58 protein-coding genes, 1 tRNA gene and 1 pseudogene (1 of these 60 only partly in view) are annotated in these 55,735 nt (G+C 69.4%); 31 read left to right on the forward strand and 29 right to left on the reverse strand.

Features of this window, described 5'->3' with window-relative positions:
* Positions 1–821 precede the first annotated feature (821 nt).
* From BMY74_RS03895 to BMY74_RS03920, 6 genes are all read left to right on the forward strand, one after another.
* Complete coding sequence (locus BMY74_RS03895) at positions 822–1,763, forward strand: Ppx/GppA phosphatase family protein (protein ID WP_089910480.1); 942 nt, start codon at positions 822–824, stop codon at positions 1,761–1,763.
* 178 nt (positions 1,764–1,941) lie between these two features.
* Positions 1,942–3,561 carry a peptide ABC transporter substrate-binding protein gene (locus BMY74_RS03900; protein WP_089909371.1) on the forward strand — a complete coding sequence of 540 codons (1,620 nt, stop codon included), beginning with the start codon at positions 1,942–1,944 and terminating at the stop codon, positions 3,559–3,561.
* A gap of 116 nt (positions 3,562–3,677) precedes the next feature.
* On the forward strand, positions 3,678–4,607 hold the full coding sequence (locus tag BMY74_RS03905) for an ABC transporter permease (protein ID WP_089909374.1): 930 nt from the start codon (positions 3,678–3,680) through the stop codon (positions 4,605–4,607).
* On the forward strand, positions 4,600–5,574 hold the full coding sequence (locus tag BMY74_RS03910; protein ID WP_089909377.1) for an ABC transporter permease: 975 nt from the start codon (positions 4,600–4,602) through the stop codon (positions 5,572–5,574). The genes BMY74_RS03905 and BMY74_RS03910 overlap by 8 nt, the downstream gene beginning before the upstream one ends.
* Positions 5,575–5,583: 9 nt before the next feature.
* Complete coding sequence (locus BMY74_RS03915; RefSeq protein ID WP_089909379.1) at positions 5,584–6,570, forward strand: ABC transporter ATP-binding protein; 987 nt, start codon at positions 5,584–5,586, stop codon at positions 6,568–6,570.
* Complete coding sequence (locus BMY74_RS03920; RefSeq protein WP_089909382.1) at positions 6,563–7,558, forward strand: ABC transporter ATP-binding protein; 996 nt, start codon at positions 6,563–6,565, stop codon at positions 7,556–7,558. Before BMY74_RS03915 ends, BMY74_RS03920 begins: the two co-directional genes overlap by 8 nt.
* An 8-nt stretch (positions 7,559–7,566) precedes the next feature.
* On the opposite strand, the gene BMY74_RS03925 is transcribed toward BMY74_RS03920, so the two are convergent.
* The 3 genes from BMY74_RS03925 to BMY74_RS03935 are packed head-to-tail and all read right to left on the reverse strand — an operon-like array spanning position 7,567 to position 10,012.
* The gene (locus BMY74_RS03925) at positions 7,567–8,133 is read right to left on the reverse strand and encodes a chloramphenicol phosphotransferase CPT family protein (RefSeq protein ID WP_089909385.1); all 567 of its coding nucleotides are present in this window, start codon (positions 8,131–8,133) and stop codon (positions 7,567–7,569) included.
* Positions 8,130–8,558, reverse strand: coding sequence for a GNAT family N-acetyltransferase (locus BMY74_RS03930; RefSeq protein ID WP_089909388.1), 429 nt, complete (start codon positions 8,556–8,558; stop codon positions 8,130–8,132). Before BMY74_RS03930 ends, BMY74_RS03925 begins: the two co-directional genes overlap by 4 nt.
* Complete coding sequence (locus BMY74_RS03935; protein WP_089909391.1) at positions 8,555–10,012, reverse strand: S10 family peptidase; 1,458 nt, start codon at positions 10,010–10,012, stop codon at positions 8,555–8,557. The genes BMY74_RS03930 and BMY74_RS03935 overlap by 4 nt, the downstream gene beginning before the upstream one ends.
* A gap of 78 nt (positions 10,013–10,090) precedes the next feature.
* On the opposite strand from BMY74_RS03935, the gene BMY74_RS03940 reads away from it, so the two are divergent.
* From BMY74_RS03940 to BMY74_RS03995, 13 genes and pseudogenes are all read left to right on the forward strand, one after another.
* The gene (locus BMY74_RS03940) at positions 10,091–10,663 is read left to right on the forward strand and encodes a uracil-DNA glycosylase (RefSeq protein ID WP_245785871.1); all 573 of its coding nucleotides are present in this window, start codon (positions 10,091–10,093) and stop codon (positions 10,661–10,663) included.
* A 22-nt stretch (positions 10,664–10,685) separates the two neighbouring features.
* Positions 10,686–10,892 (forward strand): annotated as a pseudogene (locus tag BMY74_RS46945) (CPCC family cysteine-rich protein); the annotation flags it as partial.
* 20 nt (positions 10,893–10,912) lie between these two features.
* On the forward strand, positions 10,913–11,377 hold the full coding sequence (locus BMY74_RS03950) for an SMI1/KNR4 family protein (RefSeq protein ID WP_089909393.1): 465 nt from the start codon (positions 10,913–10,915) through the stop codon (positions 11,375–11,377).
* Between the two features lie 51 nt (positions 11,378–11,428).
* Positions 11,429–12,028, forward strand: a complete 600-nt coding sequence (locus BMY74_RS03955; protein WP_089909396.1) for a DUF4129 domain-containing protein — start codon at positions 11,429–11,431, stop codon at positions 12,026–12,028.
* Positions 12,025–12,375 carry a hypothetical protein gene (locus BMY74_RS03960; RefSeq protein ID WP_089909399.1) on the forward strand — a complete coding sequence of 117 codons (351 nt, stop codon included), beginning with the start codon at positions 12,025–12,027 and terminating at the stop codon, positions 12,373–12,375. The genes BMY74_RS03955 and BMY74_RS03960 overlap by 4 nt, the downstream gene beginning before the upstream one ends.
* Positions 12,372–13,313: an AAA family ATPase gene (locus tag BMY74_RS03965; RefSeq protein WP_089909402.1), complete on the forward strand. Its 942-nt coding sequence runs from the start codon at positions 12,372–12,374 to the stop codon at positions 13,311–13,313. The genes BMY74_RS03960 and BMY74_RS03965 overlap by 4 nt, the downstream gene beginning before the upstream one ends.
* Positions 13,310–14,539: a DUF58 domain-containing protein gene (locus BMY74_RS03970; protein ID WP_089909405.1), complete on the forward strand. Its 1,230-nt coding sequence runs from the start codon at positions 13,310–13,312 to the stop codon at positions 14,537–14,539. The genes BMY74_RS03965 and BMY74_RS03970 overlap by 4 nt, the downstream gene beginning before the upstream one ends.
* Positions 14,533–14,994: a hypothetical protein gene (locus tag BMY74_RS03975; protein WP_089909408.1), complete on the forward strand. Its 462-nt coding sequence runs from the start codon at positions 14,533–14,535 to the stop codon at positions 14,992–14,994. The genes BMY74_RS03970 and BMY74_RS03975 overlap by 7 nt, the downstream gene beginning before the upstream one ends.
* 142 nt (positions 14,995–15,136) lie before the next feature.
* Complete coding sequence (locus BMY74_RS03980) at positions 15,137–16,462, forward strand: NAD(P)/FAD-dependent oxidoreductase (RefSeq protein ID WP_089909411.1); 1,326 nt, start codon at positions 15,137–15,139, stop codon at positions 16,460–16,462.
* A gap of 221 nt (positions 16,463–16,683) precedes the next feature.
* The gene (locus BMY74_RS46620) at positions 16,684–16,806 is read left to right on the forward strand and encodes a hypothetical protein (protein ID WP_256238980.1); all 123 of its coding nucleotides are present in this window, start codon (positions 16,684–16,686) and stop codon (positions 16,804–16,806) included.
* The gene (locus BMY74_RS03985; RefSeq protein WP_245785872.1) at positions 16,803–17,909 is read left to right on the forward strand and encodes an ATP-grasp domain-containing protein; all 1,107 of its coding nucleotides are present in this window, start codon (positions 16,803–16,805) and stop codon (positions 17,907–17,909) included. Before BMY74_RS46620 ends, BMY74_RS03985 begins: the two co-directional genes overlap by 4 nt.
* Positions 17,910–18,027: 118 nt before the next feature.
* A tRNA-Leu gene (locus BMY74_RS03990) sits at positions 18,028–18,101 on the forward strand.
* A gap of 290 nt (positions 18,102–18,391) precedes the next feature.
* Positions 18,392–19,480 (forward strand): MrcB family domain-containing protein, encoded by a 1,089-nt coding sequence (locus BMY74_RS03995; RefSeq protein WP_089909417.1) that lies wholly within the window; start codon positions 18,392–18,394, stop codon positions 19,478–19,480.
* Positions 19,481–19,548: 68 nt separating this feature from the next.
* On the opposite strand, the gene BMY74_RS04000 is transcribed toward BMY74_RS03995, so the two are convergent.
* The 5 genes from BMY74_RS04000 to BMY74_RS04020 all read right to left on the reverse strand — a co-directional run bounded on the left by BMY74_RS04000 (position 19,549) and on the right by BMY74_RS04020 (position 24,588).
* A complete protein-coding gene (locus BMY74_RS04000; protein ID WP_089909419.1) occupies positions 19,549–20,409 on the reverse strand; it encodes a tachylectin-related carbohydrate-binding protein in 861 nt (286 codons plus the stop codon).
* Positions 20,410–20,425: 16 nt separating this feature from the next.
* Positions 20,426–21,793, reverse strand: a complete 1,368-nt coding sequence (locus BMY74_RS04005; protein WP_089909422.1) for a hypothetical protein — start codon at positions 21,791–21,793, stop codon at positions 20,426–20,428.
* A gap of 19 nt (positions 21,794–21,812) precedes the next feature.
* Positions 21,813–22,862 (reverse strand): YncE family protein, encoded by a 1,050-nt coding sequence (locus BMY74_RS04010; RefSeq protein WP_143091436.1) that lies wholly within the window; start codon positions 22,860–22,862, stop codon positions 21,813–21,815.
* Between the two features lie 305 nt (positions 22,863–23,167).
* Complete coding sequence (locus tag BMY74_RS04015) at positions 23,168–23,851, reverse strand: SDR family NAD(P)-dependent oxidoreductase (protein ID WP_089909428.1); 684 nt, start codon at positions 23,849–23,851, stop codon at positions 23,168–23,170.
* Positions 23,848–24,588, reverse strand: coding sequence for an inositol monophosphatase family protein (locus BMY74_RS04020; protein ID WP_218159505.1), 741 nt, complete (start codon positions 24,586–24,588; stop codon positions 23,848–23,850). Before BMY74_RS04020 ends, BMY74_RS04015 begins: the two co-directional genes overlap by 4 nt.
* Positions 24,589–24,704: 116 nt before the next feature.
* Between BMY74_RS04020 and BMY74_RS04025 the strand changes: the two genes are divergently transcribed.
* Positions 24,705–25,547, forward strand: a complete 843-nt coding sequence (locus BMY74_RS04025; RefSeq protein WP_177229553.1) for an SGNH/GDSL hydrolase family protein — start codon at positions 24,705–24,707, stop codon at positions 25,545–25,547.
* On the opposite strand, the gene BMY74_RS04030 is transcribed toward BMY74_RS04025, so the two are convergent.
* From BMY74_RS04030 to pqqA, 6 genes are all read right to left on the reverse strand, one after another.
* Positions 25,501–26,649 carry a PucR family transcriptional regulator gene (locus BMY74_RS04030; RefSeq protein ID WP_089909433.1) on the reverse strand — a complete coding sequence of 383 codons (1,149 nt, stop codon included), beginning with the start codon at positions 26,647–26,649 and terminating at the stop codon, positions 25,501–25,503. The two genes, BMY74_RS04025 and BMY74_RS04030, sit on opposite strands and share 47 nt — an antisense overlap.
* Positions 26,650–26,667: 18 nt before the next feature.
* Complete coding sequence (gene pqqB, locus BMY74_RS04035; protein ID WP_089909435.1) at positions 26,668–27,543, reverse strand: pyrroloquinoline quinone biosynthesis protein PqqB; 876 nt, start codon at positions 27,541–27,543, stop codon at positions 26,668–26,670.
* Entirely contained in the window at positions 27,540–28,619 is a 1,080-nt protein-coding gene (gene pqqE / locus BMY74_RS04040; protein ID WP_089909438.1) for a pyrroloquinoline quinone biosynthesis protein PqqE, read from the reverse strand. The genes pqqB and pqqE overlap by 4 nt, the downstream gene beginning before the upstream one ends.
* Entirely contained in the window at positions 28,612–28,884 is a 273-nt protein-coding gene (pqqD, locus tag BMY74_RS04045) for a pyrroloquinoline quinone biosynthesis peptide chaperone PqqD (RefSeq protein ID WP_245785873.1), read from the reverse strand. Before pqqD ends, pqqE begins: the two co-directional genes overlap by 8 nt.
* Entirely contained in the window at positions 28,881–29,576 is a 696-nt protein-coding gene (gene pqqC / locus BMY74_RS04050) for a pyrroloquinoline-quinone synthase PqqC (protein ID WP_089909443.1), read from the reverse strand. Before pqqC ends, pqqD begins: the two co-directional genes overlap by 4 nt.
* A gap of 77 nt (positions 29,577–29,653) precedes the next feature.
* A complete protein-coding gene (gene pqqA / locus BMY74_RS44050; RefSeq protein WP_143091437.1) occupies positions 29,654–29,776 on the reverse strand; it encodes a pyrroloquinoline quinone precursor peptide PqqA in 123 nt (40 codons plus the stop codon).
* Positions 29,777–30,063: 287 nt separating this feature from the next.
* Here pqqA and BMY74_RS04060 point away from each other — a divergent pair, with 287 nt between their 5' ends.
* A complete protein-coding gene (locus BMY74_RS04060) occupies positions 30,064–31,098 on the forward strand; it encodes a PQQ-dependent sugar dehydrogenase (protein ID WP_089909449.1) in 1,035 nt (344 codons plus the stop codon).
* Between the two features lie 15 nt (positions 31,099–31,113).
* On the opposite strand, the gene BMY74_RS04065 is transcribed toward BMY74_RS04060, so the two are convergent.
* From BMY74_RS04065 to BMY74_RS04075, 3 genes are all read right to left on the reverse strand, one after another.
* Positions 31,114–32,262: a polysaccharide deacetylase family protein gene (locus tag BMY74_RS04065; protein WP_245785874.1), complete on the reverse strand. Its 1,149-nt coding sequence runs from the start codon at positions 32,260–32,262 to the stop codon at positions 31,114–31,116.
* A 70-nt stretch (positions 32,263–32,332) separates the two neighbouring features.
* Positions 32,333–33,043, reverse strand: a complete 711-nt coding sequence (locus BMY74_RS04070) for a class F sortase (protein ID WP_089909455.1) — start codon at positions 33,041–33,043, stop codon at positions 32,333–32,335.
* A complete protein-coding gene (locus BMY74_RS04075) occupies positions 33,028–34,416 on the reverse strand; it encodes an MSCRAMM family protein (protein ID WP_089909457.1) in 1,389 nt (462 codons plus the stop codon). The genes BMY74_RS04070 and BMY74_RS04075 overlap by 16 nt, the downstream gene beginning before the upstream one ends.
* A 318-nt stretch (positions 34,417–34,734) precedes the next feature.
* Between BMY74_RS04075 and BMY74_RS04080 the strand changes: the two genes are divergently transcribed.
* Entirely contained in the window at positions 34,735–35,541 is an 807-nt protein-coding gene (locus tag BMY74_RS04080) for a Bax inhibitor-1/YccA family protein (RefSeq protein ID WP_089909460.1), read from the forward strand.
* A gap of 190 nt (positions 35,542–35,731) precedes the next feature.
* Positions 35,732–36,142: a GNAT family N-acetyltransferase gene (locus BMY74_RS04085; RefSeq protein ID WP_089909464.1), complete on the forward strand. Its 411-nt coding sequence runs from the start codon at positions 35,732–35,734 to the stop codon at positions 36,140–36,142.
* Here the strand turns inward: BMY74_RS04085 and BMY74_RS04090 are convergent.
* The 3 genes from BMY74_RS04090 to BMY74_RS04100 form a co-directional block, all read right to left on the reverse strand.
* Positions 36,139–36,348: a hypothetical protein gene (locus BMY74_RS04090; RefSeq protein ID WP_143091438.1), complete on the reverse strand. Its 210-nt coding sequence runs from the start codon at positions 36,346–36,348 to the stop codon at positions 36,139–36,141. The genes BMY74_RS04085 and BMY74_RS04090 overlap by 4 nt on opposite strands.
* A gap of 161 nt (positions 36,349–36,509) precedes the next feature.
* Positions 36,510–37,730: an acetyl-CoA C-acetyltransferase gene (locus BMY74_RS04095; protein WP_089910496.1), complete on the reverse strand. Its 1,221-nt coding sequence runs from the start codon at positions 37,728–37,730 to the stop codon at positions 36,510–36,512.
* 91 nt (positions 37,731–37,821) lie between these two features.
* Positions 37,822–38,694, reverse strand: coding sequence for an SGNH/GDSL hydrolase family protein (locus BMY74_RS04100; protein WP_089909471.1), 873 nt, complete (start codon positions 38,692–38,694; stop codon positions 37,822–37,824).
* 117 nt (positions 38,695–38,811) lie between these two features.
* Between BMY74_RS04100 and BMY74_RS04105 the strand changes: the two genes are divergently transcribed.
* From BMY74_RS04105 to BMY74_RS04115, 3 genes are all read left to right on the forward strand, one after another.
* Complete coding sequence (locus BMY74_RS04105) at positions 38,812–40,182, forward strand: cystathionine beta-synthase (protein ID WP_089909474.1); 1,371 nt, start codon at positions 38,812–38,814, stop codon at positions 40,180–40,182.
* Between the two features lie 88 nt (positions 40,183–40,270).
* Complete coding sequence (locus BMY74_RS04110; RefSeq protein ID WP_089909477.1) at positions 40,271–41,383, forward strand: RDD family protein; 1,113 nt, start codon at positions 40,271–40,273, stop codon at positions 41,381–41,383.
* Positions 41,384–41,499: 116 nt separating this feature from the next.
* Entirely contained in the window at positions 41,500–42,645 is a 1,146-nt protein-coding gene (locus BMY74_RS04115; protein WP_089910498.1) for a cystathionine gamma-synthase, read from the forward strand.
* A gap of 89 nt (positions 42,646–42,734) precedes the next feature.
* Here BMY74_RS04115 and BMY74_RS04120 read toward each other — a convergent pair whose 3' ends face one another.
* Positions 42,735–42,929: a hypothetical protein gene (locus BMY74_RS04120; RefSeq protein ID WP_143091439.1), complete on the reverse strand. Its 195-nt coding sequence runs from the start codon at positions 42,927–42,929 to the stop codon at positions 42,735–42,737.
* 114 nt (positions 42,930–43,043) lie between these two features.
* The gene (gene hppD / locus BMY74_RS04125; protein ID WP_177229554.1) at positions 43,044–44,225 is read right to left on the reverse strand and encodes a 4-hydroxyphenylpyruvate dioxygenase; all 1,182 of its coding nucleotides are present in this window, start codon (positions 44,223–44,225) and stop codon (positions 43,044–43,046) included.
* A 74-nt stretch (positions 44,226–44,299) separates the two neighbouring features.
* On the opposite strand from hppD, the gene BMY74_RS04130 reads away from it, so the two are divergent.
* The gene (locus BMY74_RS04130) at positions 44,300–44,809 is read left to right on the forward strand and encodes an Lrp/AsnC family transcriptional regulator (protein ID WP_089909485.1); all 510 of its coding nucleotides are present in this window, start codon (positions 44,300–44,302) and stop codon (positions 44,807–44,809) included.
* A gap of 28 nt (positions 44,810–44,837) precedes the next feature.
* Here the strand turns inward: BMY74_RS04130 and greA are convergent, their stop codons facing one another.
* Positions 44,838–45,332, reverse strand: coding sequence for a transcription elongation factor GreA (gene greA / locus BMY74_RS04135; RefSeq protein WP_176959919.1), 495 nt, complete (start codon positions 45,330–45,332; stop codon positions 44,838–44,840).
* Positions 45,333–45,518: 186 nt separating this feature from the next.
* The gene (locus BMY74_RS04140; protein ID WP_245785875.1) at positions 45,519–45,941 is read right to left on the reverse strand and encodes a DUF4307 domain-containing protein; all 423 of its coding nucleotides are present in this window, start codon (positions 45,939–45,941) and stop codon (positions 45,519–45,521) included.
* Positions 45,942–46,037: 96 nt separating this feature from the next.
* Here BMY74_RS04140 and mca point away from each other — a divergent pair, with 96 nt between their 5' ends.
* The gene (mca, locus tag BMY74_RS04145; protein ID WP_089909491.1) at positions 46,038–46,907 is read left to right on the forward strand and encodes a mycothiol conjugate amidase Mca; all 870 of its coding nucleotides are present in this window, start codon (positions 46,038–46,040) and stop codon (positions 46,905–46,907) included.
* Between the two features lie 2 nt (positions 46,908–46,909).
* Entirely contained in the window at positions 46,910–47,179 is a 270-nt protein-coding gene (locus BMY74_RS04150; protein ID WP_089909494.1) for a hypothetical protein, read from the forward strand.
* 438 nt (positions 47,180–47,617) lie between these two features.
* On the opposite strand, the gene BMY74_RS04155 is transcribed toward BMY74_RS04150, so the two are convergent.
* The 4 genes from BMY74_RS04155 to BMY74_RS04170 are packed head-to-tail and all read right to left on the reverse strand — an operon-like array spanning position 47,618 to position 52,789.
* Entirely contained in the window at positions 47,618–48,376 is a 759-nt protein-coding gene (locus tag BMY74_RS04155) for a nucleotidyltransferase domain-containing protein (protein WP_089909497.1), read from the reverse strand.
* Positions 48,373–48,987, reverse strand: coding sequence for a nucleotidyltransferase domain-containing protein (locus BMY74_RS04160; RefSeq protein WP_089909500.1), 615 nt, complete (start codon positions 48,985–48,987; stop codon positions 48,373–48,375). The genes BMY74_RS04155 and BMY74_RS04160 overlap by 4 nt, the downstream gene beginning before the upstream one ends.
* Entirely contained in the window at positions 48,984–51,452 is a 2,469-nt protein-coding gene (locus BMY74_RS04165) for a polynucleotide kinase-phosphatase (RefSeq protein ID WP_089909504.1), read from the reverse strand. Before BMY74_RS04165 ends, BMY74_RS04160 begins: the two co-directional genes overlap by 4 nt.
* Positions 51,452–52,789 carry a 3' terminal RNA ribose 2'-O-methyltransferase Hen1 gene (locus tag BMY74_RS04170; RefSeq protein WP_089909507.1) on the reverse strand — a complete coding sequence of 446 codons (1,338 nt, stop codon included), beginning with the start codon at positions 52,787–52,789 and terminating at the stop codon, positions 51,452–51,454. The genes BMY74_RS04165 and BMY74_RS04170 overlap by 1 nt, the downstream gene beginning before the upstream one ends.
* Before the next feature lie 54 nt (positions 52,790–52,843).
* Here BMY74_RS04170 and BMY74_RS04175 point away from each other — a divergent pair, with 54 nt between their 5' ends.
* Positions 52,844–54,817, forward strand: coding sequence for a thioredoxin domain-containing protein (locus tag BMY74_RS04175; RefSeq protein WP_089909510.1), 1,974 nt, complete (start codon positions 52,844–52,846; stop codon positions 54,815–54,817).
* Positions 54,818–54,873: 56 nt separating this feature from the next.
* Positions 54,874–55,428, forward strand: a complete 555-nt coding sequence (locus tag BMY74_RS04180) for a hypothetical protein (RefSeq protein WP_089910504.1) — start codon at positions 54,874–54,876, stop codon at positions 55,426–55,428.
* Position 55,429: 1 nt separating this feature from the next.
* Here the strand turns inward: BMY74_RS04180 and BMY74_RS04185 are convergent, their stop codons facing one another.
* Positions 55,430–55,735, reverse strand: the 3' portion of a protein-coding gene (locus BMY74_RS04185) for a DMT family transporter (RefSeq protein WP_089909513.1). It continues 573 nt past the right edge of the window; the window shows 306 of its 879 coding nt (coding positions 574–879); the start codon falls outside the window, past its right edge; its stop codon occupies positions 55,430–55,432.

Consider the following 55,735-nt stretch of genomic DNA (forward strand, 5'->3'; position numbering starts at 1 on the left):
CATGGACTAATCCGGTGATCTTGCTCTGATCAGGTTAATCTCTGTTGAGCGGCGTTTAGTTGCGGTAACAACCGATTGACCGAAAACTGCCGCAATGTCCTATGTCACCCGTGCACCGCGATCACGCCCCGCCCGGCGACCCGCAGATGACCTCTTTTGAGGCTCTTCACACGCAGCACGCCGCACGACCGGCGGATGCAGGCCGGGGCGCTGCGGACGGAGGTGGACGCCTGTCCCGCGGGGGTGTGTGCGGAGCTCGGCGAGCACGATCACCTACCGGACACCGGCGAACGGAATCGGTTCTCTTCGACGATCCTGCAGTCGTGGGTGTGCAAGACGCGGCAGATAGGTGCTGACGCTGCATCTGCACGGCCTGTATCCGGGACTTCATGCCTGTCCGATGTGGACTCCGTGCACGGGCCTACCGGTCACGTGAGGACGTCTGCCTCTGTCCCAACGGCGACGTGTTCGGCCGCGAAGGGGCGGAGGGGCTGGTCGCCAGGAAACACCCGGGCCCAGGTGACCGAGGAGACCCGGTGGCTGCAGTAGCGCTGGCCCGTTCTGTTCTGAAGTGGGTCGGTTGATCGGTGACGTCGTCCCCGAGTGGCAGGGCGAGAGGAACCGCCCGGCTTCGAGGACCTGCGGTGCGCCGTCACCGCCGAGTGCGACTCGCGGAACGAACCGAGTCGGCGGCTTATGAAGCGCCTCGGGATGCGCAGGGAGGTCACCTGCAGGAGGTCGAAGTCTTCGACGGAGTGGGGCGCCCTCCGCGTCTACGCCATGCTTACCGCGGAGTACCGGATGCTGAAGTGAGGGTGATCATGTCGCGGATTGCGGCCATCGACTGCGGGACCAACTCGATCCGACTGCTCGTCGCGGACGTGACGAAGCGCGACGACGGCACCGCGTGGCTGCGGGACGTGCACCGCGAGATGAAGATCGTCCGGCTGGGTCAGGGTGTGGACGCGACCGGGAGGCTGCACCCGGACGCCATCGAACGCACGCGTCAGGCGCTCCTCGACTACGCGCGCACGATGCAGCGCAAAGGTGTGGAGGTCGCACGGATGGTCGCGACGAGTGCGACGCGGGACGCGAGCAACCGCGACGAGTTCTTCGGCATGACCGAGCAGATCCTCGGCGCGCCCGCGGAGGTGATCACCGGCGAGGAGGAGGCGAGGCTCTCGTACCTCGGCGCGGTGTCCGATCTTGACGTGGAGGAGGAACCCTTCCTCGTCACCGATCTGGGCGGTGGTTCGACGGAGTTCGTCCTCGGGACGGGGTCGGAGGTCGAGGCCGCGAGGTCGATGGACATCGGTTGCGTGCGGCTGACCGAGCGGTTCTTGCGCTCCGATCCGCCCAAGTCGGACGAAATCGAACAAGCGGAAGCGTTTGCGCGCGAGGCCGTCGAGAAGGCGTTCGAAGTGGTGCCGGTGGAGAAGACGAAGACGTGGATCGGGGTCGCCGGCACCGTTACGACATTGTCAGCCCTGGTCCAGGGGCTGGAGGTGTACAACAGCGATGATATTCACCTCAGCCGCATCACACTTGACAATGTTCGTGAAATCACCGACCGTATCCTCTCCATGACGCATGATGAACGTGCCTCGCTGGGGCCCATGCACCCCGGTCGGGTGGACGTGATCTGCGGCGGGGCGGTGGTACTGCGTGCGATTGCCGACGAGCTCGAAAATCGCGCGGGAATCAGCACGCTCGTGTGCAGTGAGCACGACATCCTCGACGGCATCGCGTTTTCGCTGGTCTAGCGCCGAATTAAGGTGCGCTTGAGCTGATCGTGACAATTTTGTGACCGATTTCGATGCGCGTAGTGCTGGACGTCCCGGTTAACGTCCTCTCACGTTTTGGGAGGTGGACGAGACCTCCCGGGGAGGCGCGCGCACGCAATATCCGCGGAGCGGCGCCGGGGAAAGGCGGGAGAGACTGATGTCGCGATCACGGGTTGCGTGGGTGGCTCTGCCAGCCGCGCTCGCCTTGACGCTCAGCGCATGCGGCGGTGGCGGGGGTGGAACGACCTCGTCGGGCAACGAGAACCCGGACGGCACGGTGTCCATCTACGGCACCGAGCCGGAGAACCAGCTGCTGCCGGCCGCTACGACCGAGGCGGGCGGCAGCAAGATCGTCGACGCGCTCTACTCGCGTCTGGTCGGGTACAAGGCCGAAGACGGCTCGACGTACAACCTGATGGCGGAGTCGATCACGACGTCCGACGCCAAGGTCTACGACATCAAGATCAAGTCGGGCTGGACGTTCCACGACGGCACCCCGGTGAAGGCGAAGAACTTCGTCGACGCCTGGAACTACGGCGCGTACGCGAAGAACGCCCAGCAGGCCGGCACGTTCTTCGCGCCCATCGCGGGCTACAGCGACGTGCACCCCGATGACGAGAAGGCCGAGCCGACCAAGGACAAGATGTCCGGTCTCGAGGTCGTCTCCGACACCGAGTTCAAGGTCACGCTGTCCGCGCCCAACTCGGTCTTCAAGACGATGATCGGCTACACGCCGTTCTCGCCGTTGCCGGACTCGTTCTTCGCGGACCCGAAGGCCTTCGAGGCCAAGCCGATCGGCAACGGCCCGATGAAGTTCGTCTCCCGCACGCCGAACGCGCTGATCAAGCTGGAGCGCTTCGACGACTACAAGGGCGAGGACAAGGTCCACTTCAAGACCTTGGACGTGAAGATCTACTCCAGCCAGGAGACCGCGTACCAGGACCTGGTCGCGGGCAAGCTGGACTTCATGGAGGCCCTGCCCCCGTCGGCCAAGGTCGGCGAGAAGTACAAGGCCGACCTGGGTGACCAGGTGCTGAACGCGAACCTGCTCGGCCAGAGCGCGATCGCGTTCCCGCTCTACGTGCCGGCGTTCCAGAACGTCAAGCTGCGCCAGGCCGTCTCGATGGCCCTCAACCGGGAGCAGATCACCAAGACCGTGCTCGCGGGCTCCTACGTGCCGGCGGACGGCTTCGTGCCGCCGGGCATCGAAGGGTACGAGAAGGGCGTCTGCGGCGAGTTCTGCACGTACAACCCGGAGAAGGCGAAGCAGCTGCTCCAGGAGTCCGGCTTCACGGGCAAGCTGACCATCCAGTCCAACCAGGACGGTGGCCGCAAGGAGCCGCTCGAGGCCGCGTGCAACAGCATCAAGCAGGCGCTGGGCATCGAGTGCGAGTTCGTCGGCGCCACCAACTTCGGTGCGTACCGGCAGATCGTCAACGGCAAGCAGCTGACCGGCATGGGCCGTTCCGACTGGTCGGCCGACTACCCGTCGATCGAGAACTTCCTCAACCCGCTGTACCGCACGGGTGGGTCGTCCAACGACTCGAACTACTCGAACGCCGAGGTCGACAAGATCCTCAAGGAAGCCGACGCCACCGCGGACTCGGCTGCGGCGATCAAGAAGTACCAGGAAGCGCACAAGCTGATCGCCAAGGACCTGCCGTCCATCCCGACCTGGAACGAGAAGGGCATCGGCGCGCGTTCGAAGAACCTGCTCGCGGCCAAGCTGACCTTCACCCGCGACGCCGAACTCGCGGCGTTCCGCGTCAAGGGCTGACAGCCGAACACATCTGAGCAGTAACCTTCCGGCCTCGCGTCCACCCAGCGTCACGGGCGTGGGGCCGGAGGGGTGTTCAGGCTCAGACGCCTCCCACCACGCAAGGAGCCGACCTCATGGGTCGCTATGTGCTGCGCCGTCTGCTGCAGCTGATACCGGTCTTCCTGGGGACCACCTTCCTGATCTACGCCCTGGTCTGGGCGATTCCGCAGGACCCCTTCGCGGGCAAGTGCGGCCAGCGGGCGTGCGACCCGACCTACATCGCGCAGATGAGCGAGAAGCTCAACCTCAACGACCCGCTGGTCATCCAGTACTTCAAGTACCTCGGCAACCTCCTCACCGGCGACTTCGGCACGACGTTCAACGGTGTCTCCGTCGGTGAGCAGATCGCGACCTCGTGGCCGATCACGCTCAAGATGGGCATCGTCGCGCTGATCATCGAGGCCGTCATCGGCATCATCGCGGGTGTGCTCACCGGCCTGCGCAAGTCGGGTTTCCTCGACAACCTGGTCCTGGTCTCGACCCTGTTCCTGATCTCGCTGCCGGTCTTCGTCACCGGTTTCGTGCTGCGGCTCTACCTGGGCCCGCAGGGCTTCGACCTGATGGACACCTCGGTCAGCTCCGATCCGTCGATCGGCGAGCTGATCCTGCCCGGCTTCGTGCTCGGCAGCCTTTCGATGGCCTACGTGGCCCGGTTGACCCGTTCCAGCATCGTCGAGAACCGGCGCTCCGACTACCTGCGCACGGCCATCGCCAAGGGCCAGCCGCAGTCGCGCGTCGTCGGCATCCACCTGCTGCGCAACTCGCTGATCCCGGTGATCACGTTCCTCGGCACCGACCTCGGCAGCCTCCTCGGCGGCGCGATCGTCACCGAGGGCGTGTTCAACATCAACGGCATCGGCGGCCTGATCTTCCGCGGCATCTCGCAGAAGGAAGGCGTGATGGTCACGGGCATCGTGACCCTGCTGGTGCTCGTCTACCTGCTGATGAGCCTGCTCGTCGACCTCCTGTACGCCGTTCTCGACCCGAGGATTCGCTATGAGTGACCCAGGATCCGTGTCCGGCGGAACCGGACTCGAAGCGTCCGCCGCGGCAGGTGTCGACCAGCTCAGCCACGTCGACGACTCGTCGCAGAAGCAGAAGAAGCCGCGCTCGCTCTGGAGCGACGCGTGGGGCGAGCTGCGGCGCAAGCCCACGTTCATCATCTCGCTGGTGATCATCGCGGTCATCGTGCTGATGGCGATCTGGCCGACGCTGTTCACGTCGGTCGACCCGCGGGCCGCGAACCTCGACAAGTCGCTGCAGCCGCCGTCCGGTGACGCGTGGTTCGGCTACGACCTGCAGGGCTACGACGTCTACGCCCGCGCGATGCACGGTGCCCGCGCGTCGCTGCTCGTCGGCATCTTCGCGACCGTGCTGACCGTGCTGATCGGGTCGATCATCGGCATCTTCGCCGGTTACGCGAAGACGTGGATCGACTCGGTGCTCTCGCGGTTCGCCGACATCTTCGCCGGCATCCCGTTCGTGCTCGGTGCGATCGTCATCCTGACGACGCTCAACGCGCCCACGGAGAACCCCAGCGTGACCAGGATCATCACGCAGGTGGTGCTCTCGATCGCCGTGCTGTCGTGGCCGGTGGCCATGCGCATCATGCGGTCGGCGACGCTCGTGGCGAAGCAGCAGGACTACGTCAAGGCGGCCCGCGGGCTCGGTGCCTCGCCGCTGCGGATCGTGATCCGGCACCTGCTGCCGAACACCGTGGCGCCCGTGCTGGTGTACGCGACGATCGCCCTGGGTGCCTTCATCGGCGCCGAGGCGACGCTCGCGTTCCTCGGCATCGGCCTGCGGCCGCCGGTCGTGTCGTGGGGCGTGATGATCTCGGAGTCGCGCGACTACTTCCAGTCGGCTCCGCACATGCTGCTGTTCCCCGCGGGCTTCGTCACGATCACCGTGCTGGCCTTCGTCATGCTCGGTGACGCCGTGCGCGACGCCCTCGACCCCAAGTCCCGATAGGGGAATCCTGTGACTCAGCCATTGCTGGAGGTCGAGGATCTCCACGTGGAATTCCGCACCCGCGACGGTGTCGCGAAGGTGCTCAACGGCGTGAACTACCACGTCTCCGCCGGTGAAACCCTTGCCGTGCTGGGTGAATCCGGTTCCGGCAAGTCCGTGACCGCCCAGACGATCATGGGCATCCTGGACATGCCACCGGCGTTCATCACCAAGGGCTCCATCAAGTTCCGCGGTGAGGACCTGCTGACCCAGTCGGCGGAGGCCCGCCGGCAGATCCGTGGCGAGGGCATCGCCATGATCTTCCAGGACGCGCTCTCGGCCCTGAACCCCGTCTTCACCGTCGGGTTCCAGATCGAGGAGCAGCTCAAGGTCCGCCGCGGGATGTCCAAGGCGGACGCCCGCAAGCGCGCGATCGAGCTGCTCGACCAGGTCAAGATCCCGAACGCCAAGGGCCGGATCTCCGACTACCCGCACCAGTTCTCCGGCGGTATGCGGCAGCGCGCGATGATCGCGATGTCGCTGGCGCTCGACCCGGAGCTGCTGATCGCGGACGAGCCCACGACCGCGCTGGACGTCACCGTGCAGGCCCAGATCATGGACCTGCTCGCGGAGATCCAGAAGGAACGCGACATGGGCATGATCCTGATCACCCACGACCTCGGCGTCGTCGCCGACGTCGCGGACCGGATCTCGGTCATGTACGCGGGCCGCATCGTCGAGCACGCCGACGTCTACGAGCTGTTCCGCGCGCCGGGGCACCCGTACACGGAGTCGCTGCTCGAGTCCCTGCCGCGCGTCGACCTGCGCGGCCAGGAGCTCAAGACGATCAAGGGTCTGCCGCCGTCGCTGACCAACATCCCGCCCGGCTGCCCGTTCAACCCGCGCTGCCCGCGCGTGTTCGACCGGTGCGTCACCGAGGTCCCCGCCGTGCACGACCTCGGCATGGGCCGCACCAGCCGGTGCCACATCGCGGAGGAGGTCGTCGCTCGTGGCTGAGCCGATCCTCGAGGTGGAGAACCTCGTCAAGCACTTCCCGGTCCGCGTCGGCGTGCTGTTCAAGCGCACCGTGGGCCACGTCAAGGCCGTCGACGGCGTCTCGTTCTCGCTGAACAAGGGCGAGACCCTCGGCGTCGTGGGCGAGTCGGGCTGCGGCAAGTCCACCCTGGCCCAGGTGCTGATGCGCCTGGAGCCGCCGACCGCGGGCGTCGCGCGCTTCGAGGGCCGCGACATCTTCGGCATGAAGGGCGCGGAGCTGCGCAAGCTGCGCCGCGACATCCAGATCGTGCTGCAGGACCCGTACACGTCGCTGAACCCGCGCATGACGGTCGGCGACATCGTCGGCGAGCCCTTCGAGATCCACACGGAAGTCGCGCCCAAGGGTTCGCGCCAGCAGAAGGTCCAGGAGCTGCTGGAGACCGTCGGCCTCAACCCGGAGCACATCAACCGGTACCCGCACCAGTTCTCCGGCGGTCAGCGCCAGCGCATCGGCATCGCCCGCGCGTTGGCGTTGAAGCCCAAGGTGATCGTGTGCGACGAGCCGGTGTCCGCTCTGGACGTGTCGATCCAGGCGCAGGTCATGAACCTGCTGGGCGACCTCCAGTCGGAGATGGGCCTCTCGTACGTCTTCATCGCGCACGACCTGTCGGTGGTCCGCCACCTGTCGGACCGCGTCGCGGTGATGTACCTCGGCAAGATCGTGGAGATCGGCACCGAGGAAGAGATCTACGAGCGCCCGATGCACCCGTACACCCAGGCACTGCTCTCCGCCGTGCCGGTGCCGGACCCGACGCAGCGCGGACGTCGTGACGTCATCCGCCTGACGGGTGACGTGCCGTCGCCGATCGACCCGCCCTCGGGGTGCCGGTTCCGCACGCGGTGCTGGAAGGCGCAGGACATCTGCGCGACCGAGGTTCCCGAGCTCGTGGTGCGCAACGGGGGCCACCCGGCCGCGTGCCACTTCGCGGAGGAGCGCGCGGTCGTCTGATCGCTGTTCTACGTGGTCGAGGGGTCGTGCCTGCGGGCGCGGCCCCTCAACTCGTCGAAGGCCCGTGTAGCCGGTGCCCGGTTGACGAACTGCTTGATGGCCTGGGCGCACTCGTGCGGGCTGCTCGTGCCGGTGTCGACCTCGAAGTCGTACACCCCGTGCTGGTGGACGCTCTGAAGCTGTTTCGCCGCCGCGCCGGGTGTGCGGTCGCCCCGAGCCCGTTCGCGCCTCTCCAGCTCCTCCGGAGGGCAGTGCACGCCCACGAACACGACGTCCAGGCCGTCCATGACCTCCAGGCAGTCCTGGAGGCGCCACGGTTCGCTCAGCACGTGGTCGACCACGACGTCGTTGCCCGCCCGCGCCATTCCCGCCACCGCGCGGTGGAAGCCCGCCCGCGTGCGCCGCAGGACGGCGGCGAGCTCGGGCCCGTCCAGTTCCAGGGTGCGTTCCACGGCGCGCATCGCACCGAAGGCGTCGACGCCCAGGTGGAACCACGGGGTGTCCAGCACCTTCAAGAGCTCCGCCGCGATGCTCGACTTGCCGGAGCTGGACGTCCCGTTCAGAAAGATGATCACGGCTTGGCCAGGTCCGTGAGCGACACCCCGGGACCGACCTCCCGCGTGCCCGTCTCGACGAACCCGCGCCCCCGGTACAGCGCCAGCGCCGGTTCGTTCTTCGTGCCCGTGCTGACGACCTGCGGTCCGTCCGGCAGCGCGTCGAGGAGCCGGGACGCGATCCCACGACGGTGGGCACGCGGGTGCACGACCAGCCGGTGGATGTCCACAGTGGACCCGTCTAGCCGGTACGAGACCGCGCCGACGAGCCCCTCCTCGTCGTACAGCCCGAGGAAGGTCTCGCCGCAGGCGCGGAGCTCGTCCAGCGACTCGTGCAGCGGCGGGATGCCGTCGAAGCCGATGAGCTCGGCCTCGACGGCGTACGCCAGACTTTGCACCGTCCACAGCTCGTGCAGGACGGCGTCGTCGGACAGGTCGAGGATCACGTGTTGGACGAGTTCCGCACGAACGCCGCCAGGTCCTCGGACTGCCGCACGCGCGACGGCTCGTGGACGTACATCATGTGGCCGGCCGGGTAGTAGGCCGACTCGATGTTCGCCGTGAGCTCCTTCGGGATCTGCAGGTGCGCGATGAGGTGCTCGGCCGCGAAGTACGGCGTGGCGCCGTCGAACCAGCCGAACGCGACGTGGACCTTCAGGTGCGGGTTGGCGCGCATCGCCGCGGAGAGCTTGCCCGCCGTCGTGACGTGGCGGCCCTCGAACTCCTTGTACGACCAGTTCTCGATGACCCGTGCGAGAACCTCGTACGGCAGGTCGCTCTTGTAGCCGAGCTCCGCGTGCACGTAGTGGTTGAGCACCGCCGAGTACGGGCCGAGGATGGCGTCGATGGACGGGTCCGCGGAGATGCCCTCGCGGCCGTAGTCCGTGTCCCAGCCGGTGAAGCGGCCGTCGATGCGGCCGACGGTCCTGCGGTCGCGGCGCAGCAGTTCGGTGAAGAACCGGATGTGCTCGATGCGCAGGTCGACCGCGTCCACGTACTCCTCGGACAGGCCGGTGAGCCGCGCGAGCTTCTCGATGGTCGCGGCGCGCTCGACGTCGCTGAGCCGGTTGCCGCGCGCGAGGGCGTAGGGGTAGTCGCGGACCGCGAACTCCTCGGCCTCGGCGAGCACCTCCTCGAGCGGGCGGTCGCCGTGCAGGCCGTGGTAGTGCGCGATGGCCGCGTACGTCGGCAGGAAGAGCGTGTAGCCGAGGTCGTGGCCTTCGTTGAACTCGATGGACGCGAAGTCGAGCACGCTCGAGATCAGCATGAGCCCGTTGAGGTACATGCCGTACTTCTTCTGCAGGTGCTCGGCCAGGCCGGCCGCGCGCAGCGTGCCGTACGACTCGCCGCAGAGGTACTTCGGCGACATCCACCGGCCGTTGCGGGCAGTCCAGAGGCGGATGAGCTCGCCGATGGACTCGATGTCGGGCTGGTAGCCGTGGTAGCTGCCGGGCTTCTCACCCTCGGCGGCCCGCGAGAACCCGGTCGACACCGGGTCGATGAACACCAGGTCGCTGTCCGCGAGGAGCGTCTCCTCGTTGTCCGCGATCCCGTACGGCGGCGGCGTGAGGTCGCCGACGTCGCCGCTGAGCACCCGGCGCGGCCCGAGGAGCCCCATGTGCAGCCACACGCTGGCGGAGCCCGGACCACCGTTGAACGCGAACGTCACGGGCCTCTTCAGCGGGTCGGCGCCGTCGAGCGTGTACGTGGTGACGAAGACCTCGGCCTTGGGCTTGTGCCCCTCGAACACGCCGTCCTTCATCACCTCCTCCTTGAGCACGATCCGCCCGGTGGTGGCGGTGTAGTTCAGCTCGCGGCCCTTGACGGTGATGCTGTGCTGGGTGGTGACCAGATCATCAGCGGGAGACGATGGCTTCTCTTCGGTCTTCTCCTCGGACATGGGAGCAACATTACGGAACTCGACGAACGGATTACGGCCTGCCGAGCGTGCCCGCGCCTGGTCGCGTGGCGCGAGTCCGTGGCGTCCGTGAAGCGCGCGGCGTTCATGAACCAGGAGTACTGGGGCAGGCCGGTCCCGGGCTTCGGCCCCCTCGACGCCTCGCTGCTCATCGTGGGCCTCGCACCCGCCGCGCACGGCGGCAACCGGACCGGCCGCATGTTCACCGGCGACCCGTCCGGCGACTTCCTCTACCGGGCGTTGTACGAGGTGGGGATGGCTTCGCAGCCCACGGCCGTGTCCCGGGACGACGGCATGGAGCTGTACGGCGTGCGCATGGCCTCGCCCGTGCGGTGCGCACCGCCCGAGAACAAGCCGACCGCCGAGGAACGGGACCGGTGCTCGCCGTTCCTGCGCGAGGAAATCTCGTTGATGCCGAACCTGAGGTCCGTCATGGTGCTCGGTGGGTTCGGGTGGAAGGCGTTCCTGCCGCTGGTGGGGGTCGCGCGGCCGCCGAAGTTCGGGCACGGGGTGGAGGTGCTCGCCGGTGGGTTGCGGGTGTTCGGGTGCTACCACGTGTCGCCGCACAACACGTACACCGGACGGCTGACCCAGGAGATGTTGCAGGACGTGCTGAGGAAGGCGAAGGGCTGACGGTGGCCCCTACACCTGCCCCTGCTGTGGCCACCTGACCCTCACCGAGCGCGCCGCCTGCGAGATCTGCCGCGAGTGCGGCTGGGAGGACGACGGTCAGGACGACCACGACAGCTCCGTCGTCCGCGGCGGTCCGAACGGACCGGTCAGCCTCGACGACGAGCGGGCCGCCTACGTGGCCGGGGGCGGTGTCCGAGGCGACCACGTCCCGCCCGGTCCGCCCGTCTGACTCCACTTAGGATCCGCCGCGTGACCTTCTGGACCGACGGCACCTACGGCGTGCAAGCCCCGCTCACCGACGAGGCGGTCCGCGAGGCCGAGGCCCTCCTGGGCGTGCGCCTCCCGGAAGCCCTCCTGGACCTCCTGCGCGTCCAGAACGGCGGCACCGTCGCAGACGAATGGTCCGCGTTCCCCACCACCGAGCCGACCTCCTGGGCCCCGGACCACGTCCCGTTCGACAGCCTGATGGGCATCGGAACCGCCGAGGGGACCCTGTCCCTGCTCGACACCCCCTACCTGGTCGAGGAGTGGGGCCTGCCCTCCCCGGTCGTGCTCCTGACCGGCGACGGCCACACCTGGATCGCCCTCGACTACCGGGAACCAGGCGAGCCGTCGGTCGTCTGGCTCGACGCCGAGGACGAGTCGGAACTCCAGCTCGCCCCGGACCTCGGCACGTTCCTCACCGGCCTGGTGCCCGGGAACAGCTTCGACTGAACCGACCAAAGGATCATCCGAAGTCCGCCCGCACGTGCAAGGCTGCTCGTCATGAAGTGGTGGCGGGCCGGGGTGGCGGTGGCGGCGTTGCTGATCGTCGTCGTCGCGGCCGGCGGCACGTCGCCCGTCACCTTCGTCAACCGCCTCGACGACCGCCCGCCCCCGCAGGACTCCAGCCCGCGCGCCGACCTCCCGCTGCCGACCGAACTGCCGGACGCCCTGGCGGTGCCGCTGACCGCGTACCTGCTCCTCCTCGCCGGGCTCGTGCTGTTCGGGCTGGTCGGGATCGTCCTCGCGGTCGAGCTGCCGCGGTGGCGCCGCCGGAAGGGCGTCCGCGGGGTCGAGGTCGAGGCCGTCGAGTTCGGGGAGACGGCGGTGGTGCGGCGCGTCGAGAAGGCGTTGCAGGAGTTCACCTCCCACCCCGGCCGGCCGCCGCGTGACGCCGTGATCGCCGCCTGGCTCGCCCTCGAACGGGCCGAGGAACGCCTGCCGCACCAGACGCCCACCGAGTTCACCGAGAAGCTCGGCGTGGACGCGGTGGTGCTCAAGGACCTCTACCAACGCGCGCGGTTCGGGCACGAGGACGTGACGGCGGCACAGGCCGAGAAGGCCCGGCAAGAGCTGAGCCGCATCGTCCGGGAGCTCGCGTGAAGACCGCGCTGGCACTCGTCGTCGGGGTGGTCGTCGGCGTCGTGATCTGGTTTCTCGGCGCCTCGCCCGAGTGGGCCGCGGTGCTGGCGGTGCCGCCGACCGCGTTCGGCGTGCTGGTCAGCAGGGTGCCTCGCGCCACCGACATCGTCTGGAGCCCGGCGCCACCGCCTCCCGGGTCGATCAGCACCGCGCACGCCAGCACGCTCGCGAGCAGGCTGGCCGAGGCGGCGGAGGACCCGAGGCGCTACCGGGAACGGTTCCGCGCCCGGTTCGCGCGGCTGGGGATCGAGGCGTCCGAGATGCCGGATCCGGAAGAACTCGCGGAAAGGCTCAGGAGGGTCGAGTGACGATCGCACGGGAGGCCGAGGCCGTTCTCGACGAGATCGGCAAGGTCGTCGTCGGGCGCACCCGGACGCTGCGGCTCGCGCTCGCGGCCGTGCTGGCGGGCGGGCACGTGCTGCTGGAGGACGTGCCGGGGCTCGGCAAGACGCTGATCGCGCGGTCGCTCGCGCAGGCGCTGAGCCTCGAGTTCCGCCGCCTGCAGTGCACGCCGGACCTGCTGCCCGCGGACGTCACCGGGTCGTTCCTCTACGACCCCGGCAGCCGCGAGTTCGAGTTCCACCGGGGACCCGTGTTCACCGGGCTGCTGCTCGCCGACGAGATCAACCGCACGCCGCCGAAGACGCAGTCCGCGCTGCTGGAGGCCATGCAGGAGCGGCAGGTCACGGTCGAGGGGCGCACGTTCGAGCTGCCCAGGCCGTTCCACGTGCTCGCGACCTCGAACCCGGTCGAGTACGAGGGCACCTACCCGTTGCCCGAGGCGCAGCTCGACCGGTTCCTGGTGCGGCTCGACATCGGCTACCCGCCCGCCGAGGAGGAGGTCGAGGTGCTGCGGCGCCGGATCGCCCGGCAGCGCGAGGAGTCCGAGGTGCCGCCGGTGCTCGCGGAAGGCCGGCTCGCCGAGCTGCAGGCCGAGCTGGAGAAGACCACTGTGGACGACGATCTCCTGCGGTACTGCGTCGACCTGGCCGTCGCCACGCGCAGGCACCCGTCCGTCGAGGTCGGGGCGTCACCTCGGGGCGCGCAGGCGCTCGTGCTCGTCGCCCGCGCACTGGCCACTTTGGACGACCGCGCGTTCGTGACGCCCGAGGACGTCAAGGAGTGCGCGGTGGCCGTGCTGGCGCACCGGCTGGTGATGAAGCCCGAGACGTGGACGTCCGGCGTGACCGGCGTGCAGGTCGTCACCGAGCTGCTCGGCAAGGTCCCGGGCCCGCCCAGCTCATGAGCAGGGCCGACAAGATCAGGGAGGCCTTCGCCCAGTCGCACGGCGCGCACTGGCACCCCACGGACGCGTACTCGCGCGCCGTCTGGCTGGGAGTCGGGCTCGTCGTCGCCGGGATGTTCCTGCACGAGGTCGAACTGGTGCTGTTCGGCGTGCCGCTGGTCCTGTCCGTGCTGCTGACGTCCCAACCCCGGGGCACCCCAACGGTCAGCGTGCGTCCCGTGCCGCGCGGGGCGGGCCTGGGCGTCGTGCACACCGTCGCGCGCGTCGACGGCGCGGACGCCGAGATCGCCGTGGTCAAGCTGCCCGGCGGCACCAGGGCCGTGCCCGCGCACTCGCCCGACCTGCCGGTGGAGGTCCGGCGCGACGCCTGGGGACCGGGCGTCGACCTGCGGCTGGACCACCTGTTCGCCGGTCCGGACGGCATGCACGTCTACGGGCCGGTCGTCGGCGTCGAGCACGTCCGCACGATCCTGCCGCCGGTCGAGCACCACCCGTCCGGACCGCTGCCGCCGCGGCCCGCCGGACTGGTCGGCATCCACCGCTCGCCGCGGGCCGGCGACTCGACCGAGCTGCGCGACATCAGGGCGTTCCAGCCGGGGGACAGGCTCAAGCGCGTCGACTGGCGCGTCACGACCCGCACCGGCACCCTGCACGTCCGCGAGCGGCACGCCGAGGCCGACGCGGAGGTCGTGCTGGCCCTCGACACGCGCGCGGACGTCGGTGCGGAGGTGGCGGACTGGTCCTCGCCGCACCACGGCTCCTCGACGCGTCCCGGCGGCAGCCTGGACCGCGCGGTGCGGCGGGCGGCGTCGATGGCCGCGGGGTACCTGCGGCAGGGCGACCGGGTGGCGTTGATGGACCTCTCGCGCCCGCAGCTCAACGTCCGCTCCGGAGTCGGGCGGCGGCACCTGATGCGCATCCGCACGCAGCTCGTCGTGTGCGTGCAGGCCGCCGGGTGGTCGTCGCACGTGGCGTTGCGCAGGCTCCCGCACGGGAGCGTGGTCGTGCTGCTGTCGCCGTTCCTCGACGACGAGATCGCGGAACTGGCCGTGTCCACGCGCAGGCGCGGTCACGTGGTGCTCGCGATCAACACGCTGCCGCTGCCGTTGACGCCCGATCCCGAGACGCCGTGGGGCGAGGTCGCGGCCGAGGTGATCGCCGCGGAGCACCGGCTGAGGCTGCGGCGCATGGCCGAGCACGGGGTGGCGGTGACGCGCGAATGCTGATGCGGCTGGCGATCGTGCTCGCGGCGCTGCCCGTGGCGGTGGTCCTGCACCTGGAGTCGTCGTCGATCGGCCCGTTGCTGATCGTTTCCGGGCTGACGGTGCTCACCGTCCTGATGCCGGGGAGCGCGGGAGCGGCGTTGCTGATCGGCTACGCGGCACTCGCGACGGCGTTCGCCGACGGGCACCCGCTGCGGCTCGGTGTGCTGGTGTTGATCCCGGCGTTGCACCTCGTTCACATCACTTCCGCGCTCGCCGCGGTCGTTCCGGTGAAAACGAGAATCGAAGCCGCCGCGCTGAAAGCACCGGCACGCCGGTTCGCCATTGTCCAAGTGATCACATTTGTGGTCACGGCGTTCGCCGCGGTCGTACCTTCTGGTGCCGGTATCGGCCTCGTGGAGGTGCTCGGACTGGGCGCTCTGACGGTCGTCATCGGAGTCGTGGCGCTGAGGATCTGAATCGACACTCTCAGGGAGAACGTCTCAGGTTCAGCTCAAGTCGCAGGTCAGCCGGGAGGGTGTCCGGCATCACCCGGCGACGGTAGTCACAACGGCCCCTCCGGACGCGCGAAAAAGGGGGTCCTGGTGCGACCATGTGTGTATGGCTGCTGTGAAGTCGAACCCCACGAGGATTGTTATCGTCGGCGGCGGTTACGTCGGGATGTACACGGCTCTCGGACTGCAGAAGAAACTGCGCTCCGGTGAGGCCTCCGTCACGGTGATCGACCCGCAGCCGCACATGACCTACCAGCCCTTCCTGCCCGAGGCGGCGGCCGGCTCGATCGAGCCGCGCCACGTCGTCGCTCCACTGCGCAAGGTGCTCAAGCGCTGCCACGTCGTCACCGGCCGCGTCACGAAGATCGAGCACTCGCGCAAGATCGTGACCGCCGAGCTGTCGGACGGCCACGTCGAGGAGATCGAGTACGACGTGCTCGTCTCCGCGCTGGGTGCGATCTCCCGCACGCTCCCGATCCCCGGCCTGGCCGAGGTCGGCATCGGCATGAAGACGATCGGCGAGGCGATCTACGTCCGCAACCACGTGCTCTCGCGCCTGGACCAGGCCGCCAGCACCAACAACGCGGACCTGCGCAAGAAGCTCCTGAGCTTCGTCGTGATCGGTGGTGGCTTCGCGGGCATCGAGACGCTCGCCGAGCTCGAGGACATGACGCGGTATGCGCTCAAGTACTACGAGGGCATCAAGCCCGAAGAGATGAACTGGGTCCTCGTCGAGGCGATGGGCCGGATCATGCCCGAGGTGTCCGCCAAGCTCGGCGCGTGGACCGTCGAGGCGCTGGAGAAGCGCGGCATCAAGATCTACCTCGACACCCGCGTGAAGTCGCTCGAGGGTGGCCACGTCATCCTCGACGACGGCACCGAGTTCGACTCGGACACGATCATCTGGACCGCCGGCATGAAGGCGAACCCGGTGCTGCGCAACACGGACCTCCCGCTCGACGAGCGCGGCCGCGTCCGGTGCACCGCCGCCATGCAGGTCCAGGGCCTCGACGGCGTGTGGGCCGCCGGTGACTGCTCCGCGGTGCCGGACCTCTCGCGCACCGACGAGGACCCGACGGCGACGTGCGTGCCGAACGCGCAGCACGCCATCCGCCAGTCGAAGCTGCTCGCGAAGAACATCGTCGCGTCGCTGCGCGGCCAGAAGCCGAAGGACTACTTCCACAAGTACCTCGGCTCGGTCGCGGGCCTCGGCCTCTACAAGGGCGTCGCGGACGTGTTCGGCCTGCGCTTCAAGGGCGTGCCGGCGTGGTTCATGCACCGCAGCTACCACGTCGCGTTCATGCCGACCGTGAACCGCAAGCTGCGCGTGCTGATGGACTGGACGCAGGCGCTGTTCTACGGCCGCGAGGTCGTCGCCCTGGGCCAGATCAACGACCCGAAGTCGGACTTCGACCGCGCGGTGCAGTCCTGACGCGCCTGCCGACGCAGGGTTAGCCCTTACTCCCTGTGAGTGCACAAGTGCCCCGAACGAGACCTCGTTCGGGGCACTTCTTTGGTCTGGAGGCGGAACTTGAGCCCCCGATCGGAGTAAGCTCCGAGGGTCGTCTTGACATTGCGTTACGTGTTTCGGAGACTACGGCTGGTGCATCACCTGAATGCGTGATTCGCCATGTGGGGAGAGAGGTGATCCCGATGTCTCTCGAGGAGCTGGCCGCACAGCTTCGTCGTGGCGAGATCGAGGACCCCGCGTTGGCGCAGTACGCCGCAGAGTACGCGCAGGCGGGGCAGGTTTTCCGCAGCAAGAAGGACGATTGACCAGGTCGGCTGACGGGCGGGTGCCGGGTGCCCCGTCCGAGGCTGCGAGGCCCCTTCTCCTGCAGGGCCAGGAGTACCTCTTCCGTTCCCCGCCCAAGTGCCTCGACTTCCAGGAGCAGGTCCACCGCCTCGGCATGGTCGACGAGGGCGACGGCAACCCGCAGCCCTGCGTGCTCGTCCTGGCCCGCGCCGCCGACATGGAGATGAACGAACTCTCCATCGCCCTGGCAGAGCGCGGCATCCGCATGGCCCGCATCGACGCCGACCGCTGCGTGGACCTCCCGCTGTCGGTCTACACCGACCAGCCCCTCGTAGAACTGGACCGCTGGCTCCTGCGCCCACTGCTGGTCTGGCGCCGCCACTTCGAACTCTCCGCGGTCCCCGTCGAACCGGGCACCCTCGCCGGCGCCTACGCCGTCGACCAGTGGGCCTCAGTGGCCAACTGGCTGTCCTCACGCTCCGACTGGGCTCATGTGAACCCGTCGCGCTTCTCAACGCACCTGGACCGCCTCACGCAGCTCTCCGACGCCAGTTCGTTCGGACTGCGCGTACCCCGCACGGCCGTGACGACCCGACCGGGCCGCACCCGCCCGGGAGGCGGCAGCTGCATCGTCAAAACGGCCGGCCGCCACCTCCTCGAGCCACGCCCAGGCGTCCAGCACGGCCTCTTCCCACGCCCCCTGGAGACCTCCAGGGCGTCAGACGCCCCGGAACCCGCCCCGGTGATCGTCCAGGAGTACGTGCCGTCGGAGACGGAACTGCGCGTCTTCGTGGTGGGCGAGCAGTGCATCGCCTACCAGGTCGACAAACTGGACCCGGCCCAACTCTGGGTGGATCCCGACGCGGTCCGCGTCACGAGGACCACGATCCCGACGTCCCTCTCGGACAAGTTGCTCGCCCTCGCCCGCCACTGGCGCGTGCAGGTGGCGGCATTCGACCTGCTCGTGACCGCCGGTGGAGACCACGTGTTCCTGGAGATCAACGTCAACTGCGACTGGCGCTGGTTCGAGCACAGGGCCGACGACAACAGCGTCTCCACGGCCGTGCACGACTGGGTGGCGCTGCGCTTCAAGGAACTGCTCGGCGCGGGAAGGGGACGCTGATGCCCGCGACCGTTCGACGCTTACGGGAGTGCTCGCTCTAGTCCAATTCGCTGGGCCGCTCGGGCGAGAAACGACCATCCGCTCACACAAGCCGACGATCAAGGCCTAGGCTCACCGCGCCCCCGTAGCCCAATCGGTAGAGGCAGGTCCCTTAAAAGGATCACAGTACGGGTTCGAATCCCGTCGGGGGTACTTCTGTTCACCTGTATGGATCATCGCCTGACCAGCGCAGACGCCGTCAGGCGATGATCATGTAACTCCCGGTGACACCGGCTCGGCTCCCGTTCCGCGCGCTCGTCACGTGCCGAAGTGGTGCCCGCGTACCACTGCCGCCGCCTTGTGTTGGTGATCACAGCCCTCTGGCGGCCTGTGGATCATCGGCCGCGCTGGGTGTTCAACCGCCACGATCGAGTAACACCCGAACGGGCCATGTGCGATCTTGAGATCACTGATCGTGCTGTGAAGGTGGTGGCTCGTTCCCGATGCGTGAGCTTCTCCGTGACGTCATGCAGCTCCAGGCCGAGTGGACCTCCGAGAACACACCGGAGATGCAGGAACGCGGCCGACTGATCCGCCACGACATCCCGAACTGGCTGCGGGAGCGGTTGCCCGACCTCCGACGTGCGGCTCCGGTCGAGATCACCGACTGGCGGGTCGGGAGCAGTGACGGCGCCGGCAACAGGGCCGAGATCCCTTGGGCGCGCGTGCATTCGGCCAGTCGGTCTCCGTCCGCTACCAAGGGCTGGTACGTCGTCTACCTGTTCGCGGCACCGGGCGATCGGGTCTACCTGTCGCTGATGCAGGCCGCCAGTCGCAAGAAGAACCGCGAGTACAAGGGATTGCCGGGGAGCGGGCTCCGGCAACGGGCGTACGAGATGCGGGAGGCGCTGTCGGCGAGTTTGCGGGCGCGGCCGGACCTCGTCGACGCGATCGAACTCAAGGCCACCCGGTCCGAGTTGGGGCGGGCGTACGAGGACGGCACCGTCGTGGCGTTCGAGTACCCGTTGGGAGACCTGCCTTCCGACCAGGTGCTCGCCGACGACCTGACCTTCCTCGTCTCCGTCCTCAGCGAGCTGTACGAGCTCCTCGACCACGGCACGACGGCTCCCGAGATCGCCGACGCGGAGGTCGAGGCGGAGCGGTTGGCGGGCAAAGCCCGCAGTGGGCAGGGACTTCGTCAGAGTGCGCCGGAACGGATCGCGATCGAACGACGCGCGGTCGCGGTGGCGACGGAGTACCTGGAGGAGCAGGGATACGACGTGGAGGACGTCGGGGCCAAGGAGTCCTACGACCTCGATGCCCGTCGTGCGGACGAGCGCGTCTACGTCGAGGTCAAAGGCACCACCACGACGTGGACGGACGCCTCCGAGATCATCCTGACGCGCAAGGAGGTCGAGCTGCACCTGCGCGAGTACCCGAACAACATGCTGCTGGTCGTCAGCGGCATCGTGCTCGACCGCTCGGTGTCACCGCCGGAGGCGTCGGGCGGCACCCTGCGCGTGATCCGCCCGTGGGCGGTCAAGGAGCCCAACCTCACGCCGGTGTCCTACCGGTACCTCGTCGGCGAGTGACACCAGCCGGACATGCGAAGGGCCCGCCCCCGGCACGAAAGCCGAGAGCGGGCCCGAAAAAGCAGTGATCAGTTCTTCTTCACCTGGTTGAGCCGCGTGATCACGGCCCCGCCGTCCTGCATCCCGAACGAGTTGCACGCGGTGTCCCAGGGAAAGCGCGAGCAGATGTTGGACTGCACGACGACGTCCTGCTCGCTGTTCCAGCCCGACCCGATGATCTTGGCGTTCTTCCACACCTTGGTGACCGGGTTGTAGCTGTACCAGAGCAGGTTGCCGTTGTTCTGGTTCACGGCGTAGAACGTCTCGCCGCCGGCCGAGCTGAGGTGCTTCAGGTTCTGCCAGCCCGTGGTGACCGTCGACACCGGCTTGACCCAGGTCGCCGTGGCGCCGGACCAGAAGTCGATGTAGTAGCGGTACATCGCGCCGCCCGCGTTGCGCGCGTAGACGACGCCTCGGCTGGTGGCGACGATCGCGTTGTACTGGGTCAGGCCCGTCTCGAGCAGGGCACCCTGCACGGCCCACTGCTGGGTCGTGAAGTTGAAGTAGTGCGCCTTGAGGTTGCCTGCGGCGTCGAGGGTGTAGATGACGCCGTCCTCGTCCACCGTGATCCGGTTGCGGGTGTTCGCCGCGGTGTAGTTCCAGCCCTGGCCGAGGACGAGGTACTGGCTGCCGTTGAGCAGGTCCCAGCCGGTTCCGTTGTAGTGCAGCACTCTGAGCTCGCCGCCGGTGGTGATGCTGAACATCCACCCGCTCGGGCCGGCGATGACGCGGCCCTGCCAGCCCGCGCCGATCTGGTAGCTCTGGCCCCAGGCGAAGGTTCCGGTGGCCGGTGTCGAGTGCTCGAACAGGAAGAGGTTACCGGTCGTGCCGCACGGGTAGACCGGTGCGAGGCCGTAGCGGGACGACAACGTGGTGCTTGGTCCTGGCATTTCTTCGATCCACCCCTCAGAGGTTCAGCATTGCTGTGCTGGCGTCCATGACGATGCGCTCGGTCGTTCCCGGCGCTGCGGGCCCGCTCGGGCTGAACTTGAGCGGTGCGGGCCAGGGGTAGAACGTCGTCCACGTGTCTTCGCCGGAGAGCTCGGGATCGTCGACCCAGCCGGCCTCGTAGCCCCAGCGCACGGCGCCGCCGTCCTGCAGGATGCCGTTGGCCGCCACGTAACCCTCGGTCTCGTTGGCGTAGGCCATGACCCAGAGGTTGCCCGGGATCTGGTTGCGCAGGTTCGCGGCGTACTCGGACAGGACCTCGTGCGACATCGCGAAGATGTTGAGACCGCCCAGCTTCCAGCGCTGGATGGGCATCGGGAACACGCGCGGCAGGCCCGGGCCCGCGATCTGCTCGAGCATGACCTCGGCGTGGCGGTAGGCGTACTCGCTCGGTGTGTTGTTGTCGAGCCGGGCGCTGTAGCTGTTGCGGGCGCGGATCACGGCGGCCGGGTCGCCGAAGTCCACGGTGAACGGGAGGCTGAGTTCCTGGTAGTACGTCGTGATCGGGGCGGTGACGGCGGTCCAGCCGCCCGAGTTCACCATCGACACGACCTCGTTGCCGAGGATCGTGCCGAGGTTCGTGACCTGGCTCGGGCTCTTCGCGTCAATGGGCTCCTGGTCGCCGGCGGCGCCCTGGAAGAACAGCGCCTGCACGCCGAGCGCGTTGCTGATCACGTCGGTGGCGGCACCGGGGAAGTCGCTGCAGAACGTCCTGTCGATGCCGCGCGACACGGCGTGGCAGGCGTATCCGAAGAGGACGGTCTGCAGGGCGTTGTCGCTCGTGCGACGGGCGATCAGCGCGTTGACCGTGGTGAGGACGTTGGGCTCACCGGCGCGGTTGTAGCCGATCGACGCGTTGCCTTCCTTGTACCACAACGTGACCTGCGTGCGGGCCATCGCCAGGGTTTCCTGCACGAGGGTGACCATCTGCGAGATGAACACGTTGGTCGTGTCCTCGATCGCGCTGATGTCCGCCGGGGTGAGGCTCATCATCACGTACGGGTGCGGGCGCGTGGTGCCGATGAACGGGCCGGAGTGGGTGTGGCTGCAGATGATCAGGAAGTTGCCGTTCTGGTTGTTCACCAACGGCAGCACCTGGGATCTGATCGACTGGTGCACGTATCTGGGAATGCTGACGACGTCGATGCGGAGCATGACCTTGGGGCCGGCTCCGTCGTCGATGACGATGCACTGGGCGCGCAGCCTGCGGTCGACCGCGCCCTGGTTGCCGCGCGGCGCGCCGCCGTAGCCGGCCATCCACAGACTGGGGTACGGCGGCCAGGTCGGGGTGTAGTCCAGGGTCTTCACGGACATGGAGATGGGCATCGCGAGTTCCCTCCGGCGCTCAGGCGGTCTCGACGAACGCGACGGAGGTCGGCGTGTTCGAGTTGGGGGTCGGCAAAGAGCTGTCCGGCTTGCCGGAGTTCGTGTCCGCGGACGTGACCTTGCGGTTCTTCTTGTCCAGCACGAACGCCCGGCCACCGTCCTTGCTCATCGCGAGAGGACCGTTCGCCTTGCCGTTGGACTCCTTCGTCCTGACCTTGTTCGAGTTGATGTTCACCGTGACCAGCTGCGAGTCGGAGTCGCGGCCCGCGTAGAGGCTCACGGCCGCGAAGGTGCCGTTCGGGTGCACCGCCAGGCCGCACGGGATGCCGTCGAGCGCGGTCGCCCCGGACTTGCCGCCGCGCAGCCCGAACGTGGCCAGCTCACGCGACTGCGCCACGTACAGGTTCTTGCCCTTGGGATCGATGGCGAGCAGCAGCGGCCTGCCCTCGGTCTCGAACTTGCCCGACACGGCGTTCTTCGCGGTGTCGATGATCGTGACGCCCTTGGCCCGCTCGTCGCCGACGAACAGCTGCTTGCCGTCCGGGCTGAGCGCGAGCGAGCGCGGCAGCAGGCCTGCCTTGATCCTCGCCCGGACCTCGCCGCTCGCCGTGTCGACCACGGCCACGTGCCCGGTGGAACCACCGGCACCGGCGGAGCCGGTCGCCACGTACACCGTCCTGCCGTCGGGCGAGACGAGCACCTCGTTGGCGAACCCGCCGACGGCGACCTCGCCGGTCACGCGGCCGCCGTCGACGTCCACGACGCTCAGACCCGGCCCGAAGACCGTCCCCACGTAAGCGCGCAGACCGTCGGGCGAGCCCACGATCCCGTTCGGCTGTCCGTTGACCGGCACGAGCGTCTGCTCGCCGGTCAGGCTCGGGTCGGTCAGCTGCACCACGCCGTTGCCGAGGCGGTCCACGCTGCCGATCAGGAGCTTCTGGCGGCCCGCCTTGGGTGCCGCGCCGGCGGCTCCCGCGAACAGGCCTTGTCCGACGACGCCCACAGCTGCCCCGCCGAGTGCGGCGGTCAGGAGCGTGCGTCGGGAAACAGGTCGGTACTCGGATGTCATGTCGTCCGTCCCCCTCCGGTCCAAGTCGACTTCTGACCTTTCGACGAAAGGGACGCGGGTGTTATCACTCTCGGTAGCCCGAACGCGTGCTGTAACCCAGTTGAGACATTCCATAGTCGATTGATACGCACGGTAGAGGGAGCGTCACGTATCGCGTCTGAACTGGTCTTATGCCAGGTGGCAAGTAAAGCCGCCGACAGGCCGTCGGACCCTGTCGGTTCTGTACGAATTGGGGTAGTGCTGTGATCGGCTACTGACTGTGACGGAAAGGTGTCAACTGTGTAGTGGCAGCCGCCGCAACGGGCTCACCACGTCGGCCGAGCCGTCACTCCGCCGTCCACCACGAGGTCGTGCCCGGTGATCCACTTCGCGAGGTCGCTCGCCAGGAAGACGCACGCGTCACCGACGTCCTCGGGCGTGCCGAGGCGGGTCAGCGGCGCGGCTTCCCGCCACCGCGCGACGCCTTCGGGCCACTGCTCCTCGATGCCGGGCCGCGCGATGAGGCCGGGGGAGACCGTGTTGACCCGGATCCCGCGCGGCCCGTACTCCAGCGCGGCCGCCCGCGCGTGCATGATCAGCCCGGCCTTGGAGGCCGCGTAGTGGGCGTGACCGGGCGCGGGGTGCGTGCCCTCGATCGACGCGATGTGCGTGACCGAGCCTCCGGCCGGCAGGTGCGCGACGGCGGCCTGGGTGACGGCGAACGGACCGGTCAGGTTCGTGTCCAGAACGGACCGCCACCGCTCGGAGGTCATGCCCGGCAACGGGTCCACGGGCTGCGCGCCCGCGTTGTTCACGACGGCGTCCAGCCGGCCGTGCCGTGCGGCCGCCTCACCGACCACGCGTTCCGCCTCCGTGCGCAGGTCGCCGTCCTCACGGCCGAGGTGGCGGACGACCAGCGCACCCGCGGCCTCGAACCGGGCGGCGATCCCCGCGCCGATGGTGCCGCCCGCTCCGGTGACCAGCACGACCTTGCCGCTGAGATCGATCACGAGACGATGCCCTCCACCCGGTCCGCCAGCCAGCCGACGATCTCACCCCTGCCCGCGGCGAACGCGTTGTGGCCGATCCCGGTGAACACCCCGCCGGCCTCGCGCACGAGCACCGCGCCCGCCGCGACGTCCCACGGGTGGATGCCGATGTTCGCCGCCGCGTCCGCCCTGCCCGCCGCCACCCACGCGAGCGACAGCGCGGTCGAGTAGACGCGCCGCACGTCCGCCCGTTCCATCAGGTCGGCCAGGAACTCCACCTCGCCCTCGTACGGGCTGCCGGGCAACGGGATGTCGGTCAGCACGAGGGGCCGCGGGCTCACCCCGGGCGGGATCGTGAGCCCGGCCGAGCGAACGCCGAACGGCACGCCCGCCGCCGCCGTGAACAGCTCGTCGCGGAACGGGTCGAGCACGCAGCCCGCGACCAGCACGCCGTCGACCGCGGCGGCCACGGAGATGCACGACAGCGGGAGGCCGCGCACGAAGTTCCGCGTGCCGTCGATCGGGTCGACGAACCACGTGACCTCGGCGGACGCGCTGCCGAGCTCCTCACCCACCACCGCAGAGCCGGGAGCGCCCTCGGTCAGGCACGCCCGCAGGAACGCCTCCAGTTCGAGGTCGGCGTTGCTGACCTGGTCGTAGGCGCCCTTCGCGGACACGTCCACGCGGATCTCGCGCAACAGCTTCGCGGCGTCCACGCAGGACTGGGTGGCCAACGACAGGAGATCTGCGGGAGTCACACCCCCATTGTGATCGGTCACAAACACGACCGGATGACTCTGGGCAACGTCCTACCCGCACCGGTGATCTGAGCCACCACGATGAGCTGACCTGACAACGACGTTGGAGGATCGGGATGCGAATCGTGGCCGGGCTGGCTGTCGTGGCGATGTTGGTCGCCGGAACAAGCACCGCGCAGGCGGACACCCTCGACTACGTCGCCCTGGGCGACTCGGCGGCGGCGGGACCGCTGATCCCGAACCCGGACCCGGCGCTGTGGTGCCTGCGCAGCGACCGCAACTACCCGCAGGTCGCCGCGGAGCTGCTCGGCGCGAGGCTGACCGACGTCACCTGCTCCGGCGCCAAGACCGACGACTTCGCCGGCCGCCAGTTCGGGTTCGTCGCGCCGCAGTACGACGCGCTGAAGCCCACCACCGACCTGGTGTCGATCACCATCGGCGGCAACGACGTCGGGCTCGTGCAGACCGCGCTGGGCTGCATCAACCTGCTCCCCGAACCCGTCGGCCTCTCGTGCGAGGCCCGGCTGACCGCGGGCGGTGACCAGGTCGCCGCGGCCATCCGCGGGTGGGCGCCCGAGTTCGGTGCCGCCCTCGACGAGGTCAAGCGCCGCGCACCGCACGCCAAGGTCCTCGTCACCGGCTACGGCACCTACATCCGTCCCGGCGGCTGCTACCCGGTCCAGCCGATCTGGGGCCGCGACGCCGACTTCCTGCAGCGGTCGGTGGACCTGCTCAGCGCCACGGCCAGGGCGGAGGCGGAGAAGCGCGGCGCGACCTACGTGGACCTCGCGGCCGTCAGCGTCGGGCACGACACGTGCGCCAAGCCCGCCGACCGGTACCTGGAGGGCCTGGTCCCGACGACGGTCGCGGCGCCGCTGCACCCCAACGCGGCGGGCATGGCGGCCTTCGGCGCTACGGTCGCGAACGCCGTGCGGCCAGCGCAGCCGTCAAAAGCGTGACGTGCTCGATCCGCGTCGGGTCCAGCCCGGTCAGCTCCGCGACGCGCCGCAGCCGGTAGTCGACGGTGTTCGGGTGCACGTGCAGTTCGGTGGCGGCCGGGCGCCGTGAGCCGCGCCGGAGGTAGACCTCCAGGGTCTGCACGAGCTCGTCGGTCAGCGGCTCGACGATGGCGGCCAACGGCTCCACAGCGGCGCTGGGGCGGGAGAGCTGGTACTCCAGCAGCACGTCGGTGAGCCGGTACAGGCCCGGACCCGACCGCACCGCGACGGCCAGCACCTCCCGTGCCAGCGCGGCGGCGGCCGCGACGCCGGACGCACCGGCCGCGACCGCCGCCACCGTCACCGGCACACCGGCGGCCCGCGTCACGTCCGCCACGATCCGTTCGCACGGCAGGTCCTCGCCCGGCAGCAGGGCGAGGCCGCCGTCGGACGTGAGCGACGACAGCACCGGTTCGCGGCTGTGCCGCTCCAGTTCCGTGCGCACCCGCCGCAGCTTCCGCCGGGACGCGACGGCGGCGTCCACCCCGGGCAGCAGTTCGTCGGGGTGGGGCGGCAGGTGCAGGGCGAACACGACGAAAGGTCCCGGCGCCTCCACGGTTCCGGCGAGCAGGCCGGTCAGCAGCGTGGCACGGGCCGAGCGCTCGTCGTCGAACATCGTCTGGCGCTCGTCGAGGTACCCGGCGCTCACCACGGGCGTCACGAGCTGCAGGTACCGCAACGCCAGCGCGTTCAGCGCCAGCACGTCCTGGACCTCCTCGGGACGCGCCTCGGGCACCAGCACGTCCCACACGACCTGGATCCCCACGTGGTACGCGGTGAGCACCACGTCGATCGGCACGCCCTCCTCGGCCCGCCGCGCCGCCGACTCGCGCAGGAACGCGAGCTCTGCGGCGGACGGCAGCTCACCGGTCGAGAGCACCTGGGCGAACGCGCGCAGGGCGTGCTCGGTGACGCGGTGGATGTCGCCGGCGAGTTCTTCGGCGGGCAGCTGGGAGTACGCCGGTACGCGCTCCACCAGCGCCGCGATCACCTGCCGCACGAACGACGGCATCTCCGCGACGAGTCGCGCCGCCAGCGGCCGGCCGCCGATCACGTAGGACATCCCGTGATTGTGGCCGATCTAGAGTTCGATCACCGTGCCGTCGAGCGGAACCTCCACACCCGCCTCGTGCAGTTCCACCGCCTCCGGGGACGACGGGTCGAGCACCGGGTTGGTGTTGTTGAGGTGCGTGTAGAGGCGGCGCACGCCGGGGAACCGCCGCAGTTCGGGCAGGCTCGCGGTGATCGGGAGGTGGCCCATCGCGGCCTGCCCGGACGCGCTGCCGGTGGCCGATCCCATCTCCGAGGCCGCGTGGAACGTGCCGTCGAGCAGCAGGCAGTCCGCCCCCGCGACGACCTCGTCGAACCCGTCCGGCCACGCCGCCAGGCAGGGCGCGTAGACCAGCACACCACCGGAGACCGGGTCCTCGAACCGGTAGGCGACCACCCAGTCGCCGTCCACAGTGGACGAACGCGCGTACTTCGGCCGCTTGCCGCTGATCGGGATCGCCGTCACGCTCAGGCCGCCGAGGTCGAACGAGCCGGCCGCCTCCCGCCACGCCACCGGCGCGTACCCGTCGATCACCGTGCGCAGGTCGAACTCGTCCTTCAGCGCGTGCATGACCGGACCGGGCGCCCACACCGTCAAACCCCTGCCACCCCGCAACGTCAGCAGTCCGAGGGTGTGGTCGAGCTCCGCGTCGGTGAACAGGGCGCCGCGCAACGGGGTCTCGCGCGCGCCGGGACCGGGGTCGAGCAACGAGCACGAGGTGATCTGCGTGCGGATGTCCGGGGAGGCGTTGACCAGCCACCAGCCCGTGCCGTCGCCGCTGATCGCCAGGCAGTCCTGCGACCGCGACGGCAACGCCCCCGAACGGGCACGCACGCACAACGAGCAGGCGCAGTTCCACTGCGGGAAACCGCCACCCGCCGTCGTGCCCAGCAGGACCGCCTTCACCGCATCTTCCTCATCGCCATCACGGGCAGCTCGGCGGGCGCCATCTCGGTCTCCAGGATCAGGTCCACAGTGGACCGGTCAGGCGACAGCGAGCAGACCGGGTCGGTGGCGGCGGCGTCGCCGGTCAGCTGGAACGCCTGGCACCGGCAGCCGCCGAAGTCGACCTCCTTGCGCGGGCACGACCGGCACGGGTCCTTCATCCACTCGAAGCCGCGGAAGGCGTTGAACGACGGCGAGTGGTGCCAGATGTCGTGCAACGACGAGTCGCGCACGTTCTCGATCTCGAGCGACGAGATCACCGTGGCGGCGGGGCAGGGCAGCACGTCCCCGTTCGGCGCCACCGTGAGCTGCCGTGCACCCCACCCGTACATGCACGGTTTCGGGTGGGCCTCGTGGTAGTCCGCGATGACGTAGACGATCTCCATGCGCCCGCGCAGCCGTTCCTGCGCCGCGGCGACGACCGGATCGGCGGCGGCGAGCTGCTCCCGCGTCGGCAGGAGCACCGCGCGGTTGCGCAGCGCCCAGCCGTAGTACTGGGTGTTCGCGAGCTCCAGGCGCTCGGCGCCCATCCGCTCGGCCATCGCGATGATGCCGGCGACGTTGTCGAGGTTCTGCCGGTGCAGCACGGTGTTCACCGTCAGCGGCAAGCCCTCGTCCAGCACGTGGGAGGCCGCTTCCACCTTGCGGTCGAACGCCTTGATGCCCGCGATCCGGTCGTTGCCGGCGCGAGTCGCGTCCTGCAACGAGAGCTGCACGTGGTCGACGCCGAGAGACGCCAGCGACCGCAACCGGTCGCGTGAGAGTCCCACGCCGGAGGTGACGAGGTTGACGTAGCAACCGAGGCTGTTCGCGTGCGCCACCAGTTCGGGGAGATCGGGGCGCAGCAGCGGTTCCCCGCCGGACAGGTGGATCTGCAACGCGCCGAGCGCGCGGGCCTGGTCGAAGACGCGCCGCCAGTCCTCGGTCGACAGCTCGGCGTCGCGGCGCACCAGCTCCAGCGGGTTCGAGCAGTAACCGCACTGCAACGGGCACCGGTGCGTCAGCTCGGCCAGCAGCCCGAAAGGCGCCTCAGCCATGGACGTCCACCACCCTGCGCTCGACCATGCGGGCGACCAGCTCCGCCACGTCGCCGGGCTCGACCCCGGCGTACTCGTCGGCCAGCGCGACCGCGATGTCCCCGATGGAACGGACACCGTCGCACAGCGCCACAACGGAAGCGGCGGTCTCGTTCAGCACCAGCACGCCCTCGGGGAACAGCACGACGTGCGCCTCCCGGATCTGGTCGTAGGTGCACTTCACCCCGCGCCGGATCCGCGGCACGGCGTCCAGCGCCACGGTCACGGCCTGCCCCTGCCCGAGTAGTAGTCGACGGCGTCCAGCACGGCCCGCAGCACGTCGCACTTGAACGACAGCGCGGCGACGGCGGCCAGTTGCTGCTCGCGGGTCCGCGAGTGCTCGACCACGATGTCCACAGTGGCCCGGCCCTCCCCGGCGACCGCCTCGATGCGGTTCGTGAAGTAGGCGAACCCCTCCTCGGCGATCCACGGGTACTGCTCCCGCAGAGCCGTCAAACGCTTGCGCATCAACGCCCCCGAGAACATCTCGGTGAGCCCGGACGCGATGGCCTCGACCCACGGCTTGGTGCGCGCGAAGTTCACATAGGCGTCGACGGCGAAGCGCGTGCCGGGCAGCACGTGCCGTTCGTCGAGCACCTCGTCCCTGGTCAGCCCCACGGCCTCGGCGAGGCGGATCCAGTTCTCCGCACCGCCCTCACCGGGCTTCGTGCCGTCGTGCCAGACGATCCGCTCGCGCCACTGGCGGCGGATCTCCGGCAACGGGCAGTTGGAGAGGATCGCGGCGTCCTTCTGCGCGATGCAGCGCTGGTAGTACCACCGGTTCGCGGCCCACGCCTGCAGCTCGTGCTTGCCCAGCTGTCCCGCGTGCATGCGCAGGTGGAACGGGTGGCTGTCCCAGTACCGGGGTGCGAGGGCGCGCAGCTCGGCGACGAACTCCGCGGGAGGAACGGCGGACATGGGAACTCCTCGGTCGGCAGGGGAGGGCGCGCGAGAGGCCGGGGCTCCGGCGCGGAACCCCGGCCCACCACCTGACGTCAGCTGCGCGCCGCGTAGGCGGTGACCTCCATCGGGGTCTCGAAGTCGCGGAAGTCGGGCTTGACCCACTCGCGCCTGATCTCGGGGAGCTTGGTCTCGGTCGTGGTGACGGCAACGTTCATGCGCAACTCCTCGGTCTCCTGCCCGCAGGCCCGGCTGGGCGTGCAAGCGCTTTCCGTGAGGGCGCGGCGGCGCACCACACGGTAGGTGGTGCGGACCGCCACGGTCTAGACCGTACAGAAAGTGACCTGAAGTCATCGGAGGGATCGCCGTCGGTTTCACCCGGACGACGACCGGGAATACCGGGACCTCCGACGACTGTTGCGGCGCTTCGCGATGTGTGATTGCGTGAACACGCCCTGCAACACCGCCGCCGCAGCCACACTCGAGCGGACGAGAAGGAGAGCACATGCGTGCTCGTCGAATCGCAGCGGCGGCAGCCTGCACTGCCCTGGCCGCGACCCTCTGCGCGGTGCCCGCGTCGGCCCAGGACGCCCCCTCGGTCCTGGCCGAACGGACCCTCGCCACGAAGCTGGACATCCCGTGGGACATCGAGTTCCTGCCTGACGGCAGCGGCATCTTCACCGAGCGGGACACCCGCAAGATCAAGAAGATCTCCGGCACGACCGTGACCGAACTGGACACGGTCGAACAGGCCCAGACCACGGGCGGCGAGGGCGGACTGCTCGGCCTCGCGGTCTCGAAGAGCTTCGCGACCGACAACTCGGTCTTCATCTACTACTCGACGGCGAGCGACAACCGCGTCGCCAAGCTCCAGCTCGGCGGCACGCCGCAGCCGATCGTGACCGGCATCCCCAAGAACCGCTACCACAACGGCGGCGGGCTCGAATGGGGTCCGGACGGCTTCCTGTGGGCCACCACCGGCGACGGCCAGAACACGAGCACGGCCCAGAACTGGAACTCGCTGGGAGGCAAGGTCCTCCGCTTCGACGCCGCGGGGCAGCCCGCGGCGGGCAACCCCCGCGCGGGCAGCGTCGTGTACTCGATCGGCCACCGCAACGTCCAGGGCATCACGTGGATCGGCAGCACCGCGTACGCCACGGAGTTCGGCAACAACACGACCGACGAGGTCAACCGCATCGAGGCCGGCAAGAACTACGGGTGGCCCACGTGTGAAGGCAACTGCAACGTGTCTGGCATGACGAACCCGGTCAAGACGTGGTCGACCAGCCAGGCCGGCCCGACCGGCATCGCGTTCTACAAGAACGCCCTGTACGTCGGCGCGGTCACCGGCAAGCGCGTGTGGAAGATCCCGGTCAGCGGCACCACCCTCGGCACCCCGCAGGCCGTGTTCACGGGCTACGGACGCGTGCGGGCGGTGACGACGGCGCCGGACGGCACGCTGTGGCTGGGCACGTCCAACCAGGACGCGAACGGCTCGCCGGGCGTGAACGACGACCGGATCATCTCGACCGACGGCTAGCGACCCGGGTCGCTGTCAGTTGCGGGCTGCGGGCATCCGGCGGAGCTGGTCGAGCACCGCCGGATCCTGCAGCTGCATCCACTGGATCACCTCGGTGTAGGTGGCGCAGACCGTCTCCGGCCTGTCGCACACGAACTCCATGAACTGCTCCATCGCCGTGGAGAACGCGTTGCCGTTCCACTCGTTGAAGTGGTTGCCGACGACGATCGGCGCACGGTTGCCGTTCAACGCTGCCTGGTGCACCGACTTGTAGGTTTCGAGCACGATCTGCGCGAAGTCGGCCGCGCGCCACGGTTCGTCCTTGGCCTGGTTGAGCGAGTACCAGAGGTTGAAGTCCATCATGACGACCTGCTTGCCCAGTCCCGGGACGCGCACCTCGGGCATCGGGAACTCGTACAGTCCGTTCTGGACGGTCGGCCACTGCACGCCGAGCGCCACCTTGCTCGTGTCGTAGACGAGCCCGTGCGCGGCCATCGCCGGGAAGGCCTGGTCCCAGTTGCCTTCCAGGCACGGCGTCCGTCCACCCCGGACGGCGTCGGCGGGCAGGTTGAGGCCCGCCGCACGGGAGGAGTCGACGAGCTGCTTGAACTGGTCGAGCTCCTGGTTCCAGGCGGCGGTGTCCCACTTGTCGACCGACGGCTGCGTGCCGCCGGAGCAGAAGTGGCCGTTGTAGTGGGTGCCGATCTCGTGGCCGTCGGCGATCACCTGGTTCAGGTAGCCGATGCGGGCGGTGATGTCCTGCCTGGTGCCGCCGAACGAGATGTCGGAGACGCCGCGCTTGAGTCCCGCCGGCGGCTGGTACTGCAGCTTGTCCTGGTCCGCCAGCATGTACACGCCGGACAGCAGGCCGGTGACGTGCGCGTTCTTGGCCTTCGCGATCGGCAGGACCTTGTCCCAGTGCTGCTTCGACACCGCGCCGTCGAAGGAGAAGAGCACGAACTGCGGGGGCTTCTCACCGGGTGCGAGCTTGTGCATCCACGGCTGCTTGGCGAGCTGCTCGGGGGTCGGGGCGGGCACCGTCGGCGTCGGCCCCGCGTCCTTCGGAGCGGGCAGTCTCGGCGCCATCGGCAGGGGACCCGAGTCCGACACCGGGGTCTGTTCGTCGTGCGACCCGAGGGTCCACACCATTGCCAGTACCAGACCCAGCGCCACACCCGTGGTCAACCATCCCCACCGTTTCACACTAAAGGAGACGACTAGTTACCCGAACGGGTTGCGTGAGGTACAGGATTGGTCACTGAACGGGTTCGGCGATGACCACTCTGTTCGCCTCGTACCCCTGCTGACCACCGATCCAGGTGCCGCCACAGGTGACGAGGACCAGCCGGTGCGGGCCGCGCGGGCCGAAGAACTCGACCGCGCGCGCCGGGAGCTCCTCCTTGCGCACGGTCTCGATCTGCTTGATGCGGAACCGGAACTCCTTGCCCGCGCTGTCGGCGATCACGACCTCACGGCCGTTCTGCGCCTGCCACAGCTCCGCGAACGGGCCCTTCGCGCCCTTCCAGTCGACGTGCCCGGCCAGCACCGTCGCGCCCTCGGCGCCGCTGATCTCGGTGCCCCACCACGTCGCCTCGCCGATGCCGTCGGGCACGGGCAGCACGCCGTCCTTCACCTCTTTGCGCACCAGCGTCGCCGAACCGCCCGCGGGCAGCCGCACGGACCCCGGACCCGCCTTGGGCGGCGCGGGCTGCTGTTGCCGCGGAGCCGGCTCGGCGGGCTTGGCGTTGGCCGTGTTCGCACCACCGACCAGGCCGGTGAGGTCGGGACCGCGGCCGGTGCTCAGGCTGTCCGCGACCGGCCCCGGCGCGACCACCGGGATCTCGTCCGCGACCGCGCGTCCCTTGACGACCGCGGTCTCGGACGTGCCGACCAGAACGCTGGCGGCGGCCACACCCGCCACCAGCGCCCCGGTCAGGAAAGCCCTGCCACTCACTGCCTGCGCCACACCAGGAAGCCTGCCAGCGCCGCACCGAACAGCACGAGGCCGCCCACCGCCAGCATCAGGCCCGGACGCAGCTGCGTGTCGAACGACGCCGTCGCGACCGGCGTCTGCCCGTCCGCGCCCGCCGGGATCGTGCTGGGCACGACCGGCTTGTTCGGCTTGTTCACCAGTTCCAGCGCGAGCGTCTGACCCGCCGCGAGCGTGCCGCACGCGGACGGCGGCGCCTTCGGGTCGAAGAACTCCTCGTACCCCTTGGGAGCGGCCACCTCGACGAGGCAGATCTCCTGCGGCGTGCGCAGGTCCGGCACCTCGACCGTGCCGTCGGCGCCGGTCTGCAGCACCAGCGGCTTGCCGTCCGTCCCGACGAGGTCGGTGTCGTCCTGCTTCTTCGCCGCGGACGTCTGGTCCTTGGCCGTGACGCGCAGCGCGACGCCCGCGATCGACTTCTTCGTCTCGGAGTCGATCTTCGTGATCTTCACGGCGCCGGGCGCGGTCTTCGCGGTGGTGTTCGCGGCGGCGTTCAGCTTCTTCTCGCCACCGGTCGTGACCATGCGCTGCATGTTCTCGGTCTGGATGGGGAAGTGCACGACCGGGCGGTCGGCGGGGGAGTCCGCGACGGCCGCGATCGACGGCTTCGGGCCGGTGGCGATGAGCTTGACCACGGCGGGGCTGCCGTCCGCACCCGTGGTCGCCGTGCCGCTGGTGGCGCCGTCGGCGAGCTTCGCGTCGGTCAGGGTGAAGGCGATCGGGGCGTTCGTGACGCCCTTGTCGTTGGCCTTGACCAGCGACAGCGTCCAGCTGGACTCGGCGTCGATGACCAGCGGTTCCTTCGGCGCGGTCGCGGTGAGCGTCCACGGGCCGCGGTTGGCCTCGGCGTCGGCCTTGATGCGCGCGACGGTGTCCATGACGGACTGCGGCAGGCGCGCGGCGTAGAACTCCGCGTTGTAGGCGAGGCGCTTGGCGTCGGTCGTGTCGTACGTGACCTCGCCGTCGGGAGCCGACGTCCAGCTGTGCAACAGGTGCGCGAGCGCCGCGGCCTCGTCCGGGGACTTGGTCGTCGAGTAGCGCAGCAGCAGGTAGGAGATGTTCGCCGCGATGTCGGGGGCGAGGTCCTTGCCCGCCTTGGTGCGCAGCGCGTCGCCTTCCTTGTAGCCGACATCGCTGTCCGGCGCGGGCAGGGCGTACTGCACGCACCACACCTGCTTGTCCTGCCACATGTATGAGCCGTGCCACTCGCTACCCGGTGTGGCGTTGGGCTGGAGCCCCGACGCGCTGTGGCCGATGCCCTTGACGCCGACTGCGGTCGCCGTCGCGGGGACGGTCAGGAGCGCCAGCCCCGAAACCACCGCCACGGCGGCCAGACGTTTCCAGCCCATGGTGAATCGTCATCCCCTCTGACCTGTGAGATCCCGCGTGCGAGCTTCTCGTTCCCCCACACCGGGGACAAGCCGCCACGAGGGGGAAGTGTGTCGTCACTGAGGGTGTGACTGTGAATGGAATGTGACCGGGCTTACGGCCTTCGTGAGGGACACGCCGCGACACGCCGCAGTCTCATAACGCTCTGGAGTTACCGCGGTATTTGCGCACGTGTGATCGTCGTCGGGGGTAAAGTCGCCTTTACCGATGGGGAACATGGCACCGAGCGTGCTCGTTGTACCCCGTGACGGCGTAAAGCAACGCCCCAGGAGGACCAGGTGCGCTCGAGCAGCAACCCGGCTTTCCGTAACCTGCCGACAGGCGGCGGTTACGGAGGCTACGCAGGCTTCGGCCAGCCAGAACAGGCTGGCTACCAGCAGGCCCCGCCGCCGCTGACCAGCGAGCGGCCGATGACGATCGACGACGTCGTCACCAAGACGGGCATCACGCTCGCCGTGGTGGCCGCGACCGCCGTCGTCACGTACCTCATGCAGGCGTGGTTCCTGCTGTTCCCGGCCGCGATCATCGGCCTCGTGCTCGCGCTGATCATCACGTTCAAGCGCAACCCGAGCCCGCCGCTCGTCATCGCCTACGCGGCCGTCGAGGGCATCTTCCTCGGCGCGTTCAGCGGCATCATCGGCGGCGTGATCGACAACATGACCAGGACCCCCGGCCAGGGCGTCGTGGTCATCGGCCAGGCGATCATCGGCACGATCGGCGTCTTCGCCGGCATGCTCGTCGTCTACAAGACGGGCGCCGTCCGCGTCACGCCGAAGTTCACCAAGTGGATCACCGGCGCGCTCATCGGCGTCGGCGTCCTGATGCTCTTCAACCTGATCATGAGCTTCTTCACCGACGGCGGCCTCGGCCTGCGCAACGGTGGCGCGCTCGCGATCATCTTCAGCCTCGTCTGCATCGGCCTCGCGGCGTTCAGCTTCCTGATCGACTTCGACGCCGCCGACCAGGCGATCCGCGCCGGCGTGCCGGCCAAGTTCGCGTGGCAGATCGCGTTCGGTCTCACGGTCACCCTGGTGTGGCTGTACACCGAGATCCTGCGCCTGCTGTCGTACTTCAACTCGGACTGACGCTTCGGGTGTGCTGGAGGGGCGTTCCGCTGCGGCGGGGCGCCCCTTCGGCGTCGTGTGGGAGGCGAAGTTCTTCTCGCGTGAACGAGCAGGTCGAGGTGTCCCGCCTCTTGGTCGACCATGTGGGGCATGGCGCGAATCGCCCTCTACCGTCATCGCACGAACAACGCGCACAACTGAGGGGGAATGCGTGGACACCGCATATCGGCTCGTCCTGGAACCGCCGTCGCTCGACGACTACCAGCGCCTGCGCAAAGAATCAGGACTGAGTGAACGCCCGCGCGAAGAAGCCGAAAAGGGCCTCACCGGCGCATGGGCCAGCGCAAGTGTCATTCACGTGGAATCAGGCGAAACCGCGGGCATGGGCCGTGTGGTCGGTGACGGAGGCACGTACTTCGTCGTCATCGACATGGCGGTGCTGCCCGAGCACCAGCGCAAAGGCCTGGGAGACGCGATCCTCACCGCGCTGCTGGCGAAGATCCGCGAGGCAGCACCAGGCGCGCTCGTCAGTCTGCTCGCCGACCCGCCCGGCCGTCGTCTCTACGCACGACACGGCTTCGTGGAGAGCGCACCGGACTCAGTCGGGATGTGGCGGCGCTAGACCCGCCAGCGCACGTCCGGCAGGTCGCTGCCCACCTTGATCAGGCAGTCGGTGCACAACGCACCGGCCTGGGCGCGCGAGACGCGTTCGTCGGGAACCGAATGTTCGCAGACGGCCTCGTAAAAGCTGCGCGACCCATCGGCTTGATCGAGAGAGAAAGCGTGGCATTGCAGGTCATATTCGCTTTGCCACCACACGTACGGCATGTCCGACCCCTCCTTGCTCATCGGTAGGGACGGACTTCCCCTCGCCTGATGACGCCATTGAGCGATGTTTGTCTCATCGGCGGAAAGGGGGCAGGCAAGTAGCTCCGTTCGGGTGAAGCGGAGCTACTTGCAGGCGTCAATTTGCAGATCTTGACGAATGGTCAGCTCAGGCGCTCGATGACCATCGCCATGCCCTGGCCGCCGCCGACGCACATGGTCTCGAGACCGAACTGCTTGTCGTGGAACTGCAGCGAGTTGATCAGGGTCGTGGTGATGCGGGCACCTGTCATGCCGAACGGGTGGCCGACGGCGATGGCGCCGCCGTTGACGTTCAGGCGGTCCAGGTCGATGCCGAGGTCCTGGTAGGACGGGATGACCTGGGCGGCGAACGCCTCGTTGATCTCGACGAGGTCGATGTCGGAGACCGACAGGCCCGCGAGCGCCAGCGCGCGCTTCGAGGCCTCGACCGGGCCGAGGCCCATGATCTCCGGCGACAGGCCCGAGACGCCGGTCGACACGATGCGGGCGAGCGGGGTGATGCCGAGCTCGCGGGCCTTCGTGTCGGACATGACCACGAGGGCCGCGGCGCCGTCGTTGAGCGGGCAGCAGTTGCCGGCGTTGATCCGGCCGTCCGGGCGGAAGACGGGCTTGAGCTGCGACACGGCCTCGTAGGTGACGCCGGCGCGCGGGCCGTCGTCGGCGGAGACCACGGTGCCGTCGGGCAGTTCGACCGGCGTGATCTCGCGCGCCCAGAAGCCGTCCGCGATGGCCTTCTCGGCGAGGTTCTGCGAGCGGACGCCGAACTCGTCCATCTCCTGGCGCGAGATCCCCTTGAGCAGAGCCAGGTTCTCGGCGGTCTGGCCCATCGGGATGTAAACGTCCGGCACGACGTCGAGCGTGCGCGGGTCGACCCACTCCGAGGCGCCCGAGGCGGCGACGGACGCGGTGCGCGCCTCGGCCTCGCCGAACAGCGGGTTGTGCGTGTCGGGCCACGAGTCGGAGCTGCCCTTGGCGAACCGCGACACGGTCTCGACACCGGCCGAGATGAACACGTCGCCCTCGCCCGCCTTGATGGCGTGCAGGGCCATGCGGGTGGTCTGCAGCGACGAGGCGCAGTACCGGGTGACGGTCGTGCCGGGCAGGTTGTCGTAGCCCAGCAGCACGGACACGACGCGCGCCATGTTGAAGCCCTGCTCGCCGCCGGGGAGGCCGCAGCCGAGCATCAGGTCGTCGATCTGCGCGGGGTCGAGCTGCGGCACCTTGTCCAGTGCCGCGCGGATCATCCGTGCCACCAGGTCGTCGGGACGGACGTCCTTCAGCGAGCCCTTGCCCGCGCGGCCGATGGGGGAGCGGGCAGCGGAGACGATCACGGCCTCAGGCATCACGGAACTCCTCGTTGAGAGTCAGGGTCGCCGTCGAGCCTAGTTAACGGCCGCTCACCCCGGCCAGCGCGAGTGACGAGCATTCCGAAACTCACACGTGCCGCTTCTGCAGCCACGCCGACACACGTGACGGCCGCATCGCCAGCGCCGCCGCGGACCGGATCGGCGCGCTCGGACTGCTCCACCCCGCCCACAGGCCGGCGACCTGGCACAACGGCGCCAGCAGCACGCCCGCGGCCGCCTCGTAGCCCGCCGCGCTGGGGTGGAACCGGTCCGAGCTGAACATGTCGGCGTGCCGCGCCATGAACTCCGGCGCCAGCAGGTTCCCCAACGACACCGGAACACCACCCGCCTGACGCACGGCGACCGTCTGCGCGGCCGCCAGACGCACGCTGTAGCGGTGCCCGATCGCCCGCAACGGCTGCGCGATCGGCCGCACGGTCCCCAGGTCGGGGCACGTGCCGACGACCACGCCGCACCCGATCGCGCGCAGCCTGCGCACCTGCTCGGCCAGCAGCCGCGCCGACGCGGCCGTTCCCATCCGCGACGTCACGTCGTTCGCGCCGATGATGATCAACGCGACCTGCGGCGCGTCCCGCACGGCCGCGTCGACCTGCGGCACCAGGTCACGCGTGGTCGACCCGCTCACGGCGTACGTCGACAGGCGCACCGGCCGTCCCGCCTCCTCCGCCAGCGCTTCCGCCAGCAACACGCCCGGCATCTGCGAGGGATGGGTCACACCGACCCCCACAGCCATCGAGTCGCCGAGCACCGCCAGCCGCACCGGGTCGCCGCCGTCGTCGAGGTACACGCCGTCCGGCGCCGGCCACAGGTGCTCCAGCACGCCGATGGCCACCCGAGCACGTCTTCCCTGCTCCGTAAGCAGGCCGACCAGCGCACCGGACAGCCCTCCGAGCGTCGCGGCGGTCATCGCCACCGCGCGCAGCGTCCTCAGCCCGATCATCCGCGCCACCTCCTTCCCCGGAATCGTCGGCCGCGCTGTTCGAATCAACCTCCGCAGCCACTAGAGCTACGCTTCGTCCCGCTATCTCGGAGAGTGGGAGCAGGGGAGTAGATACCGGTGGAGTACGTCGAACACGTCGTCGATCTGGTCGGCAACACGCCGCTGGTCAAGCTCAACTCGCTGACGACGGGCATCAAGGCCACGGTGCTGGCGAAGGTCGAGTACCTGAACCCCGGCGGCAGCGTGAAGGACCGCATCGCGCTGCGCATGGTCGAGGCGGCCGAGAAGTCCGGTGAGCTCAAGCCCGGCGGCACGATCGTCGAGCCCACGTCCGGCAACACCGGTGTCGGCCTCGCCCTCGTCGCCCAGCGCAAGGGCTACAAGTGCGTGTTCGTCTGCCCGGACAAGGTCAGCGAGGACAAGCGCAACGTCCTCAAGGCCTACGGCGCCGAGGTCGTCGTGTGCCCGACCGCCGTCGCGCCCGAGCACCCGGACTCCTACTACAACGTCTCCGACCGGCTGGTCCGCGAGATCCCCGGCGCGTGGAAGCCCGACCAGTACTCCAACCCGGAGAACCCGGCGAGCCACTACCACCAGACCGGCCCCGAGATCTGGCGCCAGACCGAAGGCAGGATCACGCACTTCGTCGCCGGCGTCGGCACCGGCGGAACGATCTCCGGCACCGGCCGGTACCTCAAGGAGATCTCGAACGGCGCCGTGACGGTCGTCGGCGCCGACCCGGAGGGCTCCGTCTACTCCGGCGGCACCGGCCGCCCGTACCTCGTCGAAGGCGTCGGCGAGGACTTCTGGCCCGAGGCCTACGACAAGACCGTCGCCGACCAGATCGTCGAGGTCTCCGACGCCGACTCGTTCGACATCACCCGCCGCCTCGCCCGCGAGGAGGGCCTGCTCGTCGGCGGTTCCTGCGGCATGGCCGCCGCCGCGGCGCTGCGCATCGCCCGCGACCTGCCCGAGGACGCCGTCGTCGTAGTGATCCTCCCCGACGGCGGCCGCGGCTACCTGTCCAAGGTCTTCAACGACCGCTGGATGGCCTCCTACGGCTTCCTGCCGCCCGACTCGACCGGCGCCACCGTCGGCGACGTGCTGCGCCGCAAGGGCGGCATGCTCCCCGACCTCGTGCACGCCCACCCGAACGAGACCGTCGGTGACGCCGTCGCGATCCTGCGCGAGTTCGGCGTCTCGCAGATGCCCGTCGTCAACGCCGAACCGCCGGTCATGGCCGCCGAGGTCGCGGGCGCGGTCAACGAGCGCGACCTGCTCGACGCGCTGTTCACCGGCAAGGCGCAGCTGTCGGACCGCCTCGACAAGCACATGTCGCCGCCGCTGCCGACCCTCGGCGCCGGCGAGCCCGTCGGCATCGCCATGAACGCTCTGTCACACGCCGACGCGGCCCTCGTGCTCGAGGACGGCAAGCCCGCCGGCGTCGTCACGCGGCAGGACATTCTGGGCTTCTTGGCTGGTCGCTGAGCGTGGAAGCCCGTGCGTCCGATAGCGTGACGCCCGATCAACACCAGTCTCACTCGTACACGGCCCAGCCAAGGGGGTTGGAAACCGGATGAACGCTCCGCAGCCGCCAGGAAATCCGTTCGGCGGTCAGCCGCAGGAGCCCAACGCGGACGCAACGCAGATCGTCCCGGGAGGTGGCCAGCCGTCAGCGGCGAACCCCAACCCGGACGCGACGCAGGTCGTCTCGCCGGGACAGGCTCCTGCCGCACCGCAGCAGAACGCGGACGCCACCCAGGTCGTCAGCCCCGGGCAGACGCCGCCCTCCTCGGGCGGCTTCCCCGCGCAGGGCCCCGGCTCCGGCGGGTTCCCCGCCCAGCAGCCGCCGCCTCCGTACGGCGCACCGCCGCAGCAGCCGCCGGCCTACGGCGCGCCGCAGCAGCAGCCGTACGGCGCACCGCAGTCCAACCCGTACGGCCAGCCCGCCGCGGGTGCCTACGGTCAGCCGCAGCAGCCCTACGGCGCACCGCAGTCGAACCCGTACGGCCAGCCGGCCGCGGGTGCGTACGGCCAGCCCGGCGGCTACGGCCAGCCCGCGTACGGCGGTGCCCCGCAGCCTCCCACCGGCTACGCCGAGTGGGGTTCGCGCGCGGTCGCCGGCCTGATCGACTACGCCGCCCCCGGCCTCGTCGCCGGCCTGATCATCGGCCTCGTCGCCGGGATCGGCGCGAGCACGGGCGACCCGTCCTCGGCGGGTCTGTTCGTGCTGATCGCCTACGTCGTCGGCTACGGCGGCCTGTTCGGCTTCTTCATCTGGAACACGGTCCTCAAGGGCGGTTCCACGGGGCAGTCGATCGGCAAGAAGGTCGCGAAGATCAAGGTCATCAAGGAGGACACGCAGCAGCCGCCCGGCGGTGGCGTCGCGTTCCTCCGCCTGCTCCTGAACTACGCGTTCGGCCTCCTCTGCGGCATCGGTGCGCTGATCAACTACCTCGCGCCGTTGTGGAACCAGCCGAAGAAGGAGACCTACTCCGACAAGATCTGCGGCACGGTCGTCATCAACTGGCCGGGAACCGCGGCCTACGGCGGCGGTTACCCGCAGCAGCCCGGCACCGGCGGTTACCCGCAGCAGCCGAACACCGGCGGCTACCCGCAGCAGCCCCAGCAGGGCGGCTACGGCCAGCCCCCGCAGCAGGGCTACGGCGGTCAGCAGCAGGGCTGGTAGAGCCAACGGCGCAGCCCCCGGTCACCTCCAGGTGGCCGGGGGCTCCGTCGTTTCCGGGGGTGTTCACGACGTGGACTGCGGCCGTCGACCGCCAGACGGGTGAGTACCCTTCGGACATGAGCACGCCATACGGCTTCGCCACCAGGGCGATTCACGCCGGTCAGGACCCGGACCCGACGACGGGCGCGGTGAACGTCCCCATCTACGCGACCTCCACGTACGCCCAGGACGGCGTGGGCGGTCTGCGGGAGGGCTTCGAGTACTCGAGGACCGGCAACCCGACCCGCCGCGCGCTGGAGACCTGCCTCGCGTCGCTCGAACGCGGCCGCTACGGCCGTGCGTTCTCCTCCGGCATGGGCGCCACCGACGCCGCGCTGCGCACGTTCCTCAAGCCCGGCGACCACATCGTCATCCCGAACGACGCCTACGGCGGCACGTTCCGCCTGATCGACAAGGTCTTCTCGCAGTGGGGCGTCACTCACTCCCCGGCCCCCGTCTCGGACGTCGACGCGATCCGCGCGGCCATCCGCCCCGAGACCAAGCTGGTGTGGATCGAGACCCCCACCAACCCGCTGCTGAACATCGGCGACATCGCGGCCATCGCCTCCGTCGCCCACGGCGCCGGCGCGAAGCTGGTCGTCGACAACACGTTCGCCTCACCCGCCCTGCAGACCCCGCTGGAGCTCGGCGCCGACGTCGTCCTGCACTCGACGACCAAGTACGTCGGCGGCCACTCCGACGTCGTCGGCGGCGCGCTGATCACCTCCGACGAGGAGATCGACGCCGCGTTCGGGTTCCTGCAGAACGGCGCCGGCGCGGTGCCCGGCCCGTTCGACGCGTACCTGACCCTGCGCGGCATCAAGACGCTGCAGCTGCGCATGGAGAAGCACTCGGACAACGCCGAGCTGGTCGCCGAGGCCCTGACCAGGCACCCGCGGGTCAAGAAGGTCATCTACCCCGGCCTGGAGTCGCACCCCGGCCACGTCGTCGCCGCGAAGCAGATGAGCCGGTTCGGCGGCATGGTGTCGTTCATCGTCGACGGTGGCGAGGCCGCGGCGCTGGAGGTCTGCGCCCGGACGAAGCTGTTCACGCTGGCCGAGTCGCTGGGTGGCGTCGAGTCGTTGATCGAGCACCCCGGGAAGATGACGCACGCGTCCACCTCCGGGTCGCTGCTCGAGGTGCCCGCGGATCTCGTGCGCGTGTCGGTCGGCATCGAGTCCGGGGACGACCTGGTGGCCGACCTGCTCGAGGCGCTGGGCTGAGACTGCTCGGGGCCTGGTTGCGACCCGCAGCCTCAGGGCTCGACAACGCGAAAGGCCCCCTCCCGGCCGGGAGGGGGCCTTCCTGCGTCTCACGGCTTCTTCGAGCCGAACCTGTCCACGTTCTCGGCCTCGGCCGTCGGTGCCGCCGGTAGCTCGGCGCCGTTCACACAGCCGCCGACAAACTGGAGCGTGTCGCCGGTGCGGACGAAGCGGCCGGCCTCGTCACAACCCGCGTGCGCCACGGTCAGGAACGCCGCGCCGGTCAGTGCCACAGCCGTGGTCACGGCTCCTACCAGCGGAACTACCGCGGCCACGCGTCGCGCGAATGCCATGCCACCTCCACCCGATGTGAGTCCCCCGTAAGGCAGCCTACCGGGGGATCGGCACCAGTGGCGTCACTAGAGGTTGCCGCGCCGCTCCTGCTCGCGTTCGATCGCCTCGAAGAGGGCCTTGAAGTTGCCCTTGCCGAAGCCCAGGGAGCCGTGGCGCTCGATCAGTTCGTAGAACACGGTCGGGCGGTCGCCGATCGGCTTCGTGAAGATCTGCAGCAGGTAGCCGTCCTCGTCGCGGTCGACGAGGATGCGGTGCTCCTTCAGGGTCTCGATCGGGACGCGGACCTCGCCGATGCGGGCACGCAGCTCCGGGTCGTCGTAGTAGGAGTCCGGGGTCTCCAGGAACTCGACGCCCGCGTCGCGCATGGCGGTGACGGTCTTGATGATGTCGTTCGTGGCCAGCGCGATGTGCTGGACGCCCGCGCCCTCGTAGAACTCGAGGTACTCGTCGATCTGCGACTTCTTCTTCGCGATCGCCGGCTCGTTCAGCGGGAACTTGACGCGGTGGTTGCCGTTGGAGACGACCTTCGACATGAGCGCCGAGTAGTCCGTGGCGATGTCGTCACCGATGAACTCCGCCATGTTCACGAAGCCCATGACGCGGTTGTACCACTCGACCCAGTAGTCCATCTTGCCGAGCTCGACGTTGCCGACGCAGTGGTCGACGGCCTGGAACAGGCGCTTCGGGGCGCCTTCCGGACGCTTCACCGTGGAGCTGCGCGCCACGTAACCGGGCAGGTACGGGCCGGTGTACTTGGAGCGGTCGACGAGCGTGTGGCGGGTCTCGCCGTACGTCGCGATCGCGGCCAGGCGCACGGTGCCGTGCTCGTCGGACACGTCGTGCGGCTCTTCGAGGACGGTGGCGCCCTGCTCGCGGGCGTGCTTGATGCACTGGTCGACGTCGCCGACCTCGAGCGCGAGGTCCACGACGCCGTCGCCGTGGCGGCGGTGGTGGTCGAGGAGCTCGGAGTTCGGGGTGACGCCGCCGTGGATCACGAAGCGGGCCGAGCCCGACTTCAGCACGAACGACTTGTGGGTGCGCTGGCCGGTCTCGGGGCCCGCGTAGGCCACGAGCTCCATGCCGAACGCCACCTGGTAGAGCCACGCGGTCTGCGTGGCGTTGCCCGCGACGAACACCACGGCGTCCATGGCGCGCACAGGAAAGGGGTCCTTGGTCGCGTCGTAGTCGACCAACCCCACGAGCTGGCGGAGCTGGTCGTAGCTCACGTCGTCAAGCTGCTGCGTCATGCCCATCAGCATGATTCGACCTAGCAGGGTGAGCAACAGTCAGCGATTTCTCAGGACAATTTGTATAGTGATCTATGCCTTCAGATCAACAGAGTGAGCACTCTGACCAGGTCGTGGACGAGTTGGACGCCAGGCTGCTCCTGCTCTTGACAGACGAACCCCGCCTGGGCGTCCTCGAATGCTCGCGCCGGCTCGGGGTCGCGCGGGGAACCGTGCAGGCCAGGCTCGACCGGCTCGTCGAACGCGGCGTGCTCACCGGGTTCCCGCCGGCGCTCGACCTCGGCGCGATGGGGTTCGGCCTCACGGCGTTCGCGGTCGTCGAGATCGCGCAGGGACGACGTGCGGAGGTGTGCGACGGTCTCGCCGCGATCCCCGAGGTGTGCGAGGTGCACGCGACGACCGGCCAGGGCGACCTGTTCGTGCGCGTGGTCGCGCGGTCGAACTCCGACCTGCAACGCGTGGTCGATCACATCGTTGACGTTCCTCACGTCCGGAGGCTCTCGACGTCGATCGCGCTGTCGACACCCGTGCCCCCGCGCGTGCGGCCCCTCCTGGAACGCGTGAAGGGCCGGCCACCGAAGTGACCGGCCCTTCGCACGTCGTGTGGCGTGACTACGCCTGGTAAGGAACCGCGGAGATGAGCGTGACCTTCTGGAGCTTGCCGTTGGGCAGCTCGTACTCGACGGTCTCGCCGTCCTTCGCGCCGTTCAGGGCCTTGCCCAGCGGCGAAACCGGCGAGTAGACCTCCATCTCGCCGTGCGCGCCCTCTTCGCGGGTCGCGAGCAGGAAGGTCTCGGTCTCGTCGTCACCCTCGTACCGGATGGTGAGCACCGTGCCCGGTGCCGCGACACCCTTCGTGGTGGGAGCCTCGCCGACCTTCGCGGCCTGGAGCAGCTCGTGCAGCTGGCGGATGCGCGCCTCCTGCTTGCCCTGCTCCTCACGAGCCGCGTGGTAGCCGCCGTTCTCGCGGAGGTCGCCCTCTTCGCGACGAGCGTTGATCTCGGCAGCCATGACCGGGCGGTACGCGATCAGTTCGTCCAGCTCAGCCTTGAGCCGGTCGTAGGCCTCCTGGGTCAGCCAGGTCACCTGGGTGTCGCTCACGGTCACCAACTCCTCGTCTTGCTCTGGTGCACACGTGTGCCCCAGATAGTTCCCGGGCCGTGGCCCGGAACGGAAAAACACGGCCCGCGCCGGGGCCGTGCTTGAGCTGCAATAGTAACACGGAGACAACGTTCAGCGACGGCGAATTGTTCCGCATCTCGCCGTTTAAACCGCAGATCACCCGCTTGGCCGCTAGCTCGTGGACAAGTAGGCGGGAACCTGGTAGGAGCACCCGAACACTTCGCCGGTGACCGGCGGCTTCGAAGTGCGGAGAACAGTTGTCTCGACGACGACGTCATTTCCCGGCGGCACCAGAACTTCACGCCGACCTGCTTCGTCCCCGTCCTGTGATCGGGCCCGAATGATGCAGACGGCGGCGCGCTCCGGTTGATCGCGGGAAACCTCGAAACTGACCTTCACCTGGTCGTCGCCGAGGATGGTGAACGCGGTCTGCTTCGCCTCGATCGGCTTTGTCCCGAGATTTCGGTAACCGACGAAGGCGATGACGGCACCCACCGCGACAGCTACAGCGAGTAACGCCCACCGCGCCCACTTGCTCAGCGGCTTGCGGTTCTGCTTGCTGTAGCGCCCCTCGGGGAGCACGCGCTGTGCCACTACTCCGCGCCCTCCTCGGCCTCTGGGGAACAATGGTGCCCGACGTTCAGTTGATGAGTGTCGCAGGACCGTTGACACAGGAGGACCACGGGGGTCATGGCCGACAAGCTGCGCCTTATGGCAGTGCACGCACATCCCGACGACGAGTCGAGCAAGGGCGCGGCCTCGATGGCTCGCTACATCGCGGAAGGTCACGACGTGATGGTCGTGACCTGCACCGACGGTGGCGCGGGCAGCATCCTCAACCCGGCGATGGACAAGCCGGACGTGCTCGAGAACATCATCGAGGTCCGCCGCCAGGAAATGGCCACCGCGGCCAAGATCCTCGGCATCCAGCACCGCTGGCTGGGCTTCAAGGACTCGGGCCTGCCCGAGGGCGACCCGCTGCCACCACTGCCCGAGGGCTGCTTCGCCCTCGTGCCGCTGGAGGAGTCGGTGCCGTCCCTGGTCGAGGCCATCCGCGACTTCCGCCCGCACGTAGTCGTCACCTACGACGAGAACGGCGGCTACCCGCACCCGGACCACATCCGCACGCACGAGATCTCGATGGCGGCCCTCGACGCCGCCGCCGACGCCTCCTACAAGCCGGAACTCGGCGAGGCCTGGGAAACGCAGAAGGTCTACTACGGCCACGGCTTCTCCCGCGCCAAGATCCTCGCGTTCCACGAGGCCATGGAGGCCCGCGGCATGGAGTCGCCGTACGCCGAGTGGCTCGCGAACTGGAACAGCGACCGCCCCGACGTCATGGAGCGCGTCACCACCCAGGTCGAGTGCGCCGACTACTTCGACGTCCGCGACGAGGCCCTCAAGGCCCACGCCACCCAGATCGACCCGACCAGCCGCTGGTTCGCCATCCCGATGGACCTGCAGCGCGAGATCTGGCCGACCGAGGAGTACGAGCTCGTCCGCTCCCAGGTCGACTCGACGCTGCCGGAGAACGACCTGTTCGCCGGAGTTAAGGTCTAGGGGTGCTCTCCCCAGACTTCTCCCTCGGCAGCACGGTGGCGCTCGTCGCCGTGCAGCCGTCGAACCCGAACGAGAACGACAAGGGCGGCCAGGGCGAGGACTTCGGCAAGTCCTCCCCGGTCGGCCTCGTCCTGCTGATCGTCTTCTTCATCGCGGTGTTCTTCCTCGTGAAGTCGATGAACAAGCACATCAAGGGACTGCCGGCGTCTTTCGACGAGCCGGCGGAGGCTCCCAAGGAAGCGTCGGGCTCCGACGCGCCGAAGAAGGACTAGTTCGGTCCGGCTTCGTGGTCGCTTGCGGGGGCCGCGGTTGTCATGATCGCGAGTTGTCCACAGGCTGCGGTGAGTTTGACCTGCGGTGATGCTTCAGGCTGTTAGCCTGTGGATACGCGGGAACCTCGAACGCGTTTCGCTCGTTCCGCAAGGTGAGGAAGCGCGGGGGGCGGGCGGCTCGGACGGCTTTGGACGAGGTCGGCTCGGCTTCCGAGTCAGTTCTGCCCGGACCAGTTCGGCCCGGAGTTCGGCACGGGGCCAGCTCGGCCCGGACCAGTTGGGCACGGGGCCAGCTCGGCCCGGACCAGTTGGGCACGGGACCAGCTCGCTCGCGTCGGAGTCGGCTCGCACCCGCACCCCCGCCCGCCCGCACCGCGCCGGTCCGCACCACGCCGCGCCGCTCGCACCGCGCCGGCCCGCGTCACCCGCGCCCGCGCGTCACCCCATCCGGAGCCCCACCACGAAGTCGTGGACCTCCTCGAACGCCACCGGCTCCAAAGGCAGGTCGCTGCCCTCCCGGGCCAGCCGCAGCTCCTCGTGCCAGTGCGCGAGGTCCGCCTCCAGCCGCTCGGGCCCGGGTCGCCCCGGTACCCCGGCCAGCCCCCGGTGCTCGCCGAGGACCTTCGCCTCGATCAGCCCGGGCAGGTACGCGGGCCCGTCGAGCCGGTCGAGCAGCGTCGGCAGGTGCGCGACCACCTCGCCGCTGCGCAGCAGGTGCACGCCGGTCAGCAGCGCGCGGAACGTGTACAGCAGCGGCTTGATCTCGCCGGTCTTCTCGAACAGCCGCCACTGCGTCACGGCGAACCCGCGGTAGTGGTGCCCGTGTCGCGAGGTCAGGCACCCCGCGGCGAGCGCGGACAGCTTCGCGTGCGCCTCCGTCGTGTGCACGACCAGCGGGGAGAGCAGCTGCTCCAGCACGTAGCCGTTGGGGCGGACCAGGAGCCGGCAGAACTTCTGCACGTCGTGCGTGACGAGGTCGATCTCGACGCCGTCGCGCACCCACATGCGTTCCTTGGTCTCCGGGCCGTGCCGCAGTCCCAGCACCTCGGCGAGCGGCAGCACGTGCACGCCGCGCAGGTCGACGTCCGAGTCGCGGGACGGGAAGCCGTACAGGTGCGCGCCGGAGACCGTCGCGAACAGCAGGTCGTGCGACTGCTCGGCGACGACGGCGCTCAGGTCCGGTACCTCGTAGCTCACAACATCCTCCTGCGCACCGACACCAACCAGTCCTCCACCCGCGCCCGGTCCGGCTCGTCCGGCAGCGGGCCCTGCGCACCAGCGATCTCGGAACCCAGGCGGTGTGCCCACGCCACGGCGTCGTCCCACGGCATCGAGCCGTCGCGGATCCCGAGTAGCGACCGGTCCGCCGCGATGTCGTAGCGGCCGGTGCGCAGCAGGTTCAGGCCCACGAGCCGCAGCCGCACCACGTGCATGAGCTGCTTCGGCTTCAGGTTGCGGCCCGCGCGCGACAGCTGCATCTCCGTCGCGCGCGTGAACGACCGCACGGCGTAGCGGGAGAGGAAGGCGGGCAGCAGGTCCCGCAGTTCCTCTCCCAGCGGCGTGCTGATCTCGACCAACGGGCTCACCAGCGTCTCGAGCACCGTCGGGTTCGACTTCAGGCCCAGCCGGCAGAAGTGCTCGACCTCCCAGCTGAGCTGTTCCGGATCGGGTCCCTCGACCGAGGTCGGAGGCTTTTCGAAGCGCCAGAACGCTTCCGTGGGCGCGACGAACACCCCGCGTCTGTCCACATCGGACTCCGGCGACGCGAGCCCGTAGGCGTGCGAGCCGATCACCACTTCGAGGATCACAGTCGTGGGTCCACCGGTTCCGACTCCAGCGCGAGCACGCCGAAGACGCACTCGTGCACCCGCCACAGCGGTTCGCCGCGCACGAGGCGTTCGAGCGCCTCGATGCCCAGGGCGTACTCGCGCAGGGCGAGTCCGCGCTTGCGGCCCAGCGAACGCTTGCGCAGCCGCGAGAGGTTCTCCGGCAACGTGTAGTCCGGGCCGTAGATGATCCGCAGGTACTCGCGTCCGCGCACCTTCACGCCCGGCTGCACCCGTCCGCCCAGGTTGGCCAGCGGCTTCACGACCATCCCCTCGCCGCCGTCCGCGGTCAGCTCCTCCCACCAGCGCACGCCCGCTTCCACCTGCGCGGGGTCGTTCACGTCCACCACGAGGTGCCGGGTCCGCTGGAACAGCGGTCCCTCCAGCCGCCCCAGCGTCTCCAGGTGCCACAGGTGCGAGCGGTCGTGGAACGTCCGGCCCTCCGCCGCGAGCAGCTGGAACGGCGCGATCCGCACACCCTCCAGCCCGTCGACCGGCCAGCAGTACCGCTCGTAGGCCGAGCGGTACGCGGCCGCGTTCGAGGCGCGAAGAGCGGTGCGCCCCAACAGGTCCGCGACGTCCACACCGCGCGAAGCGGCCGCCTCCAGCACGTCGACCGCCACCGGCAACACACCGCCGGCCGCCGCGCCCACCGCCGCGTACTGCTCGCGGATCAACCCGGAAGCCTTGGCGTTCCACGGCATCAGCTCGGCGTCGATCAGCAGCCAGTCCGTGTCGAGCTCCGCGAACAACTCGCCGCAGGCCGCGCGCACGCGGTCCAGCAGCGCGGTACCCAGTTCGCCGTCGAAGAACGCACGACCGGTGCGCGTGTAGATCGCACCACCGACCTTGCGCACCAGCAACACCGCACGCGAGCCCATGTGCTTCTCCTCGCAGATCACTTGATCCACGCGGCCAGAGCGGTACTCCGCGAACGCCTCCAGCGGGTGCTCCAGCACGTCGTCGCGCTGCGAGGTCGCGACGGGCGCCATCGTCGGCGGCAGGTACAACAGCTCGTGCGGGTCGATCGCGAACCGGCTCATGACCTCCAGCGCCGACGCCGACTGCTCCGCGCGGATCGTCACGGCGCCGATCAGCGACGTGTCGATCCGGCGCGTGCCCGTGACGTCGGTCAGCGCCAGCACGTCCGGCGCGCGCTCGGCGGCCTTCGGCGGGAACGGCGCGTCGTTCTCGTACCAGACCTGGTGCGCCTTCACGGAGACCAGTTCTTTCTCCGGGTAGCGCAACGCGGTCAGCTTCCCGCCGAACACCACACCCGTCTCGAGGCACATGGTGTTGTTGACCCACTCCGCCTCGGGCGTCAGGACGTGCCCGTACAGCACCATCGCCGAGCCGCGGTAGTCGTTCGCCCACGGCAGGCGCACCGGCAGTCCGTGCGCGTCGGTCTCGCCGGTCGTGTCGCCGTACAGCGCGAAACTGCGGACCTTCGCGGATGCACGGCCGTGGTAGCGCTCGGGCAGCCCGGCGTGTGCGATGACGAGGTTCCCGCCGTCCAGCACGTAGTGCGCGACCAGTCCGTCGCAGAACTTCGTCGCCGCCAGGCGGAACTCCTCCGGCTCGTGCGCGAACTGCTCCAGCGACTTCTCCAGCCCGTGCCGGACCGTCACCTTGTGGCCGCGCATGGCCCGCACGAACTTCTCCTCGTGGTTCCCGCGCACGCTCAGGGCGTGCCCGGCCGCCACCATGCCCATGACCAGGCGCAGCACACCGGGTGAGTCCGGGCCGCGGTCGACCAGGTCGCCGACGAACACGGCCTTGCGGTCACCCGGCGGAACGGCGTCGACCGCGCGGCCCTCGTCGTCCCGCACGAGGGTGTAGCCGAGCTCGGCCAGCAGCTCCTCCAGCTCCGCGCGGCAGCCGTGCACGTCACCGAACACGTCGAAAGGCCCGGTCTCGTGCCGGAGATCGTTGAGCAGCCGCTCGTACACGATCGTCGAGTTGTCCACATCGGACTCGGAGCGCAGCACGTGGACGCGCTTGAACCCCTCCTTGCCGAGGAACTTCAACGACCGCCGCAGCGCCGCGCGGTGACGCTTCACGACGTGCGCGCCGAAGTCGCGGTCGGGGCGCTGCGCGTTGCGCGCCAGGCACACCTCCGTCGGGGTGTCGAGCACGATCGCGACCGGCAGCACGTTCGCCCGCTTCGCGACCTCGACCAGCTGGGCGCGGTCCTGCGGCTGCACGTTGGTCGCGTCGACCACGGTGACCCGCCCGGCCTCCAGCCGCTTGCGCGCCACGAAGTGCAGCGCCTCGAACGCCGCGGCGGACGCCGACTGGTCGTTCTCGTCGTCGGACACGAGCCCGCGGAAGTAGTCGCTCGACAGCACCTGCGTAGGCAGGAAGTGCTTGCGCGCGAACGTGGACTTGCCCGAACCCGAGGCGCCGACCAGCACCACGAGACACAGGTCAGGGATCTTCAGCTCCATCAGAATTCTTCCCCCAGGCTGAACACGGCCATCTGCGTCGGCGCGCCGCGCTCGGCGTCCTCCGGCCCGATCGGCACGTACCGGACGGTGTACCCGCGGCGATTCGCGACGCCGTCCGCCCACTCCCGGAACTCCGCCCGGGTCCATTCGAAACGGTGGTCCGAATGGCGCATCTGGCCCTGCGGCAACGTGTCGAACAGCGCGTTGTACTCGACGTTCGGCGTTGTCACCAGCACGGTCGACGGTCGTGCGACGGTGAACACGGAGTGCTCCAGCGCGGGCAGGCGCGACGGGTCGACGTGCTCGACGACCTCCATCAGCACCGCCGCGTCGAAGCCCGCCAGTTCGGTGTCCGCGTACGTCAAAGCCGACTGCCGCAACGTGATCCGCTCGCGCTGCCGCTCGCCCATGCGGTCGAGGTGCAGCTTGCGCGCGGCCTCCTGCAACGCCTTCGCGGACACGTCGACACCGTGGATCTCGGTGAACTCGGGCTCGTTCACCAAGGCGCGCAACAAGGCCCCGCCACCGCACCCGAGGTCGAGCACGCGCTTGGCCCGCGCCTGCTTCAGCGCCTCGACCACTGCCTCCTTGCGCTGTACCGCAAGGGAGATCTTCGGCTCGGTCAGCGCGTTGTCGAGCTCCTCGGGCTCGACCTCGGCGACGTCCGCGAGCCGTTCCAGGGCGGAGGTGATCAACGGGCGCTTGCGCGCGAGGTAGCGGGTGGTGATCAGCTCCTTGTCCGGGTGCTGAGACAGCCAGCCGTCCCCGGCCTTGAGCAGCTTGTCGACCTCGTCGGCCGCCACCCAGTAGTGCTTGCCGCCGTCGAGCACGGGCAGCAGCACGTACAGGTGCTTCAACGCGTCGCTGAGCCTCTGGGTGCCGGTCAGCGTCACGTCGCCGTAGCGCGAGTCGCCGTGCGCGGTGATCGTGACGTCCCAGCCCAGCGGCGTGAACAGGCGCTCCGCGAGCCTGTGCGGCAACGAGGGGACGCGGACGACCAGCGGGATCGGCGTCCGCGCGAGCTCCGGGTAGCTGTCGCTGCGGCCGTTCATGGCCGTGCGGAAGACGCTGCCGAGCGCGACCGTGAGCAACGACCCGGCCGCGTACGGCCTGTCGTTGACGTATTGGGTGAGCGTGCTGCCGGGACCTCGGACCAGCGCGATGGGGTCGACCTCCAGCAGGAGGGCCACCGTGCATTCCTCGTTCGTCGCCTTCGGGTAGAAGACGTGCGCGACGCCCGAGCTCGTCGTGAAGGACTGAGCCCGGTCGGGATGCTTGTGCAGCAGGTGGCCGAGGTCGGTCGCCGGCTGGTGCGTCGTGGTCATGGTGAGCAACACGTGCCTGAGTCTGATCGAGAGTCGCCTGATCCGCAGGCGAATTAGGCTGCCGGTATGGCGAACCGACTCGCGGACGCGACCAGCCCCTACCTGCTGCAGCACGCGGACAACCCGGTCGACTGGTGGCCGTGGTCCGAGGAGGCGTTCGAGGAGGCCCGGCGGCGCAACGTGCCGGTGCTGCTGTCCGTCGGCTACGCGGCCTGCCACTGGTGCCACGTGATGGCGCACGAGTCGTTCGAGGACGCGGAAGTCGCCTCGTACCTCAACGAGAACTTCGTCTCGGTCAAAGTGGATCGCGAGGAACGCCCGGACGTCGACGCCGTGTACATGGAGGTCACGCAGGCCATGACGGGCCACGGCGGGTGGCCGATGACGGTGTTCCTCACGCCGGACGCGCGGCCGTTCCACGCGGGCACCTACTACCCGCCGTCGCCACGGCCGGGCATGCCGTCGTTCACGCAGCTCATCGAGGCCGTGTCGGCGACGTGGACCGCGCGGCCGGACGAGATCCTGGAGTCCGCCTCGGCCGTGGTGGAGGAGATCTCGCGCCACGCGGCACCGCTGCCACCGTCCGCTGTGGACTCGGACGCGCTGGCGGGCGCCGTGGTGTCGTTGCTGGGCGAGTTCGACCGCCGCAACGGCGGATTCGGTGGCGCGCCGAAGTTCCCGCCGTCGATGGTGCTCGAGTTCCTGCTGCGCCACCACGAACGCACCGGGTCGGTCGAGGCGGTGTCGATGGCCACCTCGACGGCCGACGCGATGGCCAACGGCGGCATGTACGACCAGCTCGGCGGCGGGTTCGCGCGCTACAGCGTCGACGCGTCGTGGGTCGTGCCGCACTTCGAGAAGATGTTGTACGACAACGCTTTGCTGCTGCGCTTCTACACGCACCTGACGCGGGTGACGCGGTCGGAGCGCTATGAACGGGTCGCGCGGGACACGGCGGCGTTCCTGCTGCGGGACCTGCGCACGCCCGAAGGCGGGTTCGCGGCCTCGCTGGACGCGGACACCGACGGCGTCGAGGGCCTGACCTACGTGTGGTCTTTCGAGGAACTGGGGGAGTCCGCCGCGGCCTTCGGCGTGACCGCCGAGCCGAACTTCGAGGACGGCAAGTCGACGCTGGGGTTCGTGTCGGAACCGGGGGAGGAGGTCCGGGCGTCGTTGCTGGCCAAGCGGGCCTTGAGGCCGCAGCCCGGCCGTGACGACAAGGTCATCGCCTCCTGGAACGGCATGGCGATCGCCGCGCTGGCCGAGGCGGGCGCGTTCTTCGGGGAACCGGCGTGGATCGCGGCGGCCGGGGAGGCGGCGTCGTTGCTGGCCTCGGTGCACCTGGTCGAGGGGCGGCTGCTGCGCACCTCTTGCGACGGCGCGGCGGGCCCGTCGTTCGGCGTGCTGGAGGACTACGGCTGCCTCGCCGACGGGCTGCTGGCGTTGCACCAGGTCACCGGCTCGATCCGGTGGCTCGACCTGGCGTGCGGGCTCCTGGACACCGCTCTCGGTCGGTTCGCCGTGCCGGACTCTCCGGGCGCCTACTACGACACCGCTGACGACGCCGAGGCGCTCGTACGGCGTCCCGCCGACTCGACCGACAACGCGTCGCCTTCGGGCGCGTCCTCGCTGGCCTCGGCCCTGCTGACGGCGTCCCTGCTGTCCGGCGCCGACCGTTCGTCGCGCTACTACGAAGCCGCGGTGGCCGCGGTGACCCGTGCGGGGCTGCTGGCGGCGCGGGCTCCTCGCTTCGCCGGTCACTGGCTGACGGTCGCCGAAGCGCTGGTCGCGGGCCCGTTGCAGGTGGCCGTGGTGGGTGCCGACGACTCGCGCCGTGCGTCGCTGTGGGCGGCGGCGGTGGCCCATGTGCCCGGAGGCGGCGTCGTCGTGGCCGGAGAGCCCGCGTCCGTGCCGCTGCTGGAAGACCGGCCGTTGGTCGACGAGGGCCCGGCGGCCTACGTGTGCCGTGGGTACGTCTGCGATCGGCCTGTCGTCACGGAAGAAGCCCTGGTCACTTCGCTGACGGCGAACGCCTCCTGACTGATTGCAGGCGTAACGTCGGTAACGACGTAATCATGTAATCAGGGATGGTCGAAATGGGACGTGGATGGCGAGGAAGGGGCGGGTGGCAGCAGGCTGACCTGCCCCCGGCCGACGACGCGGCGGCCTGGTTCGCGGGCAGGCTCCCGGACGGCTGGTTCACGGGCGCGGCGGAGGTGGTCGTCGACCGCGAGGAGATCACGGTCGTCGGCACGCTCCCCGACCTGGAGGGCGAGTTCGACGACGCCTCGCGCGCCGCGGCCGAGTCGGGCCGCATCTCGCGCTGGCGCGAGGAGACCCGCGACGAACGCATCGAGATCGCGCGCCAGGCCGAGCACCGATACGGCCGCAAGGTCGCGTGGGGCGCGGTGCAGGGCGGCACGCGCGAGCTGTTCACGCACCTGGCCGTGCCGGTCATGACGCGGCTGCGCCAGCCGGAACGCCAGGTGCTCGACACGCTGGTGGCCGCCGGCGTGGCCCGCTCACGGGCAGACGCACTGGCGTGGGCCGTGCGCCTGGTGGGCGAGCACGCCGACTCGTGGCTCGGTGAGCTGCGTGACGCCATGTCGCGTGTGGACGATCTGCGTTCGCAGGGGCCGGATCTGGCGTGAGTCAGAGGGCGGTCGCGGTCGGGAGGGGTTCGCCGGACCTCTCCCGGCTCGCGTCCGGCCGGCTCGTTCCCGTCCTGAGGCCGATGACGCACCCGAGCGCGACCGTGGTGACACCGAGGACCGACACGAGCGTCAGTTCCTGCACGCCCAGCAAGACGGAAGTCGCGAGCCCGGACACCGGCATCAGCCCGATGAGCACGCCCGCGCGGTCGGAGCCCAGGCGGTTCACGGCGAAGTACCAAAGTCCGAAGGCCAGCGCCGTCACCACCACGGCCAGCAGCGCGAGCGCGAAGCCCTGCCGGGGAGT

This window comes from Lentzea albida (assembly GCF_900111005.1).
GTDB lineage: Bacteria > Actinomycetota > Actinomycetes > Mycobacteriales > Pseudonocardiaceae > Lentzea > Lentzea albida.

Coding starts and splice junctions, on each gene's coding strand:
- BMY74_RS03895 (WP_089910480.1), top strand. CDS start 822: ATGTCGCGGATTGCGGCCATCGACTGCGGGACCAACTCGATCCGACTG.
- BMY74_RS46620 (WP_256238980.1), top strand. CDS start 16,684: ATGTCTCTCGAGGAGCTGGCCGCACAGCTTCGTCGTGGCGAGATCGAG.
- mca (WP_089909491.1), top strand. CDS start 46,038: ATGGCCGACAAGCTGCGCCTTATGGCAGTGCACGCACATCCCGACGAC.
- BMY74_RS03910 (WP_089909377.1), top strand. CDS start 4,600: ATGAGTGACCCAGGATCCGTGTCCGGCGGAACCGGACTCGAAGCGTCC.
- pqqA (WP_143091437.1), bottom strand. CDS start 29,776: ATGAACGTTGCCGTCACCACGACCGAGACCAAGCTCCCCGAGATCAGG.
- BMY74_RS03975 (WP_089909408.1), top strand. CDS start 14,533: ATGCTGATGCGGCTGGCGATCGTGCTCGCGGCGCTGCCCGTGGCGGTG.
- BMY74_RS04115 (WP_089910498.1), top strand. CDS start 41,500: ATGAGCACGCCATACGGCTTCGCCACCAGGGCGATTCACGCCGGTCAG.
- BMY74_RS04095 (WP_089910496.1), bottom strand. CDS start 37,730: ATGCCTGAGGCCGTGATCGTCTCCGCTGCCCGCTCCCCCATCGGCCGC.
- BMY74_RS04075 (WP_089909457.1), bottom strand. CDS start 34,416: ATGGGCTGGAAACGTCTGGCCGCCGTGGCGGTGGTTTCGGGGCTGGCG.
- BMY74_RS04010 (WP_143091436.1), bottom strand. CDS start 22,862: ATGACATCCGAGTACCGACCTGTTTCCCGACGCACGCTCCTGACCGCC.
- BMY74_RS04180 (WP_089910504.1), top strand. CDS start 54,874: ATGGGACGTGGATGGCGAGGAAGGGGCGGGTGGCAGCAGGCTGACCTG.
- BMY74_RS04005 (WP_089909422.1), bottom strand. CDS start 21,793: ATGCCCATCTCCATGTCCGTGAAGACCCTGGACTACACCCCGACCTGG.
- BMY74_RS03905 (WP_089909374.1), top strand. CDS start 3,678: ATGGGTCGCTATGTGCTGCGCCGTCTGCTGCAGCTGATACCGGTCTTC.
- BMY74_RS04100 (WP_089909471.1), bottom strand. CDS start 38,694: ATGATCGGGCTGAGGACGCTGCGCGCGGTGGCGATGACCGCCGCGACG.
- pqqE (WP_089909438.1), bottom strand. CDS start 28,619: ATGGCTGAGGCGCCTTTCGGGCTGCTGGCCGAGCTGACGCACCGGTGC.
- BMY74_RS04110 (WP_089909477.1), top strand. CDS start 40,271: ATGAACGCTCCGCAGCCGCCAGGAAATCCGTTCGGCGGTCAGCCGCAG.
- BMY74_RS04060 (WP_089909449.1), top strand. CDS start 30,064: ATGCGTGCTCGTCGAATCGCAGCGGCGGCAGCCTGCACTGCCCTGGCC.
- BMY74_RS03935 (WP_089909391.1), bottom strand. CDS start 10,012: ATGTCCGAGGAGAAGACCGAAGAGAAGCCATCGTCTCCCGCTGATGAT.
- BMY74_RS03980 (WP_089909411.1), top strand. CDS start 15,137: ATGGCTGCTGTGAAGTCGAACCCCACGAGGATTGTTATCGTCGGCGGC.
- BMY74_RS04090 (WP_143091438.1), bottom strand. CDS start 36,348: ATGCCGTACGTGTGGTGGCAAAGCGAATATGACCTGCAATGCCACGCT.
- BMY74_RS04130 (WP_089909485.1), top strand. CDS start 44,300: ATGCCTTCAGATCAACAGAGTGAGCACTCTGACCAGGTCGTGGACGAG.
- BMY74_RS03955 (WP_089909396.1), top strand. CDS start 11,429: ATGAAGTGGTGGCGGGCCGGGGTGGCGGTGGCGGCGTTGCTGATCGTC.
- BMY74_RS03995 (WP_089909417.1), top strand. CDS start 18,392: ATGCGTGAGCTTCTCCGTGACGTCATGCAGCTCCAGGCCGAGTGGACC.
- BMY74_RS04000 (WP_089909419.1), bottom strand. CDS start 20,409: ATGCCAGGACCAAGCACCACGTTGTCGTCCCGCTACGGCCTCGCACCG.
- hppD (WP_177229554.1), bottom strand. CDS start 44,225: ATGACGCAGCAGCTTGACGACGTGAGCTACGACCAGCTCCGCCAGCTC.
- BMY74_RS04175 (WP_089909510.1), top strand. CDS start 52,844: ATGGCGAACCGACTCGCGGACGCGACCAGCCCCTACCTGCTGCAGCAC.
- BMY74_RS03970 (WP_089909405.1), top strand. CDS start 13,310: ATGAGCAGGGCCGACAAGATCAGGGAGGCCTTCGCCCAGTCGCACGGC.
- BMY74_RS04030 (WP_089909433.1), bottom strand. CDS start 26,649: ATGTCCTACGTGATCGGCGGCCGGCCGCTGGCGGCGCGACTCGTCGCG.
- pqqC (WP_089909443.1), bottom strand. CDS start 29,576: ATGTCCGCCGTTCCTCCCGCGGAGTTCGTCGCCGAGCTGCGCGCCCTC.
- BMY74_RS03900 (WP_089909371.1), top strand. CDS start 1,942: ATGTCGCGATCACGGGTTGCGTGGGTGGCTCTGCCAGCCGCGCTCGCC.
- BMY74_RS04025 (WP_177229553.1), top strand. CDS start 24,705: ATGCGAATCGTGGCCGGGCTGGCTGTCGTGGCGATGTTGGTCGCCGGA.
- BMY74_RS04165 (WP_089909504.1), bottom strand. CDS start 51,452: ATGGAGCTGAAGATCCCTGACCTGTGTCTCGTGGTGCTGGTCGGCGCC.